Source organism: Streptomyces sp. NPDC058457 (assembly GCF_042720695.1).
Taxonomy (GTDB): Bacteria; Actinomycetota; Actinomycetes; order Streptomycetales; family Streptomycetaceae; genus Streptomyces.
The window spans coordinates 19661-77331 of the sequence record NZ_JBHXLU010000014.1 but is presented as its reverse complement, the minus strand read 5'-3'; the positions used below and the strand labels follow the sequence as shown (position 1 = coordinate 77331).

Below are 57671 nucleotides of genomic sequence, written 5' to 3'. Positions count from 1 at the left end.
CTCGGTGAACGCCGCGAGGGAGACCTGCATGCCGCCGAAGACGGACCCGATGCCCAGGAACGCCACGACCAGCACGCGCACGCCCGGGACGCCGAGCGCCGAGGTGTGTCGCACGCGCGCGTGGCCGGTGCCGGTCACCTGGGGCTGGGTGCTCTTGCGCGCGGCGAACAGCAGGCCGCCGGCCAGGGTGAGCGCGGCCTCCGTGACCAGGCCGGCGGCCGGGGCCACGGTGGTGCACAGGGCGGTCGCGAGCAGCGGGCCGAACACGAAGGTGAGCTCGTCGGTGACGGACTCGAAGGCGGCCGCGGTGGACATCAGAGGGGAGTCCTGGAGCTTGGCGCCCCAGCGGGCGCGGACCATGGGGCCGACCTGCGGTACCGAGGCACCGGTCGGCACGGCCGCCGCGAACAGTGCCCACAGGGGCGCGTGCGCCAGCGCGAGCGCCGTCAGGGCGAGGCCCGACAGTGTGTGCACGAGCACGCCGGGGACCAGCACCGCCCGCTGACCGTAGCGGTCGGCCAGACGGCCGCTGTACGGCGCGAACAGCGCCATGGAGACGCCGGTGACGGCCGCGGCTGCACCCGCGGCGCCGTAGGAGCCGGTGGTGTGCTGCACGAGCAGCACGATGGAGATGGTGAGCATGGCGAACGGCTGGCGCGCCGCGAAACCGGGGAGCAGGAACGTCCAGGCGCCGCGGGTGCGCAGCAGCTGTCCGTATCCCGGGCGGGACGGCGACGCCGAGTCCTGCGACGGCTCGGTGGTGACCGTGGATGCCACGGCCCGTGCCTTTCTGCCGCCTGGTAGCGCGCCCGTGCGGGGGCGCCGAGAGCTGTCCTCTTGCGCGGAACTGCGGTAGATACCGGCATCCACTGCGAAGAGCGTTCCGGCCGCCATACGGTCGCGCCAGCTCTGCGTCAGGCAGAGTTGGTTCGATCAGGGTGCTTTCATCGTACAGGGGTGAAAGCGCGGTACGCCTGTGAAAACCAGCACCGTGAGGCCTGTTCACCTGGGTTTGGTGGGGGCGTGAACTATCCGAAACGCGCCCTTAACGTGCGCTCGGCGCGCCGCCCGACCCCGACCCCGCGCCCGCCGTCCCGTTCGTGCCCAGCCAGCCCGCCAGCTTGCCGCCGTGGCCGACCGCGCGCAGTCGCCGTTCCGCGGCGTCGCGTACCGGGTCGGTGGCGACCACGAGGAGCTCGTCCCCGCGCCGCAGCACCGTCGCCGGCAACGGAACAAACGATTTTCCTTCGCGGACGACCAGGGTGACGGCGGCTCCGGCGGGCAGTCGCAGCTCGTTGATCTCCACACCGTGCATCAGGGAGCCCTCGGGGATCGAGACGGACAGCAGATGCCCGCGCAGCCGCTCCAGGGGCGCGGACTCGATGCCGAGGTCGGCGGCCTCCGGCCCCTCGCCGAGCCGTAGCTTGCCGGCCAGCCAGGGCAGCGTCGGCCCCTGGACGAGGGTGTAGACGACGACCAGGACGAAGACGATGTTGAAGATCCGGTGGCTGGTGTCGACGCCGTTCACCATGGGGATCGTCGCCAGGATGATGGGCACGGCGCCGCGCAGCCCGGCCCAGGACATCAGCGTCTGCTCCCGCCAGGGCACGCGGAACGGCGCGAGGCTGACGATCACGCTCAGCGGCCGCGCCACCATGGTGAGCGCGAGACCGATGACCAGGGCGGGCCAGATGTCGTCGCCGAGCTCGTGCGGGGTGACCAGCAGGCCGAGCAGGACGAACATGCCGATCTGGGCGATCCAGCCGAGCCCCTCGGCGAAACCGCGGGTGGCGGGCCAGTGCGGCAGCTTGGCGTTGCCGAGCACCATGGAGGCCAGGTAGACCGCGAGGAAGCCGCTGCCGTGCGCCAGCGCGCCGGCCGCGTACGCGGTGACCGCGATGGCCATCACGGCGATCGGGTAGAGGCCGGAGGCGGGCAGGGCGACGTGCCTGAGGCCCCAGGAGCCGAGCCAGCCGACGGCGAGGCCTATGCCCGCGCCGATGGCCAGCTCCATGGCTATCTCGCCCACCAGGACGTACCAGTGTTCGACCGGACCCGCGGTCGACAGGGCGACGACCAGGATGACCACCGGGGCGTCGTTGAAGCCGGACTCCGCCTCCAGGGTGCCCGTCACGCGCGCGGGCAGCGGGATGCGCCGGAGCACCGAGAAGACCGCCGCCGCGTCCGTCGAGGACACCACCGCCCCGATGATGAGCGCCTGCCGCCATTCCAGTCCGACCAGGTAGTGCGCGCCCGCGGCGGTGACGCCGACGCTCACCCCGACCCCGGCCAGGGCCAGCATGGAGGCGGAGGCGAGGACTGGTTCGACCTCCTTCCACTTCGTGCCGAGACCGCCCTCGGCCAGGATCACGACCAGGGCGGCGTAGCCGATGACCTGGGTCAGTTCGGCGTTGTCGAAGTGGATGTCGCCGATGCCGTCCTGGCCCATGAGGACGCCGATCCCCAGGTACACGAGCAGGCTGGGGAGCCCGCTGCGCGAGGAGATCCGGACGGCCGCGACGGCGACCAGCAGGACCACGGAGCAGACGAGCAGGAGCTGGTTGAGGTGGTGGACGGTCAGCGGCGGTTCCCTTCGTTGGCTCGCGCGCGGGCGGCGCGGAAGCTCACGTACACAGGACCGAGAGTGCGGTACTCCGCACCCAAGTACTTCGTTACCTTACCTAACTCTTGACGCTTTCTTGACGCTTCCCGAGGCAAGATCGAACGCCCGTGCCCGCCGGTTCCCCACTCCGCGTCAAGTGGCGTGAGGCCCTGCGCCTATGGTTGCTCCAGCGCTCAGTCAAATGCACATGCCCGCCTGCCGCTCGCGTTAGGACAGCAAGGACAGCGATGCCCCCCAACACCACCGCCACAACGGGTGACAAGCCTGGCAAGTCCGGCAGGAAGAAGGGGCGCAGAGCCCGACTGATCGTGCTCGTGCTCGTCCTGGCCGTCGTCGGTGGCGTCTTCTACGGGGCCTACTGGTCGGTCAGCACGGTGCGCGCGTCCTTCCCGCAGACCAAGGGTTCGATCACGCTCGAAGGCCTCTCCGGGCCCGTGACCGTGAAGCGCGACAGTTACGGGATCCCGCAGATCTACGCCTCGACCGACGAGGACCTGTTCATGGCGCAGGGCTACGTCCAGGCGCAGGACCGGTTCTACGAGATGGACGTGCGCCGCCACATGACCTCCGGGCGCCTGTCGGAGATGTTCGGCAAGGGCCAGGTGAAGAACGACGAGTTCCTGCGCACCATGGGCTGGGACCGGGTGGCGAAGGAGGAGTACGACACCAAGCTGTCGGACTCCACGAAGAAGTACCTCCAGGCCTACTCCAAGGGGGTCAACGCCTACCTCCAGGGCAAGGACGGCAAGGACATCTCCCTGGAGTACGCGGCCCTCGGGTTCGTCAACGACTACAAGCCAGAGCAGTGGACGCCCGTCGACTCGGTGTCCTGGCTGAAGGCGATGGCCTGGGACCTGCGCGGCAACATGGACGACGAGATCGACCGCGCCCTGATGACCAGCCGACTCGGCCCGCAGCAGATCAAGGACCTGTACCCGGACTACCCGTACAGCCGCAACAAGGCGATCGTCCAGGACGGCCAGTACGACGAGCTCACCAAGACGTTCGAACAGAGCGGCTCCACGAGCGGCTCCGGGACCTCGACGGGCACCGGCTCCACCACGACCTCGTCGTCCACCGGTTCGGCGCTCACAAGCCAGCTGGCGAGCCTCTACGACGTCCTGGACGACGTCCCCACGGCCGTCGGCGTGAACGGCCAGGGCATCGGCTCCAACTCCTGGGTCGTCGGCGGCGAGCACACCATCACCGGCAAGCCGCTGCTCGCCAACGACCCGCACCTGTCGGCGTCCCTGCCGTCCGTCTGGTACCAGATGGGTCTGCACTGCACCACGGTCTCCAGCAAGTGCCAGTACGACGTCACCGGCTACACCTTCGCCGGCATGCCCGGCGTGATAATCGGCCACAACGCGGACATCGCCTGGGGCATGACCAACTCCGGGGTCGACGTCACCGACCTCTACCTGGAGAAGCTCTCCGGCGACGGCTACCTGTACAACGGCAGGACCAAGCCCTTCACGACCCGCACGGAGACCATCAAGGTTGCCGGCGGCGCGTCCAAGAAGATCGTCGTACGCCAGACCGCCGACGGCATGCCGCTGCTGTCCGACCGCGACGACGAGCTCGTCGAGGTCGGCAAGAAGGCCACCGTGGACACCGCCGCACCCGACCGCGGCGACGGCTACGGCATCGCCCTGAGATGGACCGCCCTGGACCCGGGCACCACCATGGACGCCGTCTTCGCCCTGGACAAGGCGTCCGACTGGAGCTCCTTCCGGGATGCGGCCGCCCAGTTCGACGTGCCCTCGCAGAACCTGATCTACGCCGACACCAAGAACAACATCGGCTACACGCTGCCCGGCAAGATCCCCACGCGCTCCTCGGGGGACGACGGGTCCATCCCGGCGCCGGGCTGGGACTCCCAGTACAAGTGGACCGGCTTCATCAAGCAGAACGAGCTGCCCTACGAGTACGACCCGAAGCGCGGCTACATCGTCACCGCCAACCAGGCCGTGATCGACAAGGACAAGTACCCCTACACGCTCACCACGGACTGGGGCTACGGCACCCGCAGCCAGCGCATCACCGACCTGATCGAGTCGAAGATCAAGGACGGCGGCAAGATCTCCACCGACGACATGCGCCAGATGCAGATGGACAACAGCAGCGAGATCGCCAAGCTGCTGGTGCCCAAGCTGCTGAAGATCAACCTCGACGACAAGGACGTCCGCGAGGCGCAGAAGCTCCTGGAGGGCTGGGACTACACCCAGGACGCCGACTCCGCGGCCGCGGCCTACTTCAACGCGGTCTGGCGCAACATCCTCAAGCTCGCCTTCGGCAACAAGCTGCCCAAGGAGCTGCGGGTCAAGGGCCAGTGCCTGTGGGTCGACAAGGTCGACAGCACCGGTCCGGTCGACGACGACACCAAGGTGCGCGAGTGCGGCGAGCGCGACGCCGACCAGGCTCAGCCGGACGGCGGCGACCGCTGGTTCGAGGTGGTCCGCAACCTCATGGACAAGCCGAACAGCGACTGGTGGAAGACGCCGGCCGGAGCGGGTGACCGCCCCAAGGCCGACAACATGGACCAGTTGTTCAGGCGCGCCATGATCGACGCCCGCTGGGAGCTGACCGCCAAGCTCGGCAAGGACATCGACACCTGGAGCTGGGGCCGGCTGCACCGCCTGTTCCTGAAGAACCAGACCCTCGGTACCGACGGCCCGGCCATCGTCCAGTACATCCTCAACCGCGGCCCCTGGAAGCTCAGCGGCGGCGAGGCCACGGTCAACGCGACCGGCTGGAACGCCGCGGGCGGCTACGGCGTCGTCTGGGTCCCCTCCATGCGGATGGTCGTCAACCTCGACGACCTCGACAAATCCAAGTGGATCAACCTCACCGGAGCCTCCGGCCACGCCTTCAGCGCCCACTACACCGACCAGACGGGCAAGTGGGCCGACGGCGAACTGCTCTCGTGGTCGTTCTCGGACAAGGCGGTCGACAAGAGCACCAGCGACACGCTCGTCCTCAAGCCCTGAGACCGCCGGGCACCCGCCGCTGAAACGGCCCTCCACGCACGCGTGGAGGGCCGTTTCGCAGGAGAGCGGCTCAGAGGCTCGCGAACCGGCGTACGCCCGACGGTGTCACCACCGCCCGCACCGGCCGGTCGTGCCCCTCGGTGGGCACCCGCTCGACGACCTCCGTGTCGTACAGCAGCACCACGAGCGCCGGGAGTGCGCCCGCACGTTCCAGACGCGCCAGCACCCGGTCGTACGACCCCCCGCCGCGCCCCAGGCGCATCCCGCGCGCGTCCACCGCGAGCCCCGGCAGCAGCACGACGTCCGCGCCGAGCACGGCGTCCGGCCCGAGGCGTTCCCCGGAGGGCTCGAACAGCGCCATCTTCCCGCCGTGTTGGACGCGGGCGAGGGAGCCCTCCCCGCCGTACGCGCCCCAGTCCAGGTCCTGGTCCGGCAGGAGCGCGGGGAGCAGCACGCGTACGCCCCGCGCGAGCAGCGCGTCCAGCAGCGTGAGCGTGCCGGGCTCGCTCTCGACGGAGACGTACGCCGCCACCGTGCGCGCACGCACCAGCTCGGGCAGCTTCAGCGCGTGTTCGGCCAGCGCGTCGGCCGCCTCCCTGACGACATCGGTCGTCAACCTGTTCCTCACCCCGAGGATTTCTCGGCGCAACATTCGCTTGTCACTCTCGGCCTCAGGTCCACCGTGCTCCACAGGTCGTTCCCGCACCCTTCCCAATCCGCTCATATGAGTGCCAATTAACCGGAGCCTCAGATTCTCCGCAAAGGCACCGGATAAGGTTGCGGACATGACTCAGTCGCACCCCAGGATCAGCAAGGCTGTCATTCCCGCGGCCGGCCTCGGCACCCGGTTCCTGCCGGCCACCAAGGCCACTCCCAAGGAGATGCTGCCGGTCGTCGACAAGCCGGCGATCCAGTACGTGGTCGAGGAGGCCGTGTCGGCGGGGCTCGACGACGTCCTCATGATCACCGGACGCAACAAGCGTCCCCTGGAAGACCACTTCGACCGCAACTACGAGCTGGAATCGGCGCTCCAGAAGAAGGGCGACGCCGGCCGGCTCGCCAAGGTGCAGGAGTCCAGCGACCTGGCCACGATGCACTACGTGCGCCAGGGCGACCCCAGGGGCCTCGGCCACGCCGTGCTGTGCGCGGCCCCGCACGTGGGCCACGAGCCCTTCGCCGTCCTGCTCGGCGACGACCTGATCGACCCGCGCGACCCGTTGCTCCAGCGCATGATCGAGGTCCAGGAGCAGCACGGCGGCAGCGTGATCGCGCTCATGGAGGTCGACCCCGAGCAGATCCACCTCTACGGCTGCGCGGCCGTGGACACCACCGCCGACGCCGACGTCGTCAAGGTGACCGGCCTGGTCGAGAAGCCGGACCCGGCGGACGCCCCGTCCAGCTACGCGGTGATCGGCCGCTACGTCCTCGACCCGCACGTCTTCGACATACTGCGGCGCACCGAGCCGGGCCGCGGCGGCGAGATCCAGCTCACCGACGCCCTCCAGCAACTCGCCCAGGACGAAAAGGTCGGCGGCCCCGTGCACGGCGTCGTCTTCAAGGGCCGCCGCTATGACACCGGCGACCGCGGCGACTATCTGCGTGCCATTGTCCGGCTCGCGTGCGAACGTGAGGACCTGGGCCCGGACTTCCGGACCTGGCTTCGCAGTTACGTAGCCGAGGAGATGCAGCAGAGTTGAGCAACGCCGCGACCCGCACCGCCGGCCCGGACCACCTGTGGTCGGTGGACGAGCACCTGGAGGACATCCTCACCACCGTCCGCCCCCTGGAACCCATCGAGCTGCAACTGCTCGACGCCCAGGGCTGCGTGCTGGTCGACGACGTCACGGTGCCGCTCTCACTGCCGCCGTTCGACAACAGCTCCATGGACGGGTACGCGGTACGGGTCGCGGATGTGGCGGGCGCGAGCGAGGAGTTCCCGGCCGTCCTGGAGGTCGTCGGGGACGTCGCGGCCGGCGCGGCCGAGCTGACCCCCGTGGGTCCCGGCCAGGCGGCCCGCATCATGACCGGCGCCCCGCTGCCGCCCGGCGCCGAGGCCGTCGTCCCCGTGGAGTGGACCGACGGCGGACTCGGCGAGGGACCGGTCGCCGGGATGCGGGCCCGCAGCCTTACGCCCGAGGGCGCCGAGGGGCACGTGCGCGTGCACCGGCCGGCCGAGGCACGCGCGCACGTCCGCGCGCGGGGCAGTGACGTCAAGGCCGGCGATCTCGCCCTGGAGGCCGGCACCGTCCTCGGCCCGCCGCAGATCGCACTGCTCGCCGCGATCGGCCGCGGCACGGCACGCGTACGCCCGCGCCCGCGCGTCGTCGTCGTGTCCACCGGCAGCGAACTCGTCCAGCCCGGCGAGGCACTCGGCAGCGGCCAGATCTACGACTCCAACAGCTTCGCCCTCACCGCCGCCGCCCGGGACGCGGGCGCCATCGCCTACCGGGTGGGTGCCGTCGTCGACGACGCCGAGACGCTGCGCGCCACCATCGAGGACCAGCTCGTCCGCGCCGACCTGCTGGTCACCACCGGCGGGGTCAGCGTGGGGGCGTACGACGTCGTCAAGGAGGCGCTGGCGCACGTCGGCGACGAGGACGAGCCGGGCAGCGGCATCGACTTCCGCAAGCTCGCCATGCAGCCCGGCAAGCCCCAGGGCTTCGGCGCGATCGGCCCCGACCACACGCCCCTGCTGGCGCTTCCGGGCAACCCCGTGTCCTCGTACGTCTCCTTCGAGCTGTTCGTCCGCCCCGCCATCCGCACCCTGATGGGCCTCGAGGACGTGCACCGGCCCCGCACCACGGCGACCCTCAGGGCGGACAAGGCGCTGAGCTCGCCCAAGGGGCGCAGGCAGTTCCTGCGCGGGGCGTACGCCGACGGCGAGGTGACCGCCGTGGGCGGCGCCGGTTCGCACCTGGTCGCGGCCCTGGCCCACGCCGACGCGCTGATCGTCGTACCCGAGGACGCCGAGTCCGTCGAGCCCGGCACGGACGTCGAGGTCGTCCTGCTCGGCCAGGAAGCCGTCCCGCTCGGCTAGCAGGCCGTCCTGCCCGGCCAAGGGGCGCCCGCCGGACGTCCGCCGCGCGCGAGTACCCGTCCGCCATGCGCGCGTACCCGTCCGCCGGGCGGGTCCTGCCCGCTGGTCCGTGCCGCCTTGGCGGTACCGTGTCGCGCACAGCAGGCCCGAGCGCCGCACCGCGACGGGCCAGGACCGGGAGCGCCACACAGCATGACTGAGCCCTTCCGGGGGGACACCCCCGGACCCTCCGTGCCAGACCGACTGACGCACATCGACGACGCGGGCGCCGCCCGCATGGTCGACGTGTCCGGCAAGGACGTGACCGCGCGCACCGCCCGCGCGAGCGGACGCGTCCTCGTCTCGCCCCGCGTGGTCGAGCTGCTGCGCGGCGAGGGCGTTCCGAAGGGCGACGCCCTCGCCACCGCCCGCATCGCCGGGATCATGGGCGCCAAACGCACCCCGGACCTGATCCCGCTGTGTCACCCCTTGGCCCTGTCCGGTGTGAAACTGGATCTGTCGGTCGCGGACGACGCGGTGGAGATCCTGGCCACGGTGCGGACGACGGACCGCACGGGTGTCGAGATGGAGGCCCTCACGGCGGTCTCCGTCGCGGCGCTCACCGTGATCGACATGGTCAAGGCGGTCGACAAGGGAGCGATCATCACGGACGTACGCGTGGAGGAGAAGACGGGCGGAAAGTCGGGCGACTGGAGTCGGGCATGAGCGCCGGGCCGTCCGCCGGCGGTGCGCCGCGCGCGCCCTACCGCGCGCTGGTCGTGACCGCGTCCAACCGTGCCGCCGCCGGTGTCTACGAGGACCGGGGCGGCCCGCTGGTCGCGGCGGGCCTGGCGGGCTTCGGGTTCAGCGTGGACGGGCCGCGGGTGGTGCCCGACGGGGAACCCGTGGCGGCCGCGCTGCGCGCGGGGGTCGAGGCCGGGTACGACGTCGTCGTCACCACCGGCGGCACCGGTGTCTCGCCCACCGACCGCACGCCCGAGGCGACCCGCGCGGTGCTCGACTACGAGGTACCGGGCATCGCCGAGGCCGTCCGGGCGTTCGGACGGGAGAAGGTGCCCACCGCCGCGCTCTCCCGGGGCCTGGCCGGAGTGGCGGGCCGGACGCTGATCGTCAACCTTCCGGGGTCCACCGGCGGGGTGCGGGACGGCCTGGCCGTCCTGGAACCGCTGCTGGCGCATGCCGTCGACCAGATCCGCGGCGGCGACCATCCCAGACCCAGCAGTGGGGGTGCGAGCTGAACAGCCTGTCCTGGCCCGTCGTGCTGGTGGACGGCGACGTCGTCCTCCGGCCCATAAGGGTGCGCGACCAGCGGGCCTGGCGCGAGGTCAACCGGCGCAACCGCGACTGGCTGCGCCCGTGGGAGGCGACCATCCCGCCGCCCACGCCCAGCGGCCCGATCGCGCACCGGCCGACCTACCGGCAGATGGTCCGCCATCTGCGCTCCGAGGCGAACGCGGGCCGGATGCTGCCGTTCGTCATCGAGTACCAGGGGCGCCTGGTGGGGCAGTTGACCGTCGCCGGGATCACCTGGGGGTCGATGTGCTCGGGGCACGTCGGCTACTGGGTGGACCAGTCGGTGGCCGGCCGCGGGGTGATGCCGACGGCCGTCGCGCTCGTGGTGGACCACTGTTTCCGCACCGTTGGTCTGCACCGCATCGAGGTCTGCATTCGCCCGGAGAACCGGCCCAGCCGCCGGGTCGTGGAGAAACTCGGATTCCGTGAGGAGGGGCTGCGGCCGCGTTATCTCCACATCGACGGCGCCTGGCGCGACCACCTCGTCTTCGCCCTCACCGCGGAAGAGGTGCCCGAGGGGCTGCTCGGCCGCTGGCAACGGGCACGCTCCCAGAGCGCGTCCGCGAAGGCGCCGGGGCCGACGGGCTCACCGAACGCGCCCTGGAAACCGCAGAACACACCAGGGAATCCCGGCTAGCCGAACAAATTGAATGCTTGTTCGAAATTGATCGGTTACTGACCGTCTCAGGGCATTGAATTCACGGCTCCGGTGGCCTGCTGATCGCATCGGTCACAAAAAAAGCTCGAAATATCAGCCAGATCGTGCGACACACCGGCGCAATTGGCAGATGGCCCCACGCAAACCCCTCTACCGTGTGAGGCGTGAGCAGCAGCGGCCTCATCTACGCAGTCATTGTCGGGGCCTGGGCCGCCTACTTGGTGCCGATGTGGCTCCGTAGGCAGGACGAGCTGAACGAGGCCCGTCCGACGGAACGCTTCAGCACCGCCATCCGGCTGCTGTCCGGACGGGCGGGGATGGAGCGTCGGTACGCCAGGGACCTGCGGGCGCGCTCCGCCTCGGAGGGGGAGCAGGACGCCGGTGATCCGGACACCGCCACCGACTCGGTGGACGTCCGGGCCTTCGCCATGCCTCCGACCCGCCGTCAGGTCCGGGCAGACGTCCGGGCGGAGAGGGAGCCGGAGGCGCCCGGGCGTCAGGAACCGGCGCGCGACCAGACGGTCGCGCCGGCGGCCAAGTCCCCGTCCGCGCCGCCCCGTCAGGCGGGCGTCGCATCGGCTCCGGCATCCGCCCCCGTATCCACCTCCACTCCCGCGCCCAAGTCGGGCTCGGCACCCGCCCGCAAGCAGGTGCCGGCCGCACGGCGCGCGCCCTCCGGGCAGGCGGCCGCGGAACGCGCCCGGCGCTTGAAGGCGCTCGCCCGCCGTCGGCGCACCACCGTCATGCTCTTCGCCGCGTTCACGCTTGGCGCGATCGTCGCCGCCGTCGGAGGGCTCGCGTTCCTGTGGGCACCCGGCGTGCCCGCCGTCATGCTCAGCGCCTACATCGCCTACCTGCGCGCGCAGGAGCGCCGGCGCTTCGCCTACCAGATGGACCGGCGTCAGGCCGAGGCCGCCGCGCAGCGGTTGCGGGAGCGCCAGCCGCGCCGCCGCCCGCCCCTCGACCCCGGGGCAGGCGCGGACGAACCGGAGGAAGGACCAGAGACCGGGACCGACCCCGGCCTGTCCGCGCTCGCCGCCGACCGGCGCGCCCTCGTCGAGCAGACCGACCACGCCGAGTGGGTCGACCAGCAGCGCGAGCGGCAGCGGCGGCCCGGGCACGGGGACAGCTGGGACCCGGTGCCGGTGCCCCTGCCGACATACGTGACCGCGCCGGTCGCGCCGCGCGCCACCTCCGACGTGGACCTGGGGGCGCCGGACGCGTGGAGTTCGGCGCGGTCCAGTGCCGTCACACCGGAGCAGGAGACCAAGCCGGCGGCACCGGAGGCCGAGGCGGAGGAGCCGGTGCCCGCCGCCGACGACAAGACGGACGACGGCCGGACCGACGCCCGCCGCGCGGCCTCCGCCCGCCGGGCGCGCGAGCGCGGCCGCACCCCCCTCTTCGACCAGTACGAGGACGGCGACCGCCCGCGCGCGGCCAACGAATGACCTGAGGAAGAGGGGCGGGGCGCCTCGGCACCCCGCTCCTGACCAGTCAGGGAACGGATTTCCAAGCACCCCGACGGGGATGCTAGAGTTTCACTCGTTGCAAGGGCCTGTGGCGCAGTCCGGTAGCGCACCTCGTTCGCATCGAGGGGGCCAGGGGTTCGAATCCCCTCAGGTCCACTGCACCCACTGTTCTTGAGTTCGCTCGGGAGCGGTTGACGAGATCCCGCCGATCTTCTTGATCGGTCGGGATCTTTGTCGTTTCCTGGCTGTGTTCGATGTGATGTCCGAACTTGTCGATCTTTGCGAGGCCGCCGGGGCGGATGGTGACCGTCGGCCGTTGGCAGATCTTCGGCAGCTGTTCCGGAGCCGGGGGCCGCAGCCGTCCCGCCGATATCGCGGGCAGCGGGGCGGGTGGGCGGTGGCTGAGGGGCCACGAGCCGATGAGGTTCTTGGCGTAGGCGACCGAGCGGCGGGGCCGGAACAGGTAGCCATCACCCGCCGCCTGTGCGAGTTCGTCCAGAGCCTGGCCCCAGGCGGCGCGGGCCGCCAGCGGGACGACCCTGCTCGCGCCGGTGTGCAGCAGTGGGCCGCCGGGGCGGGGCCTGGCGGGATTTCGGCCGCGGCCGGCCGCCACCTCGCGTGGCGTCAGACCGCAGCCCGCCCCGAGCCCCAGCAGGGCGAGTCCGTCGGTGCGCTGTTGGCGCGGCAGGTGCGTCGCCCAGTGCCGCAGTCCCGCCAACTCGGCCCAGGTGTAGGGCTGGTGGGGGTTGATGGGAGCATGCAGCCGGGCCGGTGCCGCCTCGCCGCGTTCGCTGAAAGCCAGTGCGTCGCATATCCGCAGCAGGCACGTCCGGTAGGTGCGGACGGTGGATGCGGACGGTGGATGCGGACGGTGGATGCCTCGATGCCGGCGGCGAGCGATCACTGCGCTCAACGACGTCTGCGTGCAGAACGAGTGGCCGCCCCTGCTGTGGACCCGCGAACGCGACTACCACTTCTGCGCAGACGAAGGCGAACTGGAGAACCGGGAACGAGCCTGGATCATCAGCGAGAGACTCACCCGGCTCCGCCGCATGCTCACCGGCGCCCTCGGCCCCCACCTCCAGCTGTTCCCCGACAGCACCTGGACCGAATACCGCACCGCCCCAGGTACGGGCGATCGAATCCAACCTGGAGACGGCCTCCAGGCCCTGGGCGCACTGAACGCCCGTCACCAGCCGGCGAGGGTTGCCTGGGCCGCGGTAATCGGCGGCCACTCGCGCATGCCCGGCCGCAGTCTCGTCGTACCTGACAGCACGTCACTCCACGCGTCGTACGAGGGGAGTCCCGATGTCGTCCTTGAAGACGACTTCCGTGAAGGCGTTGTCCGCCGAACTGGCCGCGCTGCGGCCCCGCATGGACGCAGTCAGCCTGTCCATCCACACGCACCCCGAGCTGAAGTTCGCCGAGTTCCACGCCCAGCAGGTGCTGACCCGCTGGCTGGCCGAGGCGGGCTTCACGGTGACCGCACCCGTGGGTGGCCTCGACACCGCCTTCGTGGCCGTGCACGAGGGCGGCCGCCCGGGGCCCTGCGTCGCCGTCCTCGCGGAATACGACGCACTGCCCGGCGTCGGGCACGGTTGCGGCCACAACCTCATCGCGGCCGGAGGGGTGGCCGCGGCCATCGCCGTCGTAGGGGCGCTGCCCGAGCACCCGGGCACGGTGGCCGTGATCGGCACCCCCGGTGAGGAGATGGGCGGTGCGGGCAAGGTGCGGCTGGCCGACGCCGGGGTCTTCGACCGGGTGGAGGCGGCGCTGATGTTCCACCCGGGGGACCGCTGGCTGAGCGGCCGGCCCGGACTCGCGGCGGCGCACCTGCGGGTCGCGTTCACCGGGGTCGGCGCGCACGCCTCGGTGTCGCCGTGGCAGGGGCGCAGCGCGCTGGCCGCCGCCCAGCTGTTTCTCAACGCCCTCGATTCGATGCGGCAGTTCGTCCCGCCGAGCGCCCGGCTGCACGGCATCGTCGTCGACGGCGGTCAAGCGCCCAACGTGGTCCCCGCGCAGGCCGCGGTCGACCTGTACGTACGGGACCGTACCGCCGCGTCTGCCGCGGCGCTGGTGGAGCGGGTACGGGCCGCCGCGGCGGGGGCCGCGCTCGCCACGCAGACGCAGGCGGAGGTCTCCGAGACCGGGCCGCTGTATGCGGAGCGACGCAACAACGCCGTTCTCGCGGAGCGGTTCGGGGAGACGGTGCGCGCGCTCGGCGCAGACATAGGCCCCTACGACCCCGACGGCCCCGCCGGGTCCTCCGACATCGGTAACCTCTCGCAGCTGATGCCGGTCATCCACCCCTACGTTCAGATCGCCGACGCCGGTACGCCCGCACACTCCGAGGCCATGCGGGAAGCCGCAGCGACGCCGCTGGCTCACGACCGCACGCAGGTCGCGGCGACCGGGCTCGCCGAGGTGGTCGCCGCACTGCTCACGGTGCCGGAGCTGCTGGCGGCTGCGCGGGCCGAGTTCGAGGGGGCGGCGGGGTGAGAGCGCCGTACACTCCCGCTCATGTCGGTCGTGATCGTCCTGGAAGGTGCCGCCTCCGACCGGTTCACGGTCACCGTGTACCCGCCCGCCGAGCTGGCCGCGAGCCTGCATGTGCTGACCGGACACGGCCACCACACCGAGCACGCGGCCTGGGCCGAGCGGACCACCGCCGCCGGGCCGGCCGCCTTCCGGGCCGGCCTCGTACGGTTCGCCCCGCTGTGGACGGCGCTGCGCTGGCGGGGGTTCTACCCCGGGCTCCGGACGCCCCTGGCGGAACTCACGGTGGACCGGTTCGCCGAACTCACCGCGTACACCTGCGCCAGCGGCTACCGCGCCTTCGACTTCGGCCGGGTGCTCCACGACCCGGCGCAGGCGCGTGCGCTGCGCCAGACCGCGTCCGGACTGCCGGATCCGCACTCCGCCCTCGCCGAGGACCTGCTACGCGACCCGGAGTCCCTGCGCGCCGACGTGCTCGACTTCCTCGACCTGTGCCGCCGCGTCTACTTCGACGAGCTGTGGGCGCGCACCGAGCCCGTCCTGTCCCGGGCCGCCCACCGGGTGCGCCGACGACTCGCGGACGAGGGGCCCATGGCGGCGCTGCTCTCGCTCAGCTTGTCCAGCGACCGTCTGGACAGCCCCGCGCGGGTCGTCTTCGACAAGGTGCACCACGCGGTGATCAACCCCGCCCGTACACCCCTGCTGCTGATCCCCACCCGGTACGGCGCCCCGCACCTGCTGGTGAAGGACGAGCCGGGACTGCCCCCCGTCGTGCACTTTCCCGTCGACGTCCCGGAGATCGGTGTCACCCTGGCGCGCAGCCGCATGCTGGCGCTCACCGATCCGCGTCGGGTACGCCTGTGCCGCCTCATCGCACGCCAGGCGATGACCACCACCGACCTGGCGGACCGGCTGTCGATGACCCGCCCGCAGGTCGCGCGGCATCTGCGCACCCTGCGCGACCTGGGCCTGGTCCAGGTGGAGCGCCATGGTCGCTATGTGCACTACGGGCTCGACCTCACCGCCGTCGAACGCATCGGACGGGACGTGTCGACGGCCCTGCAGTACTGAGCAAGACCAAGGGGCGGTCCGCGTGACAGGCCGATATCCGGTCGTCTGCCACCGCGAGCTGCGCCCTCGGTGGCGGTGGAGCGCGTGGCGCGAGCGGCGCCATCCGCTGATCGCCGGGCGCGGTGAGGTTCTCGTGTACGTCGTCGAGGGGGCGTTCACGACCGAGCCGGCCGATCCCGCGCGGTGCACCGCCGTGACCCTGGTCGATGTCCGCCCCGAGCATGTGTCCGCCTGCTGGGAGCTGACGGCGTCGGGCAGGGACTGGGACTTCCCCGTCACGGTGACCTTCCGCTGCACGGTCGTCGACCCGGCCGCGGTCGCCCGCAGCCGGCTCACGGGTGGTTCCCCGTGGGACGTGCAGCACGTTCTCGCCCAGGACCCCAGGCCATCGAGGCTGATGCGGGTACACCCCGTGGGCGACGAGGGCGGCCTGCGCCTGGCCCTGACCGCGCTGCTCCAAGCGCGACCGGCCCACCAGGACATCGCAGGGGTGCGGGTCAACCGCGTGGAGGTGAGTGTGGGACCGGCCCGAGCCCGGGTCGACGACGAGGCGTAAGGCATCGAGGTGACCGCCGCACGTCAGATGCACTCGTGAACACCCCACTGCACGGTGAGACCCCGCGTGATCGTCAAGGCCGTGCGGGGTCCTCGTCGTTCCCGGAGTCCGCCCCCAGGGCCTTGGCGAAGCAGCGGCTCGACTCGTAGTGCCGGTAGTAGCCGAACTTGGTGCACGGTTCGTAGCCGCTGGAGGTGTACAGGGCGATGGCCTCCGGCTGCTTGGTGCCGGTCTCCAGGACCATGCGGAGGCGGCCGGCCACGCGGGCGTCGTCCTCCAGGGCCGTGAGCATACGGCGGGCCAGGCCCCGGCCGCGCATCCCCTCGATGACGAACATGCGCTTGAGCTCGGCGTCGCCGTCCTCGTTGCCCTCGCCGTTGGCGTCCTGGCTGCGCCAGCCGCCGGTGGCCACGGGGCGGTCGGACTCGTCGTACGCGATCAGGTAGACGCCGTTCGGCGGTTCGAAGTCGGCCGTGTCGAGGACGGTGGCGTCGCCGCCGTCGCCGTAGCGCAGCTGGTACTCGGCCTGGACCTCGTTGTTCAGCTTGACGGCGTCGGGGTGGTCGAAGGCAACCGTGCGTATATTCATGTGAGACATCGTATATTCATGTAGGCGGTGAACGCGGTGTACATCCGGACTCCGTCCAGTGTGCCGGTATCGTTCCCGCGTGCTGACTGTGACCTCGGTGAATGTGAACGGGCTTCGGGCCGCCTCCAAGAAGGGCTTCGTGGAGTGGCTCGCGGAGACCTCCGCGGACGTGCTCTGCCTGCAGGAGGTGCGCGCGGAGCCGCAGCAGCTCCCGGAGGAGGTGCGCGCGCCCGGCGGCTGGCATGTGGTGCACGCCCCGGCGGCCGCCAAGGGGCGCGCGGGCGTCTCCCTGTACACCCGGCGTGAGCCGGACCGTGTGCGCATCGGCTTCGGGTCGGACGAGTTCGACGCGAGCGGGCGCTATGTCGAGGCCGACCTGCCCGGTGTGACCGTCGCCTCCCTCTATCTCCCCTCCGGGGAGGTGGGCACCGAGCGGCAGGACGAGAAGTACCGGTTCATGGGCGAGTTCCTGGCCCATCTGAAGGAACTGCGCGAGCGGGCCGCCGCCGACGGGCGCGAGGTCGTCGTCTGCGGCGACTGGAACATCGCCCACCAGCAGGCCGACCTGAAGAACTGGCGCGGCAACACCAAGAACTCCGGTTTCCTCCCGGAGGAGCGGGAGTGGCTCGGCAACGTCCTGGACCCGGCCGACGGCGGCTATGTCGACGTCGTGCGCGCCCTGCATCCGGACGTCGAGGGGCCGTACTCCTGGTGGTCGTACCGGGGGCGGGCTTTCGACAACGATTCAGGGTGGCGCATCGACTACCAGCTGGCCACGCGCGGGCTCGCGGCCAAGGCGGTCAAGGGGTTCGTGGAGCGGGCGGCCACGCATGCCGAGCGGTGGTCCGACCATGCGCCGGTCACCGTCGTGTACGACCTCTGATCCGCGGCCTCTGATCATCCTCTGATCGTCACGGCCGCTTGCGCAGCCGGCGGTCCAGGGCCAGGGACACCTCTGCCTCCACCACGCTCCGGGCCAGGGGGCGCAGGCGTTCCATGTCCTCCTCGGGGCCGTGGCGCAGGACGAGTTCGGCGAAGAGGTCGGCGAGGGCGTCGGCGTGCTCGCGGACGGTGCGGCCGGCCGCCAGGACCTCGGCGAGCGGGAAGCCCTCGCGGACCAGGGCCGAGGAGGCGTCCAGCAGGCGGCGGCTGATGTGGACGATGTCGTCGCCGTCGGTGCCGAGGTAGCCGAGGTCCATGGCGGCGGCGAGGTTCTCCGGGGTGACCTCGCCCTCGAAGCGGGCGGCGAGCTCCTCGGGGGTGAGGCGGACCGGCTCCTCCTCGGTGGGGGCGCCGACGCCGATCAGGTCGGCGACGTTGCGGCCCTGGTCGAGGGCTTCCGCGAGCTCCGCGATGCCGTTCAGGGTGTGGCCGCGTTCCAGGAGCGCCGAGATCGTGTGCAGCCGGGCCAGGTGGTGGTCGTCGTACCAGGCGATACGGCCCTCGCGGCGGGGCGGCGGGATCAGCTTGCGCTCGCGGTAGAAGCGCAGGGTGCGCACGGTGATGCCGGCCAGTCCGGCCAGTTCCTCCATGCGGTACTCGCGTCCGCCTCCCTGGTCGGGCCGCTGGTCGGGGGCCGTGGAGGTCTTTTGCGCGCCGTGGTCTGCCACGAGCGCAGCCTATGTTGTACCGCCGGTACCCGCGGCGGAGCCGCTGATGCAAACGTCCTCCGTCCGGACCCTACCCATCGGTACGGAGCTGCTCTACAGTCCAACCGTGCCAGTGTTCACTGGCGTAATCACGGGTGATGTGTGGAGGCTCCGGGATGGCCCAGCACGAGCATGTACGGGTGGCGGTGATCGGGTCCGGGTTCGGCGGACTGGGTGCGGCCGTGCGGTTGCGCAGGGAGGGGATCACCGACTTCGTCGTCCTGGAACGGGCCGGCAGCGTCGGCGGTACCTGGCGGGACAACAGCTATCCGGGTTGCGCCTGCGACGTGCCCTCCCACCTGTACTCCTTCTCCTTCGCGCCCAACCCCGACTGGCCGCGCACCTTCTCCGGGCAGGAGCACATCCGCGCCTATCTGGACCATGTCGCCGACGTGTTCGGGCTCCGTCCCCACCTCCGCTTCGACGCCGAGGTGAAGCGGATGGCCTGGGACCCGGAGGCGCTGCGCTGGGACATCGAGACCGCCGCCGGCACCTTCTCCGCCGACGTCGTCGTCTCCGCCACCGGGCCGTTGTCCGACCCGAAGATCCCGGAGATCCCGGGCCTTGACTCGTTCCCCGGCAAGGTCTTCCACTCGGCCCGCTGGGACCACGACTACGACCTGCGCGGCAAGCGGGTCGCCATGGTCGGCACCGGCGCCTCCGCGATCCAGATCGTGCCCGCCGTGCAGCCCGAGGTCGCGCAGCTCACCCTCTTCCAGCGGACCCCGCCATGGGTGATGCCCCGCGTGGATCGCGCCATCAGCGCCGCCGAGCGCGGTCTGCACCGCGCGCTGCCCTTCACCACCCAGGCCCGGCGCGGTCTCCTGTGGGGCATCCGGGAGCTCCAGGTCCAGGCGTTCACCAAGCGGCCGGACGAACTCGGACTGGTCGAGAGCCTCGCCAAGCGCAACATGGCCCGCGCCGTCAAGGACCCGGCACTGCGCGCCAAGCTCACCCCGGACTACCGCATCGGCTGCAAGCGGATCCTGCTCTCCAGTGCCTACTATCCGGCGCTGGTGCAGCGGAACGTGGACGTGGTGGCCAGCGGGCTCAGTGAGGTGCGTGGGTCGACGGTCGTCGCCGCCGACGGCAGCAGCGCCGAGGTCGACGCGATCATCTTCGGCACCGGCTTCCACGTCACCGACATGCCCATCGCCGAGCGGGTCGTCGGCGCAGACGGGCGGACCCTCGCGGAGGCCTGGAAGGGCGGCATGGAGGCGTTGCGCGGTGCCTCGGCCGCCGGGTTCCCCAACTGGATGACGATCATCGGGCCCAACACCGGCCTCGGGAACTCCTCCATGATCCTCATGATCGAGTCCCAGCTGAACTACATGGCCGACTATCTGCGCCAGCTCCGCGTCCTCGGGGGGCGGGCGGCCCTGGACGCGCGCCCCGGTGCCGTGGCCGCCTGGAACCAGCGGGTTCAGGAGCGCATGAAGCGCACCGTGTGGAACACCGGCGGCTGCACCAGCTGGTACCTGGACGCGAACGGCCGCAACACCACCATCTGGCCCGGTACGACCACGGAGTTCCGGCGGGCGACCCAGCGGGTGGACCTCGCGGAGTACGACGTGATCCGCGCGCCCCTCGGCAGTGCCACGGCCGGCGCCGACGGCGCCAAGTCCGGCGCGGAGGTGGGCGCGTGAGCCGGCTCACCCATGTGACCACCGGGCCGTACGCCCCGCCCGCCCCCGCGCGCGAACTCACCGTCGTCTCCGCCGACGGCGCCCGTCTGCACGCCGAGGTGCACGGCCCCGAGGACGCGCCCCCCGTCGTCCTCGCCCACGGCTGGACCTGCTCGACCGCCTTCTGGGCCGCGCAGATCCGGGAACTGGCCGCCGACCACAGGGTCATCGCCTACGACCAGCGGGGGCACGGGCGCAGTCCCGCGAGCCCCGCGTGCAGTACCCAGGCGCTGGCGGACGACCTCGAAGCGGTGCTCACGCAGACCCTTGCACGCGGGGAGCGCGCCGTGATCGTCGGCCACTCCATGGGCGGCATGACCGTCATGGCGGCCTCCGCACGCCCCCGCTTCACCGAGCACGCCGCCGCCGTCCTGCTGTGCAGCACCGGCAGTTCGCGGCTGGTCGCGGAGGCGCGCGTCCTGCCGTTGCGCGCCGGCGGCCCGCGCACCTGGCTCACGGCGCGGGTACTGGCCTCGCGCGCCCCGCTCGGACCGGTCACGCCCGTCGCGCGGCGCATCCTCAAGTACGCGACCATGGGCCCCGGCTCCGCCCCGCACATGGTGGAGGCGTGCGCATGGATCGTGCACGCCTGCCCGCGCGCCGTGCGCCACACCTGGGCGCGCGTCCTCGCGCAGCTCGACCTCGACCACGGGGTACGGGAGTTGCGCGTCCCCACCGCGATCGTCACCGGCACGGCCGACCGGCTCACGCCCCCGGTGCACGCCCGCGCGCTGGTCGCCGCGCTGCCGCACCCCGTCGGCCTCACCGAACTGCCCGGCATGGGCCACATGACCCCGGTCGAGGCACCGGAGCTGGTCAACGGAAAGATCCGGGAACTGGTCACCACGTACGTGACCGGCACCCCTGAAGAAGCCGGCGCCGACGGGCCCGAGCGGATCAAGGAGGGCTCATGAGCAGGGTCGGTCTCGAGGGACAGGTCGCCGTCGTCACCGGAGCGGCGCGCGGAGTCGGCGAGTTGCTCGCCCGCAAGCTCTCCGCGCGCGGGGCGAGGATCGCGCTGGTCGGGCTGGAGGAGGAGGCCCTCAAGGAGGTCTCCGGGCGGCTGCACACCGACAGCGCGCACTGGTACGCCGACGTCACCGACCACGAGGCGATGAGCCGGGTCGCGCGGGAGGTCAAGGAGCGGTTCGGGAAGGCCGACATCGTGGTGGCCAACGCCGGGGTGGCGAACGGCGGTCCGTTCGCCGACTCCGACCCCGATGCCTGGCGGCGGGTGATCGAGGTCAACCTGATCGGCTCGGCGGTGACGGGCCGGGCGTTCCTGCCGCTCCTCACGGAGAGCCGCGGCTACCTGCTGCAGATCGCGTCGCTGGCCGCGATCACGCCGGCGCCGATGATGACGGCGTACTGCGCGTCCAAGGCGGGCGTGGAGGCGTACGCGCACAGTCTGCGCGCCGAGGTCGGCCACCAGGGTGTGCGGGTCGGGGTCGGGTACCTGTCCTGGACGGACACCGACATGGTGCGCGGCGCCGACCAGGACGACGTGATGCGGGAGTTGCGGCAGCGGCTGCCGTGGCCCGCGAACAAGACGTACCCGCTGGGTCCGGCCGTGGACCGGATCGTGGCCGGGATCGAGCGGCGCTCGGCACACGTGTACGGGCAGTGGTGGCTGCGGGGGATGCAGGGGGTGCGCGGGTACCTGCCGGCGCTGATCGGCACGGTCGGGCAGCGTGAGATGAAGCGGTTCGCACCCCGCTTGGAGGGCATCAGCACGGGGCTCGTCGGTGCAGGTGGGGCGGCCGACGAGGAGGCGCGCGCTACGCACCGTCATTGATCGAAATGCGAGCGTAGTCGGCCCGTGTGAGTCTGGTCGAGGCCCCACTGAGGGCCGATCCCCTCACCCTCCACGGGAGTGAACCCACATGGGTATGAAGGACAAGGCCGGCAAGACGCAGGGACAGGCCAAGCAGAAGATGAACGAGGGCCAGCAGCAGGCGCAGCAGCGCGGCCAGCAGGCCCAGGAGCGCGGCCAGCAGGGCCCGGAGCGTGGCCAGCAGGCCCACCAGCAGGGTCAGCAGAGCGGTCGGCAGGCGCAGGAGCGTGGCCGGCAGGCGCAGGAGCGGGGCCGGCAGACTCCTGAGCGCGGTCGCCAGAACCTGGACGACACCGAGCAGGAGATGCAGGACCGGTTCGACCAGGACTACGACGCGTAGTCGTTGCACTTGGCTTGGCCGAATTGCGTGGGGCGCCCTTCATTTTGGAGGGCGCCCTGCGTTTTGTTTGGGGTGGTGGCGGTTGGGGGCGGGTGCGGGGCGGTGGGGGCTTGTCGCGCAGTTCCCCGCGCCCCTTACGGGGCGCTCTTACGGGGCGCTCGTCGGCCTCGGCGGCAGCTTCGGGCGGGATCTGTTCGGGACCTCGCTGTGGTCCGGGGGGACTGCTGCCGGGTGGTCGGTCAGGAGGTCCAGGGCCAGTTGGATCGCGTCGTCCATCTCGACGTGGCGGCCCTCCGCCCAGTCCAGGGGGGTGCGCAGGATCTCCAGGTCGGGGGCGACGCCGTGGTTCTCGACGGACCAGCCGTAGTCCTCGAACCAGGCCGCGTTCATCGGCACCGTGATCACCGTGCCGTCGCCGAGGCGGTGACGGCCGGTCATGCCGACCACTCCGCCCCAGGTGCGCTGGCCGACGACCGGGCCCAGCTTCAGCAGCTTGATCGCGGCCGTGATCATGTCGCCGTCGGAGGAGGTGGCCTCGTCGGTGAGCGCGACGATCGGGCCGCGCGGGGCGTTGGAGGCGTACGACACCGGCTGGGCGTTCCTCGTCAGGTCCCAGCCGAGGATGGTCCGGGTGAGCTTCTCCACGACGAGTTCGCTGATGTGGCCGCCCGCGTTGCCGCGCACGTCGACGATGAGCGCCGGCCGGGAGACCTCCATCCGCAGATCGCGGTTGAACTGGGCCCAGCCCGAGCCGCCCATGTCCGGGATGTGCAGGTAGCCGCACTTGCCGCCGCTCATCTCCCGTACCACCTCACGGCGTTTGGCCACCCAGTCCTGGTAGCGCAGCGGCCGCTCGTCGACCAGCGGGAGGACGGCGACCCGGCGCGGCGGCCCCGACTCGCCCTCGCCCGGGGTGAACGTCAGCTCCACCGTCGTGGCCCCCGCCCCCGCGAGCAGCGGGAACGGCCCGGTCACCGGGTCCACCGGCCTGCCGTCCACGTGGGTGAGGACCGCGCCCTCGCGGATGCCGGTGCCCGCGAGCGGGGACCGCGCCTTGGAGTCGGAGGAGTCGCCGGGCAGGATCCGCTTGACCGTCCAGCCGCCGTTCCGGCGCACGAGGTTGGCGCCCAGCAGGCCCTGGAAGCGCTGGTAGTGCGGCGGGCCCTCGTTGCGGCGGGCCGGGGTGACGTAGGCGTGCGAGGTGCCGAGTTCGCCGAGGACCTCGCGCAGCAGGTCCGCGAAATCGTCGGGGGAGGCGACCCGTTCGACCAGCGGACGGTACTGGTCGAGCACGCCGTCCCAGTCGATGCCGCACATCCCGGGGTCCCAGAAGTAGTCGCGGATGAGGCGGCCGGCCTCGGCGTACGCCTGGCGCCACTCGGCGGGCGGGTCGACCTCGTGCAGGATGCGGCGCAGGTCGATCCAGACGGTCGTGTCACCGTCGCCGGACTCGGCCGACGGAACGGCCCGCAGCTCGCCCTCGTCGACGACGACCAGCCGGCTGCCGTCGCCGCTGACCGTGAACCAGTCCAGGTGGTCGACGAGTTCGGACTTCTTCGCCTTGCTGATGTTGAAGTACTCAAGGGTCGGCCGGCCGCTGGTGTCGGCCGGGTTGACGAAGGTCTCGCCGAGCGCGCCCGAGATCGGCCAGCGCAGCCAGACCAGACCGCCGCCCGCGACCGGGTACAGCGCCGAGTACTTGGAGGCGGTGACCGGGAAGGGAGTCACCCGGCTCTCCAGGCCCTCCACCTCGACCGTCACCGCGCTGCCGTCGCCGGGCTCCTCGTCCTCGACGGGGTCCAGGCCGCCGGCGGCCGGGCGTCCGTCCGGGTTGAGGGCGAACGGGGAGGGGGTCGCCGAGGAGAGCGGGACCAGGTAGGGACGGCAGCCGAGCGGGAACGACAGGTCGCCGGTGTGGACGTCGTACACCGGGTCGAAGCCGCGCCAGGAGAGGAACGCGAGGTAGCGGCCGTCGCGGGTGAAGACCGGGTTCTCGTCCTCGAAGCGGCCGTTGGTGACGTCGATGACGAGCCGGTCGCTGATGCGGGCCATCTTGATCTGCCGCAGCGACCGGCCGATGCCCGGATGCGACCAGGTCAACCATGACCCGTCCGGCGAGAAGGCCAGATCACGGACCGGTCCGTTGATCGACTGGATCAACTCGGTGACCACGTCGTCGGAGCCCGTTCCGTCAACAGAGTCAACAGAGTCAATGTCGGCAGGCTCGGCGGCATCAACCTGGTCAATGTCATCAACATCATCAACATCATCAACTGAATCAACGGCATCGGCAGCACTCTCGACGACCTCGACCTCCTCGGCCACGTCGATGAGCAGCAGCCGGCCGTCGTGTGCCGCCACGGCCAGCCGTTCGCCCAGTGGGTCCGAGACCAGTTCGAGCACCCGGCCCAGCCGGCCGGAGGCCAGCCGGCGCGGTGGCCGGGCCCCGGTCGCCCGGGGCAGGTGGGCGATCTCGACGGCGTCCTCGCCCCCGGCGTCCGTGACGTACGCGATCTGCCCGGTCGAGCCGAGCATCTCCGGGAGCCGCACCCGTACCCCCGGTGTGTCGGCGATGGTGCGGGCCGGGCCGTCGCGGTGGGTGAGCCAGTACAGGCTGCCGCGTACGACGACGGCGCTGGCCCGGCCCGTCTCGTCGACCGAGACGCCGTCGACGTGCTGGGCGGCCGGCACCTGGTAGGGGCGGCGCCCCGCCCGGGGCCCGGAGAGCCGTACGTCGAGCCTGCGCGGTGCCGCGTCCGGGCCGAGGTCGTCGACCAGCCACAGGTCGCCCGCGCACTGGTAGACGACGCGGGTTCCGTCGCTGGCGGCGTGCCGGGCGTAGAAGGCGTCGTGGTCGGTGTGCCGGCGCAGGTCGGAGCCGTCGTAGGCGCAGGAGTAGAGGTTGCCGACGCCCTCGTGGTCGGAGAGGAAGGCGATCCGGCCGCCGACGAACATCGGGGAGCACAGATGGCCGCCGATGCCTTCGAGCAGCCGCTGCCCGTGCAGCCACAGCCGCCCCATGGCGCCGCCCCGGTAGCGCTTCCAGCCGGCCGGCTCGTGGGGTGGGGTGCCGGTGAGCAGCAGGGTCCTGCGTTCGTCCGCGATGTCGGCGACCTGGATGTCGGCGACCGGGCCCCAGGGCAGCTTGCGGCCCGGGTCGCCGTCGGGGGAGACCTTGTAGGCCCAGCTGAAGTAGGAGAAGGGCTGCCCGTGCGAGGCTACCGCCAGGATGTCGGTTCTGCCTTCCGCGTCGGGCGGAGTCCAGCCGCACACCTGGGTGTCGGCGCTGCCCCAGTACGTCAGCTGCCGACCGGGCCCGCCGTCGACGTCGACCAGGTGGATCTCGGGCACCAGGCTGCGCCAGCTCGTGTACGCGATCCGGCGGCCGTCCGGCGAGAAACGCGGGTGGCCGACCTTGGTGCGGTCGACGGTGAGCCGCCAGGCGCGGCCCGGGGTGTCGAGCGAGGTCAGCCAGAGGTCGTCCTCGGCCACGAAGCACAACAGGTCGCCGCTGAGATGCGGAAGGCGCAGATAGCTCACCTCCCCATGCTTTTCCGGGGGCGGGGGGCCAGCAACTCGTGGGAACTCACGGATTTCCCAGCCACGTGAGACAGCACACGTACGAAACGGTTTCGTTTCTGTAGATCGCAGGGTATCTTCGAGGTGTACGCAGGAAGTTACCCATGGAGCAGTGAAGGGTGAGTGGCATGACTGAGGTCGCAACGGCGCGTCGCAGTCGCATCACGCCCGAGCGTGAGGCCGAGTTGTACGAGGCCGTGCTCGACCTGCTCCGCGAGGTCGGCTACGACGCCCTCACCATGGACGCCGTCGCCGCCCGCACCAAGTCCAGCAAGGCCACCCTCTACCGCCAGTGGGGCGGCAAGGCCGAGCTGGTGGCCAGGGCGGTGCGGTACCAGAAGCCGGGGGCCGCGATCGACGAGATCGACACCGGGTCGCTCCGCGGCGATCTGCACGCCCTCACGCTGCGCTCGGACGACTGCGAGATGGAGCAGAGCTCCGCACTGATGCGGGGCCTCGCCATGGCGATCCACGGCAACCCGGATCTCCTGCAGGCGTTCAAGGAGCATCTGATCGAGCCCGAGATGGCCGGGTTCCGCCAGGTGCTGCAACGGGCGATCGACCGGGGCGAGGTCCGGGCGGACAACCCGGCGATCGACTTCGTGATGCACATGATGATCGGTGGATTCGCCGCTCGCTCACTGATCGACGAGCAGCCGCCCACCCAGTCCTTCCTGCTGTCGTACATCGACGCCGTGGTGCTCCCCGCCCTCCGCGCGCCCGCCTGCTGACCCTTCCCCGCAGCCAGCCCACCTGACGCCTCCGCTCACGTCGTCGGGCCGATCACGCCTGCCACCCATCAGGCCGATCACCCCTGCCCTGAAAACCCCACGACCTGACCGGGAGTACGCCCTCGTGGCCACGTTCCTCTACAAACTGGGCCGGCTCGCCTTTCGGCGACGGCACTTCGTCGCCCTCATATGGGTGGCGCTGCTGACACTGGCGGGCGTCGGTGCGGCCAGTGCCCCCGCCGCCGGCAGCACCTCCTTCTCCATCCCCGGAACCGAGGCCCAGAAGGCCTTCGACCTGCTGGACCAGCGCTTCCCCGGCTCCAGCTCCGACGGCGCCACCGCGCGCGTGGTCTTCAAGGCGCCGGCCGGCGAGAAGATGACGGACAAGCTCAACAAGGCGACCGTCAAGAAGACCGTGAAGGAACTGGAGGGCGGCTCCGAGGTCGTCTCCGTCGCCGACCCCTACAAGGCGAACACCGTCAGCAAGGACGGGACCGTCGCCTACTCCTCGGTGAAGTACGAGGTCTCCGGCACAGAGCTGAAGGACTCCTCCCGCGCCGCCCTGGAGGCTGCCGCCCAGCAGGCGCGCGACGCCGGGCTGACCGTGGATGTCGGCGGTGACGCGCTCCAGGCCGGGGCCGAGGCGGGAGGCGCCGGCGAGGCCATCGGTCTCGCCATCGCCGCCGTCGTCCTCGTCATCACCCTGGGCTCACTGGTCGCGGCCGGACTGCCGCTACTGACCGCGATCATCGGCGTCGGCATCGGCGTCTCCACCATCACCGCCCTCGCCAAGACGCTCGACCTCGGTGACACCACCTCCACACTGGCGCTGATGATCGGTCTCGCGGTCGGCATCGACTACGCGCTGTTCATCGTCTCCCGCTACCGCGGCGAACTGGCCGAGGGCCGCGACCGCGAGGAAGCGGTCGGCCGCGCCGCCGGTACGGCCGGCTCGGCGGTGGTCTTCGCGGGCCTCACGGTCGTGATCGCGCTGGCGGGTCTCTCGGTCGTCGGCGTGCCGATGCTGACGAAGATGGGCCTCGCGGCGGCGGGCACGGTCGTGGTCTCCGTCCTCATCGCGCTGACCATGATCCCGGCGATGCTCGGCTACGCGGGCCGGCGGGTCAGGGCCGCGGGCGAGAAGCGCCGGCCGCACGCCCATGCCACCCGGCAGGACAAGCCCGGCCTCGGCGCCCGCTGGGCGAGCTTCGTGGTCCGCCGCCCGGCAGCCGTGCTGCTGCTCGGCGTGGTCGGACTGGGCACGATCGCCCTCCCGGCCACCCAACTCGAACTCGGCCTGCCCGACGACGGCTCGCAGCCCACGTCCACGACCCAGCGCCGAGCGTACGACCTGCTGTCGGAGGGCTTCGGCGCCGGCTTCAACGGGCCTCTGATGATCGTGGTCGACGCCAAGGACAGTGACGCCCCCAAGGCCGCGGCCACCAAGGTGACCGACGAGATCAAGGGCCTGAAGGACGTCGTGACGGTGACCCCGGCGGCGTTCAACAAGGCCGGCGACACCGCGACGATCACGGTGATCCCGGACTCCAAGCCGTCCTCGGTGCAGACCGAGGACCTGGTGCACGCCATCCGCGACCAGGGCGCCGACGTCAAGGCCGACACCGGCGCACGGGTCCTGGTCACCGGCACCACCGCGATGAACATCGACTTCTCACAGAAGCTCAACGACGCGCTGGTCCCGTACCTGGCGCTGGTCGTCGGCCTCGCCTTCCTCCTCCTGATCGCGGTCTTCCGCTCCGTCCTGGTCCCGCTGAAGGCGGCCCTCGGCTTCCTGCTCAGCGTGCTCGCCGCGCTCGGCGCCGTCGTCGCGGTCTTCCAGTGGGGCTGGCTCGGCGGTCTGCTCGGCGTCGAACAGACCGGCCCGATCATGTCGATGATGCCGATCTTCATGGTGGGCGTGGTCTTCGGCCTCGCCATGGACTACGAGGTGTTCCTCGTGACCCGGATGCGGGAGGCGTACGTCCACGGCGAGACGCCCGGCCAGGCCGTGGTGACCGGCTTCCGGCACAGCTCGCGGGTCGTGGCCGCTGCCGCGATCATCATGATGTCCGTCTTCAGCGGCTTCATCACGTCCAGCGAGTCCATGATCAAGATGATCGGCTTCGGCCTCGCCATCGCCGTCTTCTTCGACGCGTTCATCGTCCGGATGGCGATCGTCCCGGCGGTGCTCGCGCTGCTCGGCAAGCGCGCCTGGTGGCTGCCGAAGTGGCTGGACCGGGCGCTGCCCAACGTCGACGTCGAGGGCGAGGGCCTGCGCGCCCTCTCCGACAGGAACGCAGGCAAGGACGCCGGCCAGGACGACGAGGACCGGGAGCTGGTACGCGCCTGACACACGGCGCACGACAGACCGCCGGTGAGGGTCCGTGGGGACGGGGCGCCCTCACCGGCTTCCTCGTGCCGTGAGGTGCCGGGCGCCGGGGTGCGGACCGGGTGCGGACCACACCCGGCACCCGGCATCCGGCATCCGGCACCTCACGCCACCCCGCCCCACGCCGGGTTAACCACTCGCCCGCACTTCCCCCGCTTGGCTAGCGTGCCCCCATGACGACGACAGCCGCCACTGACGCCGACGCCGGGGACTCCGGTGCCCATCCTCGTTTCGCCGCCGCCCTGGAGGAGCTGGGCCTCGGGGAACTGACCTCGCGGATCCGGCGGTTCCCGGACGCCACCCGTACCGCGGCCGAGGCCGCCGCGGCGGTCGGGTGCGAGCTGAGCGAGATCTGCAAGTCACTGATCTTCGCGGCCGACGGGGTGCCGGTGCTGGTGCTGATGGACGGCGCCTCCCGGGTCGACGTGGAACTGGTCCGCAAGGAACTCGGCGCCGGGAAGGTGACCCGGGCCAAGGCGGACGTCGTACGCGAGACGACCGGGTACGCCATCGGCGGCGTGCCGCCCTTCGGGCACCGGACGCGCACGCGCGTGCTCGCCGACCGTTCGCTGCTGCGGCACGACCTGGTGTGGGCCGCGGCCGGAAACCCGCACGCCGTCTTCCCGATCGCGCCCGCCGCCCTGGTGGAGCACGCCGGCGCCACCGTCGTGGACGTGCGCGAGCCCAGCGCGTGACCCCACTGGTCACCGCGGCCGTCCTGTTCGCCGCGGTCACGCACGCCAGCTGGAACGCCATCGCCCACCGGATCACCGACAAACTCGTCGGCTCCTCGCTGATCGCCGGCGGAGGTGTGCTGATCGGGCTGCTGCTGATGCCGTTCTCCGCCGCACCGGCGGCCGGTGCGTGGCCGTACCTGATCGCCTCCGCCGTCGTCCATGTCGCCTACTTCGCGCTGCTGATGCTCTCCTTCCGGCTCGGGGACTTCGGGCAGGCCTACCCGATCGCGCGCGGCACCGCGCCGCTGCTGGTGACGCTGTTCGCCGCCGTGTTCGCGCACGAGGTGCCCGACGCCCCGGCGGCCGCGGGCATCGCCGTGTCCTGCGCCGGGCTCACCGGGGTCGCCCTGTGGGGGCTGCGCGGCCGCCGCCCCGACTGGACGGCGATCGGGGCCGCCCTCGCCACCGGCCTGACGATCGCCGCGTACACCGTCCTGGACGGCCTCGGGGTCCGGGCCTCGGGATCCTCCGTGGGCTACATCGCGTGGCTGATGGCCCTGCAAGGACTCGTGATCCCGGCGTACGCCCTGTACCGCAGACGCGGCGAACTTCTCACCGCTGCCCGCCCGTTCGCGGCCCTGGGGCTCTTCGGCGCCCTGCTGTCCGTCTTCGCCTACGGACTGGTCCTGTGGGCACAGACCCGCGCCGAACTCGCCCCGGTCGCCGCGCTGCGCGAGTCCTCGATCATCGTCGGGGCGGCCATCGGAGCGGTCTTCTTCAAGGAGCGGTTCGGGGCGTCCAGGATCGCGGCGGCCGGTCTGGTGGTCGTCGGGATCGGGCTGATGCTGCACGCCGGGTAGTGCGTCAGTTCACCGGACTTGCCGTTGCCTTGACGAACCGTTCCTCGAACGTTCAGCCGACCACCTGTGCCCGGGTTGTGTGTTCTCCATAAAGTCCCTGCGGATTGCGGAAGAAGGGACGCATGGGACTCATGGACACAGCTCACGCAGTCCGGGCCCGTGGGGTCACCAAATGCTTCGGTGACGTCGTGGCGCTGGACGCGGTGGACCTCGACGTGACGCGAGGTCAGATCCACGGCCTGGTCGGGCCGAACGGTGCCGGCAAGACGACCCTGCTCGGGCTGCTGCTGGGGCTGGCCGTCGCCGACGGCGGCCGGCTGGAGATCCTGGGCACGCCGGTCCAACGGGCGCTCGCCGCCCCCGACGGCGTCGCCGGCTTCGTGGACGCGCCCGGTCTCTACCCCTCGCTGACCGCCCGGCAGAACCTCGCCGCGCTGGCCGCGCTCCGCGGTCTCGACACCGGGACCGCGGGGACCGCGGGGACCACGGGGATCGACGACGTGCTCGCCGAGGTCGGGCTCACCGATGTCGCCGACGACAAGACCCGCGGCTTCTCCCTCGGCATGCGCCAGCGGCTCGGGCTCGCCGCCGCCCTGCTCACCCGGCCCCGGCTGCTCGTGCTCGACGAGCCCGCCAACGGCCTCGACCCGGCCGGCAAGAGACATGTGCACGGCGTCCTCACCCGGCTCGCCGCCGACGGCACCGCCGTGGTGCTCTCCAGCCACCGGATGGACGACCTGGAGGCGCTGTGCTCCGAGGTCACCATCCTCGCCACCGGACGCGTCGTCTTCTCCGGCCCGGTGACCAAACTGGCCGCCGAGAACCGCGAACTCGACTACCGGCTGCGCACCTCCGACCCCGAGGCCGCGCGCCGGCTCGCCGCGGACGTGGCCGGCATCCGGCTCGTCGACGACACCGGCCTCGGCCTGCGGAAGGACCCCGACGTGCTCGTCGTACGCGCTCTGGTGCCCGCCCTCGACGAACTCGTCGCGGAGGTCGTGCGGTCGGGCGTCGCGGTGCGCGAACTCGCCCCCGTCGTGTCCCCGCTCGAAGCCGCGTTCCTCGCCCTCACGGAGCATCAGGAGACCGGCCGATGACCGTCACTCAAGACGCCGCTGTCACCGGAACCGCCCCCGGCGCCCGTCGGGTCCCGGTGTCGCGCGGTTACCGCTTCGAGCTGGTGAAGCTGGTCTCGCAGTGGCGGATCCGGCTGCTGGTGCTCGCCTGCTGGATCGCGCCGGGGCTGTTCGTCGCGGGGGTCGGTCAGCAGAGCACACTGCCCGCCGACACGCTCTTCGGGCGCTGGATGCACGCGACCGGCTGGGCCGGACCGCTGGTGATGCTGGGTTTCGCGGGGACCTGGGCACTGCCGCTGCTGACGTCGGTGGTCGCCGGTGACGTGTTCGCCGCCGAGGACCGGCTCGGCACCTGGCGCCACCTGCTGGTGGCGGTCCGCTCGCCCGCGCGGATCTTCGTGGCGAAGTCCCTGGCCAGCCTCACCGTCATCCTGCTGCTGGTGGCCGGACTGGCCGCGTCCAGCACGGCCGGCGGACTGGCGTCGGTCGGCGACCAGCCACTGGTCGGCCTCGACGGCCACCTGCTGTCGTCCGGCGACGCGGCCGGCCGGGTCCTGCTCGCCTGGCTGGTGGCCCTCGCCCCGACCCTCTCCCTGGCCGCGATCGGACTGCTCGGCTCGGTCGCCCTCGGCCGTTCCCCGATGGGTCTGCTGCTGCCCCCGGTCGTCGCGCTCGCGATGTCGGTCGCCCAGATGCTACCGCTGCCCGTCGCCGTGCGCCTCGCCCTGCCCGGCTACGCCTTCATCTCCTGGAACGGCCTGTTCACCAGCCCCGCCCAGCTCGCCCCGCTCCTCATCGGCGTCGCGGTGAGCCTGGTGTGGGCGGTCCTCGCCACCGTCCTGGCCTATCTGCTGTTCGTACGGCGGGACTTCACCAACCCGGCCTACGACGGTTCCGGGCGCCGCGCGATCACCCTCGGCGTGCTGCCGCTGGCCGCGCTGACCGCCGTCACCGTAGGGGCGGTCGCCGTGGCCACCCCGTCGACGGGCTCCGGGATCGAGCAGGACAAGGTGCAGAAGTCCCTTGCCACGGTCTTCGCCCACCTCTACCGGCTGCAGACCGAGCAGCTGCACCGGCCCGCCGTCACCGAGGCGCAGTTGAAGGCCACGGCGGCCTGCACCAAGAGCGACGGCCAGGCCGCCCAGGAGGGCGCGGGCAACGACTGGCGTTGCGTAGTGAGCTGGCACCTCCCCGGCGTCACGGCGGTCACGGGGACGGCGATCTACCAGCTCGACATCACCTCGGACGGGCGGTTCGTGGCCGACGGCGACGGTCCCAAGGAAGTCAACGGCTACTTCCTGGTGCGGACCCCGACCGGCGACGCCCCGAATCCGCTGTGGCAGTTCGACGGCAACGTCGACCTGCTCGAAACCCACTGAAGGGAACAGTTCCGTGCAGGTAACACGCCAGCGTCGGATCAGCGAGAAGAAGCAGTTCAACCTCTTCGGCAGACGCGTCGGCCGCCGCGCCCTGCTGGTCACGTCGGGTATCGCGGTCGCCCTCGGCGTCACGGGCACCGCGGTCGCCTCGACGTACCAGTTCGGCACTCAGCAGGTCGGCCAGACCACCGCCAACGGCCAGGTCGTCTCCGCCGATCAATACATCAACCCGTACGGCACCCGGAGCGTCATCAACGACGGCAAGATCATGTCGTCGACGGTCAGCCCGGACGGCACCCACCTCGCCGCCTCGATCGCCGACGGCGACGCGTCCCTGGTCGTCGTGGACCTGGCGACCGGTCAGGTCAAGCAGAAGATCGGCACCAACGCGGCCGACGACCTGCGCATCAGCAGCGGCGCGGTCGGCCAGGAAGGCCCCACCTACTCGCCCGACGGCAAGCAGCTGTGGCTCGGTCAGGCCAACGGCTACACGAAGTTCACCGTCAACGCGGACGGCACCCTCGCGAGCCCCACGGCCGTACCGATCGCGGCCGACGGCTCCAAGCAGGCGCTGGTGGGCGCGGCCGTGTTCTCGGCCGACGGCTCCACCGTGTACTCCGCGGTCAACGGCGAGAACAAGGTCGTCGCCATCGACGCGGCAACTGGAACGATCAAGCAGACCTGGGCGGTCGGCAACGCCCCGCGCGGTATCGCCCTGGCCGGCGGCAAGCTCTACGTCAGCAACGAGGGCGGGCGCCCGGCCCAGGCCGGTGACACCACCATCAACTCCTACGGCACCGACGTGGTGGCGAACCCGAAGACCGGCGCCAGCACCACCGGCACGGTCAGCGTCATCGACACCGCGGACCCGTCCGCCGCCGTCGGCACCATCGACGTCGGCCTGCACCCGACCGCCGTGTACGCGAGCAAGGGCGCGGTGTTCGTCACCAACACCGCCGACAACAACGTGTCCGTCATCGACACCCGCAAGGACAAGGTCGTCCAGACCATCTCCACCCAGCCGTGGCCGGAGGCGTCCGTCGGCTACGAGCCGAACGCGGTGACGCTCACCGACGACGGCCGGCTCCTGGTGACCCTCGGCCGCGCCAACGCCGTCGCCGTCTACCGCTACACCTCCGCACAGCAGCCCGCGCGCTACGTCGGTCTGCTCCCCACCGACTACTTCCCGTCGGGGATCACCGCCGTCGGCAGGCAGGTCGTCGTCGCCAACACCCGTGGCATCGACGCCCGCCGCCCCGACGCCGCCGGCCACAACACCCACGACACCACGTCGAGCCTCACCCAGTTCACGCTGCCGAGCGACCAGGTCGTCAGGTCCGAGACGAACAAGGTGTTCAAGCAGAACGGCTGGACGTCCAACTCGGTCAAGACGGCCAAGGCCAACAGCGACAAGAAGGCCGTCCCGGTCCCGAAGCGGATCGGCGACCCGTCGACGATCAAGCACGTCTTCCTGCTCGTCAAGGAGAACCGCACCTACGACCAGGTCTTCGGCGACCTCCCGCAGGGCAACGGAAACTCCTCGCTCACCCAGTTCGGCGAGAACGTGACGCCGAACCAGCACGCGCTGGCCCAGCAGTTCGGCCTGTACGACAACTTCTACGACATCGGCACCAACTCCGCGGAGGGCCACAACTGGCTGATGCAGTCCGACAACCCGGAGTACACCGAGTCGTCGGCCGGTGAGTACACGCGCAGCTACGACACCGAGAACGACGTCCTCGGCCACCAGAAGACCGGGTTCCTGTGGACCGGCGCGCAGGCGGCCGGCCAGACCGTCAAGGACTTCGGCGAGTTCCAGTCGTACGAGAGCAAGCCGGCCGGTGCGAACTGGCAGAACCTGTACTGCGACAGCAAGAACATGGCCGCGACCGGGGCGCAGACCGCCTACCCCATCAAGACGGGCTCGGCGATCCCCTCGCTCAACGACGTGTCGGTGCAGGGCTTCCCGCTGTTCGACCTCGACGTCCCGGACATCTACAAAGAGCAGATCTGGAAGCAGGACTTCGAGAAGAACGGCCCGGCGAACCTGAACATGTTCTGGTTCTCCAACGACCACACCGGCGGCCCCGCGAACGCGGCCGCCGAGGTCGCCGACAACGACCTGGCCGTCGGCCGGATGGTCGACGAGATCACCCACAGCAAGTACTGGAAGGACTCGGCGATCTTCGTCGTCGAGGACGACTCCCAGGCCGGCCTCGACCACGTCGACGGCCACCGCGCCCCGGTCCAGGTCATCAGCCCGTACGCCCAGCACGGCACGGTCGACGACCGCTACTACTCGCAGATCACCATGGTCCGCACCATCGAGCAGATCCTCGGGGTGCACCCGATGAACCAGCTCGACAGCGCGGCCACCCCGATGTACGGGGCGTTCACGAAGAAGGCGGACGACACGCCGTTCACGGCGGTCCCGAACCGGACCTCGCTGACCCTCGGCGTGAACCCGCAGCCGGCCTGCGGCTCGGACACCCCGGCGGCCCAGGACGCCCAGGCGGCGGCCGCGCCGACGTCGGTCTCCGTCCCGGCGGCCGAGAAGAAGGTCGCGGCCCAGTGGCAGGCCTGGGCCTCGCATCAGCGGCTGACCGGCAAGAACGCCGTGCCGGACTACGCGAACCCCACCCAGATGAACCGTTACACCTGGTACCAGACCCACAACTGGACCAAGCCCTACCCCGGTGACAAGAAGATCTACGTGCCGAATGACGTGCCGGGCGCCTACCTCCCGTCCGCGGAGAACGACGGCTGATCCGGCCCGCTCAGATCAGGGGACCCCGGCCGCGAGGGCCGGGGTCCCCTGCGTTTTCCGCCACGATGCCGCGATGCCGGAATGCCGTGCGCCCCGGTGGCCCGCGGTACGCCAAGCTGGCTGCGGAACACACGAGGACAGGGAGACGTCATGACCGACAAGCCGACCGTGGGCATGCTGGGCACCGGCATCATGGGCGCCGCGATGGCCCGCAACCTCCTCAGGGCCGGGCACACCGTCCGCGCGTGGAACCGCACCCGCGCCAAGGCCGAACCCCTCGCGGCCGACGGCGCCCAGGTCACCGGCACACCGGCCGAGGCCGTCGAGGGCGCCGACGTCGTCCTGACCATGCTGTACGACGGCGCCACCGCGCTGGAGACGATGCGCGAGGCGGCCGGCGCGCTGCGCCGCGGTGCCGTCTGGGTGCAGTCGACCACCGCGGGCCTCGACCAGATCCCCGAACTCGCCGCGTTCGCCCGCGAGCACGGCCTGGTCTTCTACGACGCCCCGGTCCTCGGCACCCGCCAGCCCGCCGAGGCCGGACAGCTCACCGTCCTGGCCGCGGGGCCCGAGCAGGGCCGGGAGACGGCCACGTCCGTCTTCGACGCGGTCGGCGCCCGCACGGTGTGGACCGGGGACGACGGTTCCTCGGCCGCCGCGACCCGGCTCAAGCTGGTCGCCAACAGCTGGGTCCTCGCGGCCACCGCGGCGACCGGCGAGGTGGTCGCGCTGGCGCAGGGCCTCGGCGTGGACCCGCAGCGCTTCTTCGACCTGATCGCGGGCGGCCCCCTCGACATGGGCTACCTGCGGGCCAAGGCCGGGCTGATCCTCGACGGCGGGCTGACTCCGCCCTCGTTCGCGGTGGACACCGCCGGGAAGGACGCCCGGCTGATCGTCGCCGCGGGCGCGAGCCACGGTGTGCGCCTCGACGTCGCGGAGGCGGCCGCCGAGCGCTTCGCCCGTGCCGCCGCCCAGGGGCACGCGGACGAGGACATGGCCGCCGCGTACTTCGCCAGCTTCGAGGACCGGTAGCGGGCCGGGGGCCTGCGCCGACGTGACGGTCCGGGCCCCGAGGGAGCACCCTGGAAGCAGCGATTCCGGAGGTGGACCCCATGATGAACATGATGAAGACCGCTGTGGGATGGCATGTCGAGATGGAGTTCCTGGAGGACGACACGCACACGCGCGCGGTGGCCCTGGTACGCCTGCCCGACGGTACCGAGGTACGGGCGCACGGCCACGCGAGCCGTCACGAGTCCGACAGCAACCAGCCCAGAGTCGGCGAGGAGATCGCCGGCGCCCGCGCCCTCAACGAACTGGCCATGCAGTTGCTGTCCAAGGCGCACGGCGAGATCGACGCGCTGTCGGGGCGGCACTCGCACCCGATCAACGTGTGAGAGGCGACGTGTGAGAAGCAACGTGTGAGAGGCACGGGAGCGCAGGCGCGCACGGGAGCGCGCGGTGGTGCGTGCGGTGGCGCGTTCAGTGGTTACGAAAGCGCCGTGCGCACCGCGCGCACCAGCGCCTGCGCCCGTGGGTCCGCCGTCACGCTCTTGCGGAAGCCGTTGGTGACATAGCCGAAGGCGATGCCCGACTCGGGGTCCGCGAAGCCGAGCGCGCCGCCGCGGCCCGGGTGCCCGAAGGAGGCGGGGGAGAGCAGTGGGGACGCGCTGCCGTGCAGCATGTAGCCGAGCCCGAAGCGGGTGGAGACGACCAGCACCCGGTCAGGACCGGCCGACTGCTCGGTGCGGGCCAGCTCCACGGTCTCCGGGGTGAACAGCCGCCTGCCGCCGTCGACCTCGCCGATCAGGGCGGCGTAGAAGCGGGCCAGGCCGTCGGCGGTGGCGATGCCGTTGGAGGCGGGGAGGGCGGCCGCGCGGTAGCCGGGGTCGTTCTCGTCCGGGAGCGGGCTGATCGCGCCGAACGCCCGGCGGGTCAGCGACCCGGGGTCGGCGTACGCCTCGGAGACGGCGCGCTTGGGCCGGGTCCGGAGCGCGCCCGCGGTCTCCTGCGCCGCCACGGGCCCGACGCGCCCCACGCGCGCCTGCTCCGCCGCGGGGAGCCCGAGCCACAGCTCGGCGCCGGCCGGCCCGGCGATCTCGTCCGCGATCCACTCGCCGACGGTCCGCCCGGTCACCCGCCGCACCAGCTCACCGGTCAGCCAGCTGTACGTCTGTGCGTGGTAGCCGTGGTCGGTGCCCGGCTCCCACACCGGTGCCTGTGCCGCCACCGCGGCCGCGCCGAGGTCGGGGTCGGCGGCTTCCACGGGTGTGAGCGGCCGGTCCAGCACCGGCACGCCCGCCCGGTGCGCGAGCAGCTGCCGCACCAGCGTCCGCTCCTTGCCGGCCGCCTTGTACTCCGGCCAGTACTCACCCACCGGCGCGTCCGGGTCCAGCTCCCCGCGCTGGCGCAGAAGCAGCAGTACGGCGGCGGCGACGCCCTTGGTCGCCGAGCGCACGATCTGGGCGGTGCCGTGCTCCCAGGGCGCCTCGCCGGCGTCCCCGTCGAAGTCCCGGGCACCGCCCCACAGGTCGACGACCCGGTGCCCGTCCCGGTACACGGCCACCGCCGCGCCCCGGTCCCCGAGCAGCTCGAAGTTGCCCGCGAACGCGTCCCTGACCGGCTCGAAGCCCTCGGCCACAGTGCCGTGCACGTCCACGCCCACGTCCGGATCCCTTCACTCGCCGGTGACAGTGGGTGAAACATGGCCGTCGGGCCCTGGATTCCTCGCTACGACGTGGTCTGCGGCACGTACCCCGGGGTCAGCCGAGCACGATGGTGACCTCGATGTTCCCGCGCGTCGCGTTCGAGTACGGGCACACCTCGTGGGCGGCGTCCACCAGCTTCGCCGCGATGTCCCCGTCCAGCACCGGGAGCGAGACGCTGAGGGCGACCGCGAGGCCGTAGCCGCGCTGCTTGTTGGGGCCGATGCCGACCTTCGCGGCGACCGTGGAGCCGGTCAGGTCGTAGCCCGCGCGGTTGCCGACGAGGATCAGCGCGTTGTGGAAGCACGCGCTGTAGCCCGCCGCGAACAGCTGCTCCGGGTTGGTGCCGTTGCCGTCCCCGCCCAGCGCCGGAGGCATCGCCACCTTGAGCTCGATCTGGCCGTCCTGACTGCTGACATACCCGTTCCGGCCGCCGTGCGCGGTCGCCTCGGCGACATACATGATCTTCGTCGGACGAGAGTCGACGGTGGCGCCTTCGATCACGGCGGGACCTCCCCCAGGGCAGAAACAGTGGTGGGCAACACAGAAGTGTGCAAGCACATCGTGCACAAGGTACCGACCGGTAGGAAGCCCCGGGAGGGGCAGGGGGTGGAAACCGTGGGTAACAGGGGCCGGATCGTGGAGCGCGACGCGCGGCGCGCAGTACCGGCGTGCGCGCTGCTACGAGGGGCGTGCGGCCGCCCTGCCCGCTCGCTCCGCGAGCTCCCGCAACTCCTCGCGCAGCCGTGCCACGTCGGCCCCGTCGAGCCCGGTCGTCGTGAGCAGGGCGCCGGGGATGCGCGCCGCGCGCTCCCTCAGCTCCTCCGCGCGCCCGGTGCACGCGACGAGCACCGAGCGCTCGTCCCGCTCCGAGCGCTCCCTGCGCACCAGACCCGCCCCCTCCAGCCGCTTCAGCAGCGGCGACACCGTGCCGTAGTCCAGCCGGAGCGCCTCCGCCAGCTCCTTCACCGTGGTCTCGCCCCGCTCCCACAGGACGAGCAGCACGAGGTACTGCGGGTAGGTGAGCCCGAGTTCGTCGAGGAGCGGGCGGTAGGCGGCGGTCACGGCGCGCTGCGCGGCGTACAGCGCGAAGCACAGCTGGTCGTCCAGCCGCGGCGGCCCGGCGAGCGGCCCGGCGGCCGGCCCGGCGTCCTCTTGATGCGTCACGCGCCCATTCTCTCGGATGCGCGGACGGGCGGGACGGCCGTCACGGAAACGCCTCAGTCGCTCCCGCGCCCCGCCGTCCCCGCGCGCGGGTCGAAACCGAAGGGCAGTTCCAGCCGGTGGGCGCGCATCAGGGCGTCGTCGCAGAGGAGTTCGGCGGTGGGCCCGTCGGCGGCGATGGTGCCGTCGCTCAGGACGAGGGCGCGCGGGCACAGCTCCAGGGCGTAGGGCAGGTCGTGGGTGACCATCAGGACCGTCACGTCCAGGGAACGCAGGATGTCGGCGAGTTCGCGCCGGGACGCCGGGTCGAGGTTGGAGGAGGGCTCGTCCAGGACGAGGATCTCCGGCTCCATGGCGAGGACGGTCGCCACCGCCACCCGGCGGCGCTGCCCGAAGGACAGGTGGTGGGGCGGGCGTTCGGCGAAGCCGGCCATGCCGACCCGGTCCAGGGCGGCACGCACGCGTGCCTCCAGATCCGCGCCCTTCAGGCCGGCCGCCGCCGGTCCGAACGCCACGTCCTCGCGGACCGTCGGCATGAACAGCTGGTCGTCCGGGTCCTGGAAGACGATGCCGACCCGGCGCCGGATCTCCGCCATGTGCCGCTTGCCGACCGGCAGTCCGGCCACCGTGACGGTCCCCGTGCCGCCGCCCAGGATGCCGTTGAGGTGCAGTACGAGGGTGGTCTTCCCGGCGCCGTTCGGCCCGAGCAGCGCGACCCGTTCGCCGCGCGCCACGGAGAAGTCCACGCCGAACAGGGCCTGGTGCCCGTCCGGGTAGGCGAAGGCGAGGCCGGAGACCTCAAGGGAAGCGGGAGCGGTGGTCACAGGGGAAGCGGGAGCGGTGGTCACAGGGCCCATCCCAACGCGCAGACGACAAGGGCGGACAAGGGCAGCGCGAGGGCGTGGGACCACTGCGCCCGGGACGCGGTCACCTCGTCGATGACCGGCATCGCACTGGGGGCACCTCCCACACGTTTAGTAGTGGGGGAGTAGCCGCGGCTCACCATGGCCAGGTGGACGCGCTCCCCGCGCTCGTAGGAGCGGATGAACAGGGCGCCCGCGGACTTCGCGAGCACGCCCCAGTGACGCACGCCCCGCGCCTCGAAGCCGCGCGACTCCCGGGCGATCCGCATCCGGCGCAGCTCGTCGGTGACGACGTCGCCGTAGCGGATCATGAAGGAGGCGATCTGGACGAGCAGCGGCGGCAGCTTCAGCCGCTCCAGGCCGAGGGGCAGCGCGCGCAGCTCCGTGGTGGCCGCGAGGAGGACGGAGGTGGCGACGCCCAGGGTGCCTTTGACCAGAACGTTCCAGGCCCCCCAGAGGCCGTTCACGCTGAGCGAGAGGCCCAGCACGTCGACCCGCTCGCCCTCCGCGACGAACGGCAGCAGCACCGCGAAGGCGACGAACGGCACCTCGATCAGCAGCCGCTTCAGGAGGAAACCGGCGGGCACGCGCGCGTGGTGCGCGACGAACGCGAGCAGCACGGCGTACAGCGCGAACGCCCACATCGCCGTGCGCGGGGTCGAGACCACGACGACCACGAACGCGAAGGCGGCGGCGAGCTTGGTGTGCGGCGGGAGCGCGTGCACGGGGGAGTGCGCGTGCCGGTAGAGCCGGTGGGCGTGGACCGCCCCCATGTCAGAGCGCCCCGGGCGTGCTCGTACGGCGCCTGCGCACCGCCCAGAACACCGCGCTGCCCGCGACGACGGTGGTGCCGACCCCGATGACGCCCGCCAGGCCGCCGGAGAGCCGGGCGTCGGAGACGTCCTCGACGCCGTAGTCGGCGAGCGGGGAGCCGGCCGAGGCGTGCTCCTTCGTCTTCGCGTCGATGCCGTGGTCGTGGGCGACCTTCTCCAGGCCGTCGGGGCTGCCGGAGGCGTAGAAGCTGACGAACCCGGCGAGCACCAGGGAGGTCACCAGACCGCTGATCCACAGTGCGCGGCGGGAGGTGCGCGCGGCCACGGGCGCGGTCGGCTCCGGCGCGTCCACCAGGGCGCCGTGCACGCGCAGCTTCAGCCCCTGGCGCAGGCCGCGCGCCCCGTACACCAGGTCGGGGCGTACGGTGACGACCGCGCCGACCGTGAGGGCGGTGATCGCGGCCTCGCCGACGCCGATGAGGACGTGCACGCCGATCATCGCGCCGGCCACCTTGCCGATGGCGACGTCGGTGGTGCCGCCGACCGCGTAGAGCAGGGTGAAGGCGACCGCGGCGGCGGGCACCGAGAGCAGGGCGGCGACGAAGGCGGCGCCGGTCACCGAGCGCCGGCTGCGGGGCAGGACCTTCAGCAGGCCGCGAAAGGCGGCGTACGCCACCACGGTGGTCACGATCGCCATGTCGGTGATGTTGACACCGAGCGCGGTCAGCCCGCCGTCCGCGAACAGGATGCCCTGCATGAGGAGGACCACGGACACGCACAGGACGCCCGTGTACGGGCCGACGAGTATCGCGGCGAGCGCTCCTCCCAGCAGATGGCCGCTTGTTCCGGCCGCGACGGGGAAGTTGAGCATCTGTACGGCGAAGACGAACGCCGCCACCAGGCCGGCCAGCGGCGCCGTCCGCTCGTCGAGTTCACGGCGGGCGCCGCGCAGGCTGACCGCGAGGGCGCCGGCGGCGACCACGGCGGTGGCCGCGGAGGTGGGGGCGTCGATGAATCCGTCAGGTACATGCACGGTCCGATTTTAGGGGTCTATTGCGAAGGCTTTGCAAGAGCGAGAAGGTCGCCATATCCGGAATCGCATGCCGGGTGCAGGGGCTCCCGTAAGCGCATTCTGGAAAATGTGCGACATTGGATAAGAAAGCGGATGCACAGCTTTCGCACAGATCACGGAGCGTAAAGGGCAGTCCGATGTCTGTAGTCGAGCAGTATGCGCGAGCCCACATCGTCACGGACGAAGACGCGCGGGACGAGCCACCCGCGGTGCCCGTCGTCCTGCGCTACGACCCCGATACCGATCCGAGGGCGGTACAGGTCGGCCTGCCCGGCACCGACGAGTGGACCTTCTCGCGCTCGCTGCTGGAACAGGGCCTCAGGTCGCCCGCGGAGAGCGGTGACGTACGCGTGTGGCCGCTGGGCAGGGTCCAGGCCGTGGTGGAGTTCCACTCCGACCACGGCACATCGGTGGTCCAGTTCGAGTCGAAGGCGCTGCTGCGCTTCCTCCGGCGGACGTACATGGCCACTCCCGTGGCCGGCTGACACTCCCCGCTACAGCGAGGACCCCAGCTTCAGCAGGGCCGCCACGATCGGTCCGGCCGTGTCGCCGCCGTGGCCGCCCGCCTGGACCACACCCGCCGCGGCGAAGTCGCCGCAGTACGCGGTGAACCAGCCGTTCGGCTTCTTCTGGCCGTCGACCTCGGCCGAGCCCGTCTTGGCGCCGCAGCTGGAACTCAGGCCCGACATCGCCTTGGCCGCCGTGCCGTACGCCGCCGTGTACTGCATGACCTCCTTCAGCTCCGACTGCGTCTTCGACGACATCGTGCGCGAGGCCTTCGCGATCGTCCGGTTGTCGACGCTGGGTGCGACCAGGTACGGCTGGTGGAAGGCGCCGGTGTCCACCGTGGCCGACACGGACGCCATGTTCAGCGGGTTCATGCGCACCCCGCCCTGCCCGATCAGCGAGGCGCCCATCTGCGCGCCGCTCTGCACCGGGACCGAGCCGTCGAAGGTCGGGACGCCGATGGCCCAGTTGTTCATGCCGAGGCCGTAGACCTGCTGGGCCTCGGTGGTCAGGTCGCTGTTGGAGAGCTTCGGCGCGAAGTCGATGAAGGCGTTGTTGCAGGAGGCCGCGAAGCTCAGCTTGAACGTGCCCTGCTTGATCTCGGAGTCGTCGTCGTTGTGGAACGTCCACCCGGCGAGCTTGTACGTCTTCGGGCAGGGATGCGACGCGTCCGGGGTGATGAGCCCCTTCTCGAACAGCATCGTCGACGTGATGATCTTCATCGTGGAGCCGGGCGCCAGGGAGCCCTGGAAGGCCACGTTGAAGCCGTGGCTGGAGTTGGCGACGGCGAGGACCTCGCCGGTCGACGGGCGCATCATCACGACCGAGGCGTTCTTCTGCGTGGTGACCTGCTTCTCGGCGGCCGCCTGCAGGGTCGGGCTGAGCGTCGTCTTCACGGTGCCCGGCGTGCCCTTGCTGAGCTCCAGGAGCGTCTTGTCGGAGAGCTTCGCCTTCTCGGACGCCGCGCCGCGCACCACGCGCAGTTCGACGCCCGCCTTGCCGCCGGCCTTCTTGCCGAACTTCTCCCGCAGCCCGTCCAGGACCGAGCCCAGCGACGGGTACTTGGCGGTGGTGATCTCCCCGCCGTCGCGGTCCAGGGCCTTGATGGGCGGGGTGCCGGACTCGCCGGTGACCAGGGTGTCGCCGTCCGCGAGGTCCGGGTGGACGACCGCGGCATGCCAGTTCACCACCGGCTTGCCGTCGCTGGTCCGGCGGATCACGGTGAACGCGGAGCTGTACGACAGCGGCTTGCTGACACCCTTGTAGGACACCGTCGCCTTCACGGAGAACGGGACCTTGTCGCCGGTGCGGGTGCCTTCGGTGAGGGCGACGCCCGTGACGTGGGCGTCCTTGGCATAGCCGGTGAGGAGTTTGATGCAGGCCTTGCTGTCGTCCGTGACGGCGGCGGCCTGCGTGACCTTGCCCTGCTGCCAGGACGACAGGAAGGTGCGCGCCGTCGTGCGCACCTCGGTGGCGGACAGCGGGCCGGTCTTGACGGGCTTGTGGTCGGCCGTCCTCGTCGACGCCGCGTCGGCCGCCCCGCCGCCGTACAGCGCGTACAGGCCGAAGCCGGCGCCGCCGACGACCACGGCGATCATCCCGCCGATGACGGCAGGTCTTTTCTTCCGTCGCTCGACGACGCGCCTTCTCTTGCCCACAGCTCAGTTCCTCCGCGCACTTCCCCCGGGGTCCCCGTCGCCCCGTAGCCCTCACGCTCCCCAACGACGGCACCAAGCCTAGAGTCCCGGCCTGTGGGAGTGACGTCAGCCACCGATCCGTAGCACACTCGCGACAATCGGACCGGCCGCGTCGATGCCGTGGCCGCCGTCCTGGGTCATGGCCGCGGCCGCGACGTCGTCGCGGTAGCCGGCGAACCAGCTGTTCGACTTGGACTGGCCGTCGACCTCCGCCGACCCCGTCTTGGCGCCGATGCTGCCGCTCAGCCCGCGCATCACGCCGGCCGCGGTGCCGCTGGTCGCGGTGCGGTTCATCATGGCGCGCAGCTGGCCGGTCGTGGCGGGCGACAGGCCCTTCGCGGTGGCCAGGTCACGGCCGTCCAGCTTCTGCGGGACGAGCACCGGCTGCCGGAAGGTCCCCGTCATCGCGGTCGCCGCCACCGACGCCATGTTCAGCGGGCTCATCTGCACCTGGCCCTGGCCGATCAGGTTGGCCGCGGTGTCCGGGCCGCCGGAGGCGGGGACCCGGCCGTCGAAACTCGGTATGCCGACCTTCCAGTTGTTCTTCCCGAGCCCGAAGCGGTCCTCGGCCTCCTTGGTGAGCGAGTCGACCTGGACCGAGTCCGCGTACTTCACGAACGCCGTGTTGCAGGAGCGCGCGAAGCTGTCCGAGAGGGTGGCCTTCAGGTCCGGCTGGAGCCCCTTGAGATTGCTGAAGGTCTGGCTCTGCCAGGTCGCGGTCGGCGGGCAGGGGGCTGGACCTGTGGCCGTCGTCAGCCCTGTGTCGATGAGCGTGGCCGCGCTGATGATCTTCATGGTGGAGCCGGGCGCCAGCTCGCCGAGGAAGGCCGCGTTGAAGCCGTCCTCGCGGTGGTTGGCGACCGCCAGCACCTCGCCGGTGCTGGGCTTGACGGCCACCACCGAGGACTCGGCGTACTTCGTCACCGCGGTCTCGGCGGCGGCCTGCACGCGCGCGTCGAGCGTCGTCTGCAGCTTGCCCGCCCTGCCCTCCGCGAGGGTCAGCAGCGTGGTGTCGGCGGACTCCTCGGACGCGTGCTGGATGACCAGCTCCACGCCGGGGGTGCCGCCCGTCTTGTCGCCGTAGCGGCTGCGCAGTTCGTCCAGGATCGGGCCCAGGGACGGGTACTTGTCCTTGGTGAGGACCTTGCCGTTGCGGTCCACGGCCTCGATCGGCGGGCTCGCCGCCTCGCCGGTGGACAGGGTGTCGCCGCGCCGGAGCTCCGGGTGGACGACGGTCGGGTCCCAGTCGACCAGCGCGCGGTGCGTGGTCTCGCCGCGCACGACGGTCAGGCGGCTCTTGTAGGCGAGCGGTTTCGACTTCCCGCCGTAGGACACGGTCGCCTTCACGCTGTACGGCACGGTGGCGCCGGTCGCCTTGCCGGGCGTGATGTGCACGTCCTTGATGTGCGCCACGTCGCTGAAGGACGTGAGCACGGGTTCGGCGTCGGCGGAGTCGTTCGTGTAGGACGCCGCGGTCACCGACTGGCCCTTCTCCCAGGCCGCGAAGAACTTCCCTGCGGTGTCCTTCACCTCGTCCGCCGTCGGCGGCCCGGTCCGTACGGCCGGCGTGTCGTCGCCGTGGAGCGCCGACAGCACGTTGTAGGCGCCGTACCCGCCCCCGCCCAGCACGGCTGCGCAGACGCTGCCGATCAGGGCGCCCTTGACCCCCTTGCGCATGGTGCGAAAATCCCTCCCGTGAGCTTTTGCCGCATTTTGTGAACGCGTTCAAAAGCGGGTTGTGACTCGCACTCTAGGTCGTTGTGGGGTTCCTGTGGCGGGCGTTGACCGATTGTTGTCCGAACCGTTGGCCGAACGGAGATCAGGGATGTGGCTCACACCCAGGTATCGAGCCACATACGTGAACGCCAGGAGTCGATCGGGATCGCCGTGCCCGTGTACAGCGGCCAGAAGTAGATGAAGTTCCAGGCGATCAGCAGCACCAGCACACCCGCACTCGACGCGCCGACCAGCCGGCGGGTGTCGCTGGAGCCCGGCGGGCCGATGATCGCGCCGATCATCATCGCCACCGCGAGACACAGGAAGGGCACGAAGACGACGGCGTAGAAGAGGAAGATCGTGCGCTCCTGGTACATGAACCAGGGCAGGTAACCGGCCGCGATGCCGCAGGCGATGGCGCCGGCCCGCCAGTCGCGGCGGAACGCCCACCGCCACAGGACGTAGGCGATCGCGAAGCACGCCGCCCACCACAGCAGCGGGGTGCCGATCGCGAGCACCTCACGGGCGCACTTCTCGCCGGCGTCCGACGGGCAGCCGTCCACACCCGGGGACGGCGACTCGTAGTAGTACGAGACCGGGCGGCCCAGCACCAGCCAGGACCACGGATTCGACATGTACGTGTGCGGCGACGAGAGGCCGACGTGGAACAGGTACACCTCGTGCTCGTAGTGCCACAGGCTGCGCAGCCAGTCCGGCAGGAACGTCCAGCTGCCGCCCTTGCCGTCGGTGGCCGCCCAGTTGCGGAAGTAGCCGCCGGTGCCGTCGGTGGGGGAGAGGATCCAGCCGATCCAGGAGGTCAGGTAGACGGCGATCGCCACCGGGACCGTCGCCAGGAACGTGATCCCCGTGTCGTGCGCCAGGACCGCCTTGTACGGGTGCCGGGCGCCGGCCACCTTGCGGGCGCCGACGTCCCACAACAGGGCCATCACGCAGAACGCGGCCAGGATGTAGAGGGCGTTCCACTTGGTGCCGAGCGCGAGGCCAAGCAGCAGGCCCGCGGCCCAGCGCCAGGGACGCCACCCGAAGCGGAAACCGTCGGCCACGCGCGCGTCCGGGCGGACCCGGCCGTCCGCGTCGGGCGGCAGCGCCGCCGCCAGCTTCGCCCGCGACCTGTCCCGGTCGATGACCAGGCAGCCGAACGCGGCCAGCACGAAGAACATCAGCACGCCGTCGAGCAGCGAGGTACGGCTCATCACGAAGTGCAGCCCGTCCACCGCCATCAGCCCGCCCGCCAGGCAGCCCAGGAAGGTGGACCGGAACATCCGGCGCCCGATCCGGCACAGCAGCAGCACGCTCAGCGTGCCGAGCAGCGCCGTCATGAACCGCCAGCCGAACGGGTCGAAGCCGAAGACCAGCTCCCCGAGCCCGATGACGTACTTGCCGACCGGCGGGTGCACCACGTACGCCGCGTCCACCGGGATGCCGACGTGGCCCGCCTTCTGCAGGATCAGGTCGTTGGCGTTCTTGTCCCAGTTGACCTCGAAACCGCGGTGGACGAGCGCCCACGCGTCCTTCGCGTAGTACGTCTCGTCGAATATCACCGCCTTGGGGCTGCCCAGGTTCCAGAACCGCAGCAGGCCCGCCATCAGCGTCACCAGGACCGGACCGCCCCAGCCCGACCAGCGGGTGATCCGCTCGGCGAGCACCGGGGGCACCCCCAGGGCGAGCCACAGCCGGGAGCCGGGCTCGGCGTACGGCGGCACCAGGCGGTCGATGACCTCGGCGTGCGTGCCGGAGCCCGCGGCGCCTCTGCCGCCGGTGGTGGGTGCCGTGTGCGCCGGGCTCGCCGTGTAGCCGAACCGGCGCAGCCGCTGCTGCCAGGTCGGCCGCTCGTCGAGCGCTGCCTGGCCCTGCCGGGTGTCCGTGGAGGACGCGGTACTGGTCACCGCGCCATCGTAGGGAACCGTTCTGTGTGAGTCCCGTGCAATGGGGCTTCGTGGTGGGTTCCTTTGCGTTCGCCGTCCCAGGTGCCGGGGACGGTGCCGTCCGGCGGGGACGGCGCTGTCGGTGGCGGCTGCGAGGATGGAGGCGTGACTGGAACCCTTGTCCTCGCAGGCACCCCCATCGGCGACGTCGCGGACGCGCCGCCCCGGCTCGTCGCGGAGCTGACCGGCGCCGACGTGATCGCGGCCGAGGACACGCGGCGGCTGCGGTGGCTCACCCAGGCGCTGGGCGTGACGCCCAAGGGGCGCGTGGTGTCGTACTTCGAGGGCAACGAGGCGGCCCGTACACCGGAACTGGTCGAGGAACTCGTCGGCGGCGCGCGTGTGCTGCTCGTGACCGACGCCGGGATGCCGTCCGTCTCCGACCCCGGCTACCGGCTGGTCGCGGCCGCCGTGGAGAAGGAGATCCGGGTCACGGCCGTCCCGGGGCCGTCCGCCGTGCTCACCGCGCTCGCGCTGTCCGGGCTGCCCGTCGACCGGTTCTGCTTCGAGGGCTTCCTGCCGCGCAAGGCGGGCGAGCGCCGCTCGCGGCTGGCGGAGGTCGCCGAGGAGCGCCGCACCCTCGTCTACTTCGAGGCCCCGCACCGCCTCGACGACACCCTCGCCGCCATGGCCGAGGTCTTCGGCGCCGAGCGGCGGGCCGCCGTCTGCCGCGAGCTGACCAAGACGTACGAGGAGGTACGGCGCGGGCCGCTGGCCGAACTGGCGGTGTGGGCCGCCGACGGGGTGCGCGGCGAGATCACCGTGGTCGTCGAGGGCGCCCCCGAGCGCGGACCCGAGGAACTCGACGCGGCGGAGCTGGTGCGGCGGGTGCGGGTGCGGGAGGAGGCCGGCGAGCGCCGTAAGGAGGCGATCGCGGCGGTGGCGGTGGAGGCGGGGATTCCGAAGCGGGTCGTTTTCGACGCCGTGGTCGCCGCGAAGCGTGTTGATGGGTGAGGTCGGTTTCCGGAGCGCCGTTGTGGTTGCTCTTGTGTAGTCGTGTGCGGGGCGGTGGGGGCTGGTCGCGCAGTTCCCCGCGCCCCTTCGGGGGCGCCCTCGTACAGGGCGTTTGAAGGGGGGCGCTCCTTGATCTTTGAGCGAGCCGCTTCTCTGCTGAGCGTGCGCCCCTGACCTGCGGTGATGCGTCCTCTGAGCGGGGTGTGTCTCCTCTGAGCGCGCGCCCCACGGGACAGTAAAGCAAGGGCGGGAAACGCAAAGCCCAGCCCTATGCGGCGAGGCCCATTTGGCAAGCAGAATCCAAATCGCCTCCAACACTCGGCAGGCCTGTCGCATTCGCGTCGGTGAAGGCGTCCACTGGTCAGCAGGGACGCACCCGTCCCTCACCCCCATGGGATTCCGGGGGGAATCCCCGCGCCGGGGGTGCGTGCTTGTCCAAGCGGACAAGAGGAGCTGGCATGAGTGAGATCGCAGGGCAGACCGGCCTCCGCGGTGCGGCCACAGCCGTCGTCCACGAGTCGTATTCCTTCGCCTGCATGCGATGCGGGCACGGCTGGGAGCAGTCGTACGAGATAGAGCACCACACCGACGCCGACAACCACGAGTTCGTCAAGTACGTGGCGAACGGCCGGGTCGTCCCGTCGCCGCTGAGCCGGCCCGCGTGCCAGAACTGCGACGGGCAGGTCCTGCGGATCATGCGCGCGGGCCAGGTCTCGTCGGTGCGGGACGCCGCGCAGCGGTCGCATCAGCCGTCGGCGCCGGACCGTTCCGCCGGGCAGGACGGTACGGAGACCGGGCCGGCCGCGGCGACGGAGGCCTCCGCGGAGGTCAAGGCGGTGCATCACTGGCACCTGTCGGATCTCCTGCACCCATTCCAGCGCAAGGCGAGCTGACCCGCCCGCGGCTCCGGCCGGCATGCCCCTTTCGTAGGATCGGGGCATGCCTTCGAACGCCTCCGGTGCGGCCTCCCGTACGGCCGACAAGAACACCGCGCCGCCGCTCCCGGAACCTCTCCGGGTGCCCGTCGCGGACTCCCACACCCACCTCGACATGCAGTCCGGCACGGTCGGGGAGGGCCTCGCGAAGGCCGCGTCGGTGGGCGTGACGACCGTCGTCCAGGTCGGCTGCGACATCAAGGGCTCGCGGTGGGCGGCCGACACCGCCGCCGCGCACGGGAACGTCCACGCGACCGTCGCCCTGCACCCCAACGAAGCCCCGCGGATCGTGCATGGGGACCCCGACGGCTGGTCCCGGCAGGGCGCCCGCGCGGGAGGCGGGGACACGGCGCTGGACGAGGCGCTCGCCGAGATCGACCTGCTGGCCCGGCTGCCCCAGGTGAAGGGCGTCGGCGAGACAGGCCTCGACTACTTCCGCACCGGGCCCGAGGGCAAGGCCGCCCAGGAGCGCTCCTTCCGCGCCCACATCGAGATCGCCAAGCGGCACGGCAAGGCCCTCGTCATCCACGACCGCGACGCCCACGCCGACGTCCTGCGCGTCCTCAAGGAGGAGGGCGCCCCCGAGCGGACCGTGTTCCACTGCTACTCCGGGGACGCCGAGATGGCCGGGGAGTGCGCCCGCGAGGGCTACTTCATGTCCTTCGCCGGCAACGTCACCTTCAAGAACGCCCAGAACCTGCGGGACGCGGTGGCGGTGGCCCCCCTGGAACTGCTCCTGGTGGAGACCGACGCGCCCTTCCTGACCCCGGCGCCGTACCGCGGACGGCCCAACGCCCCGTATCTCATTCCGGTCACGGTGCGCGCGATGGCCGCCGTGCGCGGCATCGACGAGGACGCGCTGGCGACGGCCCTGGGCGCGAACACGGCGCGCGCCTTCGACTACTGAGGGTGTACCGATCATAACTGGCGCATAACGTTCGCTGGGCTGTACCTTTGGTCCGCACGCGACCGTGCGTAGTCGTGCCGCTTTGGAGAGTGACGGGTGACCCGCTAGGTTCTGGGGGCCCGATCCGGACCCCTCTGGCCCTCTGGAGCGTGTCGGCGTGAGCGCATCGCAGTACGAGACGTCTGGGACGTACGACCCTTATGGCGCGCCCGGAGTGCACGGCGCGCAGGAGATGTACGGCGTGTACGACGCCGAGACGCTGGGATACGGCGCGGCCTACGGGACGGCGTACGGGACGGCGTACGGGACGGCGTACGGCGGCGACACGTACCGCCCGGCGTACGAGGCTGCGGCGCAGGCGCAGGCGCAGGCGCACGTGAGCGAGCCGGTGCTGCCGCGGCAGGGCGAGCGTGGTTCGCAGGGGGAGGCGCGTGAGGCGGGTGCGCGTGCCGTGGCCGGGCGTCGCGCCGCGCGCCGGCGGAAGGCGCGGTACTCCAGGCGTCCGGAGTCCGCCGTGCGCCGTCTGCTGCCGCAGGCGCTCGTCGTCGCGTTCCTCGCGGGCGGTACCACCGCTTTCCTCGCCAAGGACAAGGCGATCGAGCTGACCGTGGACGGCAGGCCGCGCACCCTGCACACGTTCGCTGACGACGTGACCGGCCTGCTGCAGGAGGAGGGCGTACCGGTCGGGGCGCACGACGTGGTGGCGCCTGCCCCCGGCACGGCGCTGGCCAGCGGTGACGAGGTCGCGGTGCACTACGGCCGCCCCGTACGGCTCACGCTGGACGGCGAACGGCGCGAGGTGTGGACGACGGCGCGCACGGTGGACGGGGCGCTCAGGCAGCTGGGGGTGCGTGCCGAGGGCGCGTACCTGTCGGCCTCGCGCTCCCAGGACATCGGACGCGCCGGGCTCGCGCTCGACGTGCGCACCGAGCGCACGGTCACGATCCTGGCGGACGGCCGGACCCGGACCATCCGCACCAACGCGGCGACCGTCCGCGAGGCCGTCGAGGAGGCCGGGATCACCCTGCACGGCCAGGACACCACCTCCGTGCCCCAGTCCGGCTTCCCGCGCGACGGGCAGACGGTGACCGTGCTGCGCGTCACGGGCAGCAGGGAGGTGCGCGAGGAGACCATCCCGTTCGAGGTGCGGCGGACGGCGGACCCGACGCTGTTCAAGGGCACCGAGGTGATCGAGCGGGCCGGGCGGCCGGGGTTGCGCCGTGTGACATATTACTTCCGCGCCGTCAACGGCGTCCGGCAGAAGCCCCGCCGCGAGACCTCCGAAGTGGTGCGGGAACCCCGCACCCAGCTCGTGAACGTGGGGACCAAGCCGCACCCGGACTCCGTTAAGGGCGGCGACGGCCTGAACTGGCACGGTCTCGCCGCGTGCGAGTCCGGAGGCCGCCCGCACGCGGTGGACCCCTCCGGCACGTACGGCGGGCTGTACCAGTTCGACACCCACACCTGGCACAGCCTCGGCGGCAGCGGGCGCCCGCAGGACGCCACGGCCGAGGAGCAGACGTTCCGCGCGAAGAAGCTCTACGTGACCCGCGGCTCCACGCCGTGGCCGCACTGCGGGGCGCGGCTGCACAGGTGACCGAGGTGACCGGCGGAAGGCGTCCCCGGCGGCCCGTACCCTTGTCCCGTGAGCAGCCCCACCCCCGACGCCCTCCTCGGCCCCGCCGACATCCGTGAGCTCGCGGCAGCGCTCGGCGTGCGCCCCACCAAGCAGCGCGGCCAGAACTTCGTGATCGACGCCAACACGGTCCGCCGTATCGTCCGCACCGCCGAGGTCCGCCCGGACGACGTCGTCGTGGAGGTCGGCCCCGGGCTGGGGTCCCTCACCCTCGCGCTCCTGGAGGTCGCCGACCGGGTCACCGCGGTCGAGATCGACGACGTCCTGGCGGGCGCACTGCCCGCGACGATCGCGGCGCGCATGCCGGTGCGCGCGGACCGGTTCGCGCTGGTCCACTCCGACGCGATGCACGTCACCGAGCTGCCGGGACCCCCGCCGACCGCACTCGTCGCGAACCTCCCCTACAACGTCGCCGTCCCCGTCCTCCTCCACATGCTCGACACCTTCCCGAGCATCGAGCGGACGCTGGTGATGGTGCAGTCCGAGGTCGCCGACCGGCTCGCCGCCGGACCCGGCAACAAGGTGTACGGCGTGCCGTCCGTCAAGGCCAACTGGTACGCCGAGGTGAAGCGCGCCGGTGCCATCGGGCGCAACGTCTTCTGGCCCGCGCCGAACGTCGACAGCGGGCTCGTCTCCCTCGTCCGGCGCGCGGAGCCGCTGAAGACGACGGCCTCGAAGCGTGAGGTCTTCGCCGTCGTCGACGCGGCGTTCGCGCAGCGCCGCAAGACCCTGCGGGCGGCGCTCGCCGGCTGGGCCGGGTCCGCGGCGGCCGCCGAGGCGGCGCTGGTCGCGGCCGGGGTCTCGCCGCAGGCCCGCGGGGAGGCGCTGACGGTGGAGGAGTTCGCGAGGATCGCCGAACACAAGGAGTCCGGTAAGTGAGCGTCAGCGTCACGGTACGCGTCCCCGCCAAGGTCAACGTCCAGCTCGCGGTGGGTGCCGCGCGCCCCGACGGCTTCCACGACCTGGCCAACGTCTTCCTCGCCGTCGGCCTCTACGACGAGGTCACCGTCACCCCCGCCGACGAACTGACCGTCACCTGCGAGGGCCCGGACGCCGCCGAGGTCCCCCTCGACCGCACGAACCTCGCCGCCCGCGCCGCGCTCGCGCTCGCCGAGCGCCGGGGCATCGAGCCGGCCGTGCACATCCACATCGCCAAGGACATCCCGGTCGCCGGCGGGATGGCCGGGGGGAGTGCGGACGGGGCGGGCGCGCTGCTGGCCTGCAACGAGCTCTGGCGCGCGGGCGCCTCCCGCGCCGAACTCCTCGCCATCTGCGCCGACCTGGGCAGCGACGTGCCCTTCAGCCTGGTCGGCGGTGCCGCCCTCGGCACCGGGCGCGGCGAGCGCCTCACCGCCCTCGAAGTCGGCGCCACCTTCCACTGGGTGTTCGCGATGGCCGGGCGGGGGCTGTCCACGCCGGCCGTCTTCCGCGAGTTCGACCGGCTCGCCGAGGGGCGCGAGATCCCCGAGCCTGTCGCCTCCCGCGACCTCCTCGACGCCCTCGCCCAGGGCGATGCCGACGCGCTCGCCACCGCCGTCTCCAACGACCTCCAGCCCGCCGCGCTCTCCCTCTTCCCGGAGCTCGCGGACACCCTCGACGCGGGCCGCGCGGCCGGCGCCCTCACCGCGCTGGTCTCCGGTTCCGGCCCCACCACGGCGTTCCTGGTCCGGGACACCGCGTCGGCGCAGAAGGTCTCCGAGGCGCTCCTCGCCTCCGGTACCTGCCGCACGGTGCGCACGGCGACGGCGCCAGCGCCGGGCGCGAGGGTGCTCTCGGCGGACCGGACGGCCGGGTCCGTGTAACCTGAAACTAGGTCTGACCTGCGAAAATGTGAAGATTCGGTGCTGTTAGCTACTTCACGGTAACTGGATTTTCACAAATGCACCCCATGGTCCCTTTCGCGCCATCTGGCTCATGGTGACGGCTGGCATGATCGCCATTCCCGCCCTCTGTTACCGGCGGTACCTCGTGTGTGCGGCGACGACGTCTCCGCGCCACGTAGAGAGGACATTCCCATGGGGCACATGGACCACTTCAGCGCCGGATGGGTCACTCCCGTCCTCTCCTACGCGATGGCCTGCGTCGGCTCGGCACTGGGACTGCGCTGCACCGTCAGGGCACTGGAGGCGGAAGGCGCCTCCAAACGGAACTGGCTGACACTCGCCTCGTTCGCCATCGGGTCCGGCATCTGGACCATGCACTTCATCGCGATGATGGGCTTCTCCGTGGAGGGCACGCCCATCCGCTACGACATCCCGCTGACCGTGCTCAGCCTCGTCATGGCGATCGCCGTCGTCAGCGCCGGCATCTTCACCGCCGGATACGGCCGTTCGCGCGTGCAGGCGGTGCTGCTCGGCGGTCTCGGCACCGGGCTCGGCGTCGCCGCGATGCACTACACCGGCATGGCCGCGCTCAACCTGCACGGCTCGGTGGGCTTCGACCCGCTGATGGTCATCGCGTCCGTCGCGATCGCCGTCGTCGCGGCCACCGCGGCGCTCACCCTCTCCCTCGTCGTCCGCGGCCCCGTCCTGGCGACGCTGTCCGCGCTCGTCATGGGGCTCGCGGTGAGCAGCATGCACTACACGGCGATGTTCGCCGTCAGCGTCAACCTGAAGCCCAGCAGCGCCGAGCTGCCCGGTGCCACGGCCACCGAGTTCCTCTTCCCGCTCGCGGTGCTGCTCGGCTCGTTCCTCTTCCTGGCCTCCGCGTACGTGGCGCTGTCCCCGACCGGCAAGCGACACGAGTCCGCCGTCGCCGCGGAGCTGCTGCGCGAGGTCGAACTGACCACGGCCTGACCGCCGTTCCCCGCTGCCGCCCCCCACACCTCCTCGACACCCTCATCCCGTCCGGGAACGCGCGCGCCCTCGGCCCGCCGGTTCCCGGGCGCGCCCCTCCCCGAACGAGGTCCCCATGCGCGTTCGCCGTGCCACCGAACGACTCCGCCCCAGATCCGTCCGCGCGAAGATCGTCGCCCTGCTCATGCTGCCCGTCGTGTCCCTGATGGCGCTGTGGGCGTACGCCGCGGTGACGACCGTCGCCGCGATCGGCGACACCGAGCGGGCCAAGGACGTCAACGCCCAGCTCCTCACGCCCGTGGCCGGCTTCGTGACCGCGCTCCAGGGCGAGCGGACCGCCGCCACCCGCTACGCGGCCGCCCCCGACGCCCGTTCCCTCGCCGCGCTGAAGACCGCCAGGGCGGCCACCGACAGGGCGCGGACGAAGCTCACCGACGGTATCAACGCCTCCACCTCCGACGCGGCCCTGCTCAACTCCGCGCTCCCCGCCCGGATCGACCGGCTCTCCGGCGCCGCGGACTCCGTGGGCACCGTGCGCGCGGAGACCGCCGAGAAGGGCGCGGCGCAGACGGCGTACACCAAGTACACGGCCGTGGTGGAGCGCGCCTTCGCCGTCACCGGGGCGCTCACCGGCGAGAAGGGCACCGACTCCGCCTCGCAGAGCCGCGTGGTGCTCGAACTGGCACGCGCGCGTGAGGCGTTCGCCCGTGAGCAGGCGCTGCTCGCGGCGGGCGAGGCGGCCGGACACCTGACGCGGCGGCAGTACACCGCGTTCGTCGGCGCGGCGGCCACCCACCGCGAGCTGCTGGAGCCCGCGGCCGCAGATCTGAAGGCCGAGCACAGGCGGGCGTACGACGAGATCCTGGACGGCGCGGGGTACCGGAGGCTGGCCGCCGTGGAGGAGCGTGTCGAGGCCGCTGGGCCGGGCGCCGACGCGGTGTCCCCGGCCACGCTGTCCGGCTGGGACGGCTCCGCCACCGGCGTCCTCGAACAGCTGACGGCGGCCGAGAAGAGCGCCGGTACGGGAGCCACGGCCAAGGCCGCCACGTTCGGCTGGTCCACGCTCGGCGCGTCCGGCGTCGCCGTCGTCCTCGGCCTGGTCGGCGTCCTGCTGTCGCTGCTGGTCTCGGTGGGCGTCGGCCGCGGCCTGATCGTCGAACTCCTCGACCTGCGCAACTCCGCCCTGGAGGTGGCCGGCCGCCGCCTCCCGCAGGCCATGCGCAAGCTGCACGCCGGGCAGGGCGTCGACATCGACGCCGAGGCACCCATGCGCCGCCTCGTGGGCGACGAACTCGCCCAGGTGGGCACCGCCCTCACGGCCGTCCAGCGCGCCGCCCTGAAGGCCGCCGCCGAGCGCGCCGAGCTCCTCAGCGGCATCTCCGGCGTGTACGTCAGCCTCGCGCGCCGCAGCCAGGTGCTGCTCCACCGCCAGCTGGACCTGCTCGACCAGATGCAGCGCCGCCAGCAGGACCAGACCGAGCTGTACGACCTCTACCGCGTCGACTACCTCGCCACCCGGATGCGCCGCCACTCGGAGAGCCTGCTCATCCTCTCCGGGATCGCACCGGGCCGCGGCTGGCGGGACCCGATCCCGCTGGCGGACGTGGTGCGCGCCGCCGTCGCCGAGATCGAGAACTCCGCGCGCGTGCAGATCTGGGCCGTGCCGCGGGTGTCGCTCGCCGGCGGCTCGGTGGCCGACGTGATCCATCTGATCGCCGAACTCGTCGAGAACGCGGCGGCCTTCTCGCCCCCCAGCACCAAGGTGCAACTGCGTGCCGCGCGGATGCGCGACGGCCTGCTCGTCGAGATCGAGGACAGCGGCTTCGGCATGAACGAGCAGGCCATGGCCGAGGCCAACGGCAAGATCCGGTCCGCCAAGGTCGACCTCCTCGACGCCAAGCAGATCGGGCTGTTCGTGGTCAACCGGCTGCGCGAGCGGCAGGGCCTCAGGGTCGAGCTGCGCCCCTCGCCGAACGGCGGTGTCACGGCCGCGGTCCTCATCCCCGAGAACCTCATGCGCGACGACATGCCGGTCGGCGAGCAGACCGCCGGGACCGGCCGCGGCCTGGCACCGGCGGCCGCGCTGATCCAGCGCCGGCGACTGGGCGAGGCGGGCGCCTGAGGCCCCGTAAGCACCGCGTCGGGGGGGGGGGGGGGCCGCGACCGCCGGCGCGCCGGCGGCCCGGGGGGCCGGGGCCCGGGCCGCGGGGGTGTGCTGCCGCGGCGGGGGGGGGGGCGCGGGGTGGGGGGGCG

Annotated in this window: 48 protein-coding genes and 1 tRNA gene (1 of these 49 cut by a window edge); 34 read left to right on the top strand and 15 right to left on the bottom strand. The window is 71.7% G+C overall.

Going from position 1 to position 57671, the window contains the following annotated elements:
- Positions 1 to 777: the 5' portion of an MFS transporter gene (locus ACFWPS_RS14495; RefSeq protein WP_383704706.1), read on the bottom strand. 516 nt of this gene lie to the left of the window's left edge; the window shows 777 of its 1293 coding nt (coding positions 1-777); it begins with the start codon at positions 775 to 777; the stop codon falls past the left edge of the window.
- 268 nt (positions 778 to 1045) lie between these two features.
- On the bottom strand, positions 1046 to 2581 hold the full coding sequence (locus ACFWPS_RS14490; protein WP_383704843.1) for a potassium/proton antiporter: 1536 nt from the start codon (positions 2579 to 2581) through the stop codon (positions 1046 to 1048).
- Between the two features lie 269 nt (positions 2582 to 2850).
- Here ACFWPS_RS14490 and ACFWPS_RS14485 point away from each other — a divergent pair, with 269 nt between their 5' ends.
- The gene (locus ACFWPS_RS14485; protein WP_383704704.1) at positions 2851 to 5613 is read left to right on the top strand and encodes a penicillin acylase family protein; all 2763 of its coding nucleotides are present in this window, start codon (positions 2851 to 2853) and stop codon (positions 5611 to 5613) included.
- A gap of 70 nt (positions 5614 to 5683) precedes the next feature.
- Here the strand turns inward: ACFWPS_RS14485 and ACFWPS_RS14480 are convergent, their stop codons facing one another.
- Complete coding sequence (locus ACFWPS_RS14480) at positions 5684 to 6265, bottom strand: 5-formyltetrahydrofolate cyclo-ligase (RefSeq protein WP_383704702.1); 582 nt, start codon at positions 6263 to 6265, stop codon at positions 5684 to 5686.
- A 133-nt stretch (positions 6266 to 6398) separates the two neighbouring features.
- Between ACFWPS_RS14480 and galU the strand changes: the two genes are divergently transcribed.
- The 10 genes from galU to ACFWPS_RS14430 all read left to right on the top strand — a co-directional run bounded on the left by galU (position 6399) and on the right by ACFWPS_RS14430 (position 16193).
- Positions 6399 to 7310, top strand: a complete 912-nt coding sequence (gene galU / locus ACFWPS_RS14475; protein ID WP_383704700.1) for a UTP--glucose-1-phosphate uridylyltransferase GalU — start codon at positions 6399 to 6401, stop codon at positions 7308 to 7310.
- Positions 7307 to 8650 carry a gephyrin-like molybdotransferase Glp gene (gene glp / locus ACFWPS_RS14470; protein ID WP_383704698.1) on the top strand — a complete coding sequence of 448 codons (1344 nt, stop codon included), beginning with the start codon at positions 7307 to 7309 and terminating at the stop codon, positions 8648 to 8650. Before galU ends, glp begins: the two co-directional genes overlap by 4 nt.
- Positions 8651 to 8842: 192 nt before the next feature.
- A complete protein-coding gene (gene moaC / locus ACFWPS_RS14465; RefSeq protein ID WP_383704696.1) occupies positions 8843 to 9355 on the top strand; it encodes a cyclic pyranopterin monophosphate synthase MoaC in 513 nt (170 codons plus the stop codon).
- Complete coding sequence (locus ACFWPS_RS14460) at positions 9352 to 9888, top strand: molybdenum cofactor biosynthesis protein B (protein WP_383704694.1); 537 nt, start codon at positions 9352 to 9354, stop codon at positions 9886 to 9888. The genes moaC and ACFWPS_RS14460 overlap by 4 nt, the downstream gene beginning before the upstream one ends.
- Before the next feature lie 20 nt (positions 9889 to 9908).
- Complete coding sequence (locus ACFWPS_RS14455; protein ID WP_383704692.1) at positions 9909 to 10580, top strand: GNAT family N-acetyltransferase; 672 nt, start codon at positions 9909 to 9911, stop codon at positions 10578 to 10580.
- Between the two features lie 185 nt (positions 10581 to 10765).
- Entirely contained in the window at positions 10766 to 12049 is a 1284-nt protein-coding gene (gene glpR / locus ACFWPS_RS14450; RefSeq protein WP_383704690.1) for a gephyrin-like molybdotransferase receptor GlpR, read from the top strand.
- 103 nt (positions 12050 to 12152) lie between these two features.
- Positions 12153 to 12226: transfer RNA gene (locus tag ACFWPS_RS14445), tRNA-Ala, on the top strand.
- 1161 nt (positions 12227 to 13387) lie between these two features.
- The gene (locus tag ACFWPS_RS14440; RefSeq protein ID WP_383704688.1) at positions 13388 to 14569 is read left to right on the top strand and encodes a M20 family metallopeptidase; all 1182 of its coding nucleotides are present in this window, start codon (positions 13388 to 13390) and stop codon (positions 14567 to 14569) included.
- 21 nt (positions 14570 to 14590) lie between these two features.
- Positions 14591 to 15637 (top strand): DUF5937 family protein, encoded by a 1047-nt coding sequence (locus ACFWPS_RS14435; protein WP_383704686.1) that lies wholly within the window; start codon positions 14591 to 14593, stop codon positions 15635 to 15637.
- Positions 15638 to 15659: 22 nt separating this feature from the next.
- Entirely contained in the window at positions 15660 to 16193 is a 534-nt protein-coding gene (locus tag ACFWPS_RS14430) for a hypothetical protein (protein ID WP_383704684.1), read from the top strand.
- A gap of 73 nt (positions 16194 to 16266) precedes the next feature.
- Here the strand turns inward: ACFWPS_RS14430 and ACFWPS_RS14425 are convergent, their stop codons facing one another.
- Positions 16267 to 16782, bottom strand: a complete 516-nt coding sequence (locus tag ACFWPS_RS14425; RefSeq protein WP_383704682.1) for a GNAT family N-acetyltransferase — start codon at positions 16780 to 16782, stop codon at positions 16267 to 16269.
- Between the two features lie 79 nt (positions 16783 to 16861).
- On the opposite strand from ACFWPS_RS14425, the gene ACFWPS_RS14420 reads away from it, so the two are divergent.
- Complete coding sequence (locus ACFWPS_RS14420) at positions 16862 to 17665, top strand: exodeoxyribonuclease III (protein WP_383704679.1); 804 nt, start codon at positions 16862 to 16864, stop codon at positions 17663 to 17665.
- 28 nt (positions 17666 to 17693) lie between these two features.
- Here ACFWPS_RS14420 and ACFWPS_RS14415 read toward each other — a convergent pair whose 3' ends face one another.
- Positions 17694 to 18314, bottom strand: coding sequence for a MerR family transcriptional regulator (locus ACFWPS_RS14415; protein WP_383704841.1), 621 nt, complete (start codon positions 18312 to 18314; stop codon positions 17694 to 17696).
- 233 nt (positions 18315 to 18547) lie between these two features.
- Here ACFWPS_RS14415 and ACFWPS_RS14410 point away from each other — a divergent pair, with 233 nt between their 5' ends.
- The 4 genes from ACFWPS_RS14410 to ACFWPS_RS14395 all read left to right on the top strand — a co-directional run bounded on the left by ACFWPS_RS14410 (position 18548) and on the right by ACFWPS_RS14395 (position 22290).
- Positions 18548 to 20077, top strand: a complete 1530-nt coding sequence (locus ACFWPS_RS14410) for a flavin-containing monooxygenase (protein WP_383704677.1) — start codon at positions 18548 to 18550, stop codon at positions 20075 to 20077.
- On the top strand, positions 20074 to 21030 hold the full coding sequence (locus ACFWPS_RS14405) for an alpha/beta fold hydrolase (protein ID WP_383704675.1): 957 nt from the start codon (positions 20074 to 20076) through the stop codon (positions 21028 to 21030). Before ACFWPS_RS14410 ends, ACFWPS_RS14405 begins: the two co-directional genes overlap by 4 nt.
- The gene (locus tag ACFWPS_RS14400; protein ID WP_383704673.1) at positions 21027 to 21911 is read left to right on the top strand and encodes an SDR family oxidoreductase; all 885 of its coding nucleotides are present in this window, start codon (positions 21027 to 21029) and stop codon (positions 21909 to 21911) included. The genes ACFWPS_RS14405 and ACFWPS_RS14400 overlap by 4 nt, the downstream gene beginning before the upstream one ends.
- Before the next feature lie 88 nt (positions 21912 to 21999).
- Positions 22000 to 22290: a hypothetical protein gene (locus ACFWPS_RS14395; RefSeq protein WP_383704671.1), complete on the top strand. Its 291-nt coding sequence runs from the start codon at positions 22000 to 22002 to the stop codon at positions 22288 to 22290.
- Between the two features lie 147 nt (positions 22291 to 22437).
- Here ACFWPS_RS14395 and ACFWPS_RS14390 read toward each other — a convergent pair whose 3' ends face one another.
- Positions 22438 to 25830, bottom strand: coding sequence for a S41 family peptidase (locus ACFWPS_RS14390; protein ID WP_383704669.1), 3393 nt, complete (start codon positions 25828 to 25830; stop codon positions 22438 to 22440).
- Between the two features lie 167 nt (positions 25831 to 25997).
- Between ACFWPS_RS14390 and ACFWPS_RS14385 the strand changes: the two genes are divergently transcribed.
- The 9 genes from ACFWPS_RS14385 (at position 25998) to ACFWPS_RS14345 (ending at position 37145) form a co-directional block, all read left to right on the top strand.
- Positions 25998 to 26600, top strand: a complete 603-nt coding sequence (locus tag ACFWPS_RS14385; protein ID WP_383704667.1) for a TetR/AcrR family transcriptional regulator — start codon at positions 25998 to 26000, stop codon at positions 26598 to 26600.
- Positions 26601 to 26724: 124 nt separating this feature from the next.
- Positions 26725 to 28950, top strand: coding sequence for an MMPL family transporter (locus ACFWPS_RS14380; RefSeq protein WP_383704665.1), 2226 nt, complete (start codon positions 26725 to 26727; stop codon positions 28948 to 28950).
- A 212-nt stretch (positions 28951 to 29162) separates the two neighbouring features.
- Positions 29163 to 29684, top strand: coding sequence for a YbaK/EbsC family protein (locus ACFWPS_RS14375; RefSeq protein ID WP_383704663.1), 522 nt, complete (start codon positions 29163 to 29165; stop codon positions 29682 to 29684).
- On the top strand, positions 29681 to 30526 hold the full coding sequence (locus ACFWPS_RS14370) for an EamA family transporter (protein ID WP_383704661.1): 846 nt from the start codon (positions 29681 to 29683) through the stop codon (positions 30524 to 30526). The genes ACFWPS_RS14375 and ACFWPS_RS14370 overlap by 4 nt, the downstream gene beginning before the upstream one ends.
- A 131-nt stretch (positions 30527 to 30657) precedes the next feature.
- The gene (locus tag ACFWPS_RS14365; protein ID WP_383704839.1) at positions 30658 to 31623 is read left to right on the top strand and encodes an ABC transporter ATP-binding protein; all 966 of its coding nucleotides are present in this window, start codon (positions 30658 to 30660) and stop codon (positions 31621 to 31623) included.
- Positions 31620 to 32981 carry an ABC transporter permease gene (locus ACFWPS_RS14360; RefSeq protein ID WP_383704659.1) on the top strand — a complete coding sequence of 454 codons (1362 nt, stop codon included), beginning with the start codon at positions 31620 to 31622 and terminating at the stop codon, positions 32979 to 32981. The genes ACFWPS_RS14365 and ACFWPS_RS14360 overlap by 4 nt, the downstream gene beginning before the upstream one ends.
- Positions 32982 to 32994: 13 nt before the next feature.
- On the top strand, positions 32995 to 35748 hold the full coding sequence (locus ACFWPS_RS14355) for an alkaline phosphatase family protein (protein WP_383704657.1): 2754 nt from the start codon (positions 32995 to 32997) through the stop codon (positions 35746 to 35748).
- Between the two features lie 150 nt (positions 35749 to 35898).
- Positions 35899 to 36780, top strand: a complete 882-nt coding sequence (locus ACFWPS_RS14350; protein WP_383704655.1) for an NAD(P)-dependent oxidoreductase — start codon at positions 35899 to 35901, stop codon at positions 36778 to 36780.
- A gap of 89 nt (positions 36781 to 36869) precedes the next feature.
- A complete protein-coding gene (locus ACFWPS_RS14345) occupies positions 36870 to 37145 on the top strand; it encodes a DUF1876 domain-containing protein (RefSeq protein ID WP_089102439.1) in 276 nt (91 codons plus the stop codon).
- Positions 37146 to 37237: 92 nt separating this feature from the next.
- Here the strand turns inward: ACFWPS_RS14345 and ACFWPS_RS14340 are convergent, their stop codons facing one another.
- The 6 genes from ACFWPS_RS14340 to ACFWPS_RS14315 all read right to left on the bottom strand — a co-directional run bounded on the left by ACFWPS_RS14340 (position 37238) and on the right by ACFWPS_RS14315 (position 42286).
- Positions 37238 to 38407 carry a serine hydrolase domain-containing protein gene (locus tag ACFWPS_RS14340; protein WP_383704837.1) on the bottom strand — a complete coding sequence of 390 codons (1170 nt, stop codon included), beginning with the start codon at positions 38405 to 38407 and terminating at the stop codon, positions 37238 to 37240.
- A gap of 103 nt (positions 38408 to 38510) precedes the next feature.
- Positions 38511 to 38915: an organic hydroperoxide resistance protein gene (locus ACFWPS_RS14335; protein WP_383704835.1), complete on the bottom strand. Its 405-nt coding sequence runs from the start codon at positions 38913 to 38915 to the stop codon at positions 38511 to 38513.
- A 219-nt stretch (positions 38916 to 39134) separates the two neighbouring features.
- On the bottom strand, positions 39135 to 39620 hold the full coding sequence (locus tag ACFWPS_RS14330) for a MarR family winged helix-turn-helix transcriptional regulator (RefSeq protein ID WP_383704653.1): 486 nt from the start codon (positions 39618 to 39620) through the stop codon (positions 39135 to 39137).
- A gap of 53 nt (positions 39621 to 39673) precedes the next feature.
- Positions 39674 to 40474: an energy-coupling factor ABC transporter ATP-binding protein gene (locus tag ACFWPS_RS14325; protein WP_383704651.1), complete on the bottom strand. Its 801-nt coding sequence runs from the start codon at positions 40472 to 40474 to the stop codon at positions 39674 to 39676.
- A complete protein-coding gene (gene cbiQ, locus ACFWPS_RS14320; RefSeq protein WP_383704649.1) occupies positions 40462 to 41253 on the bottom strand; it encodes a cobalt ECF transporter T component CbiQ in 792 nt (263 codons plus the stop codon). Before cbiQ ends, ACFWPS_RS14325 begins: the two co-directional genes overlap by 13 nt.
- Before the next feature lies 1 nt (position 41254).
- Positions 41255 to 42286, bottom strand: a complete 1032-nt coding sequence (locus ACFWPS_RS14315; RefSeq protein ID WP_383704647.1) for an energy-coupling factor ABC transporter permease — start codon at positions 42284 to 42286, stop codon at positions 41255 to 41257.
- Between the two features lie 176 nt (positions 42287 to 42462).
- Here ACFWPS_RS14315 and ACFWPS_RS14310 point away from each other — a divergent pair, with 176 nt between their 5' ends.
- The gene (locus ACFWPS_RS14310) at positions 42463 to 42810 is read left to right on the top strand and encodes an SsgA family sporulation/cell division regulator (protein WP_361287170.1); all 348 of its coding nucleotides are present in this window, start codon (positions 42463 to 42465) and stop codon (positions 42808 to 42810) included.
- A 9-nt stretch (positions 42811 to 42819) separates the two neighbouring features.
- Here the strand turns inward: ACFWPS_RS14310 and ACFWPS_RS14305 are convergent, their stop codons facing one another.
- The 3 genes from ACFWPS_RS14305 to ACFWPS_RS14295 form a co-directional block, all read right to left on the bottom strand.
- A complete protein-coding gene (locus ACFWPS_RS14305) occupies positions 42820 to 44490 on the bottom strand; it encodes a penicillin-binding transpeptidase domain-containing protein (RefSeq protein ID WP_383704644.1) in 1671 nt (556 codons plus the stop codon).
- Positions 44491 to 44595: 105 nt separating this feature from the next.
- Positions 44596 to 46206, bottom strand: a complete 1611-nt coding sequence (locus ACFWPS_RS14300) for a penicillin-binding transpeptidase domain-containing protein (RefSeq protein ID WP_383704642.1) — start codon at positions 46204 to 46206, stop codon at positions 44596 to 44598.
- Between the two features lie 155 nt (positions 46207 to 46361).
- Positions 46362 to 48152 (bottom strand): dolichyl-phosphate-mannose--protein mannosyltransferase, encoded by a 1791-nt coding sequence (locus ACFWPS_RS14295; protein ID WP_383704639.1) that lies wholly within the window; start codon positions 48150 to 48152, stop codon positions 46362 to 46364.
- A gap of 144 nt (positions 48153 to 48296) precedes the next feature.
- Here ACFWPS_RS14295 and rsmI point away from each other — a divergent pair, with 144 nt between their 5' ends.
- From rsmI to ACFWPS_RS14255, 8 genes are all read left to right on the top strand, one after another.
- Entirely contained in the window at positions 48297 to 49145 is an 849-nt protein-coding gene (gene rsmI, locus ACFWPS_RS14290) for a 16S rRNA (cytidine(1402)-2'-O)-methyltransferase (RefSeq protein WP_383704637.1), read from the top strand.
- 458 nt (positions 49146 to 49603) lie between these two features.
- Entirely contained in the window at positions 49604 to 50038 is a 435-nt protein-coding gene (locus ACFWPS_RS14285; protein WP_383704635.1) for a hypothetical protein, read from the top strand.
- 46 nt (positions 50039 to 50084) lie between these two features.
- Complete coding sequence (locus tag ACFWPS_RS14280) at positions 50085 to 50987, top strand: TatD family hydrolase (RefSeq protein ID WP_383704633.1); 903 nt, start codon at positions 50085 to 50087, stop codon at positions 50985 to 50987.
- A 157-nt stretch (positions 50988 to 51144) separates the two neighbouring features.
- On the top strand, positions 51145 to 52584 hold the full coding sequence (locus ACFWPS_RS14275; RefSeq protein ID WP_383704630.1) for a ubiquitin-like domain-containing protein: 1440 nt from the start codon (positions 51145 to 51147) through the stop codon (positions 52582 to 52584).
- Between the two features lie 48 nt (positions 52585 to 52632).
- Positions 52633 to 53502: a 16S rRNA (adenine(1518)-N(6)/adenine(1519)-N(6))-dimethyltransferase RsmA gene (rsmA, locus tag ACFWPS_RS14270; protein ID WP_383704627.1), complete on the top strand. Its 870-nt coding sequence runs from the start codon at positions 52633 to 52635 to the stop codon at positions 53500 to 53502.
- Positions 53499 to 54425, top strand: a complete 927-nt coding sequence (locus ACFWPS_RS14265) for a 4-(cytidine 5'-diphospho)-2-C-methyl-D-erythritol kinase (protein WP_383704625.1) — start codon at positions 53499 to 53501, stop codon at positions 54423 to 54425. The genes rsmA and ACFWPS_RS14265 overlap by 4 nt, the downstream gene beginning before the upstream one ends.
- 213 nt (positions 54426 to 54638) lie before the next feature.
- Positions 54639 to 55418, top strand: a complete 780-nt coding sequence (locus tag ACFWPS_RS14260; protein WP_383704623.1) for an MHYT domain-containing protein — start codon at positions 54639 to 54641, stop codon at positions 55416 to 55418.
- Between the two features lie 115 nt (positions 55419 to 55533).
- Positions 55534 to 57540: a nitrate- and nitrite sensing domain-containing protein gene (locus ACFWPS_RS14255; protein WP_383704620.1), complete on the top strand. Its 2007-nt coding sequence runs from the start codon at positions 55534 to 55536 to the stop codon at positions 57538 to 57540.
- The last annotated feature ends 131 nt before the right edge of the window (positions 57541 to 57671 follow it).

What these genes read in the sequence shown, in the direction of transcription:
- ACFWPS_RS14360 (WP_383704659.1), top strand. Translation starts at nt 31,620, where the DNA reads ATGACCGTCACTCAAGACGCCGCTGTCACCGGAACCGCCCCCGGCGCC.
- ACFWPS_RS14435 (WP_383704686.1), top strand. Translation starts at nt 14,591, where the DNA reads ATGTCGGTCGTGATCGTCCTGGAAGGTGCCGCCTCCGACCGGTTCACG.
- ACFWPS_RS14260 (WP_383704623.1), top strand. Translation starts at nt 54,639, where the DNA reads ATGGGGCACATGGACCACTTCAGCGCCGGATGGGTCACTCCCGTCCTC.
- cbiQ (WP_383704649.1), bottom strand. Translation starts at nt 41,253, where the DNA reads ATGGGGGCGGTCCACGCCCACCGGCTCTACCGGCACGCGCACTCCCCC.
- ACFWPS_RS14415 (WP_383704841.1), bottom strand. Translation starts at nt 18,314, where the DNA reads ATGGAGGAACTGGCCGGACTGGCCGGCATCACCGTGCGCACCCTGCGC.
- ACFWPS_RS14425 (WP_383704682.1), bottom strand. Translation starts at nt 16,782, where the DNA reads ATGAATATACGCACGGTTGCCTTCGACCACCCCGACGCCGTCAAGCTG.
- moaC (WP_383704696.1), top strand. Translation starts at nt 8,843, where the DNA reads ATGACTGAGCCCTTCCGGGGGGACACCCCCGGACCCTCCGTGCCAGAC.
- ACFWPS_RS14255 (WP_383704620.1), top strand. Translation starts at nt 55,534, where the DNA reads ATGCGCGTTCGCCGTGCCACCGAACGACTCCGCCCCAGATCCGTCCGC.
- ACFWPS_RS14325 (WP_383704651.1), bottom strand. Translation starts at nt 40,474, where the DNA reads ATGGGCCCTGTGACCACCGCTCCCGCTTCCCCTGTGACCACCGCTCCC.
- ACFWPS_RS14280 (WP_383704633.1), top strand. Translation starts at nt 50,085, where the DNA reads ATGCCTTCGAACGCCTCCGGTGCGGCCTCCCGTACGGCCGACAAGAAC.
- ACFWPS_RS14310 (WP_361287170.1), top strand. Translation starts at nt 42,463, where the DNA reads ATGTCTGTAGTCGAGCAGTATGCGCGAGCCCACATCGTCACGGACGAA.
- ACFWPS_RS14385 (WP_383704667.1), top strand. Translation starts at nt 25,998, where the DNA reads ATGACTGAGGTCGCAACGGCGCGTCGCAGTCGCATCACGCCCGAGCGT.
- ACFWPS_RS14345 (WP_089102439.1), top strand. Translation starts at nt 36,870, where the DNA reads ATGATGAAGACCGCTGTGGGATGGCATGTCGAGATGGAGTTCCTGGAG.
- galU (WP_383704700.1), top strand. Translation starts at nt 6,399, where the DNA reads ATGACTCAGTCGCACCCCAGGATCAGCAAGGCTGTCATTCCCGCGGCC.
- ACFWPS_RS14365 (WP_383704839.1), top strand. Translation starts at nt 30,658, where the DNA reads ATGGACACAGCTCACGCAGTCCGGGCCCGTGGGGTCACCAAATGCTTC.
- ACFWPS_RS14335 (WP_383704835.1), bottom strand. Translation starts at nt 38,915, where the DNA reads ATGTATGTCGCCGAGGCGACCGCGCACGGCGGCCGGAACGGGTATGTC.
- ACFWPS_RS14285 (WP_383704635.1), top strand. Translation starts at nt 49,604, where the DNA reads ATGAGTGAGATCGCAGGGCAGACCGGCCTCCGCGGTGCGGCCACAGCC.
- ACFWPS_RS14480 (WP_383704702.1), bottom strand. Translation starts at nt 6,265, where the DNA reads ATGTTGCGCCGAGAAATCCTCGGGGTGAGGAACAGGTTGACGACCGAT.
- ACFWPS_RS14350 (WP_383704655.1), top strand. Translation starts at nt 35,899, where the DNA reads ATGACCGACAAGCCGACCGTGGGCATGCTGGGCACCGGCATCATGGGC.
- ACFWPS_RS14395 (WP_383704671.1), top strand. Translation starts at nt 22,000, where the DNA reads ATGGGTATGAAGGACAAGGCCGGCAAGACGCAGGGACAGGCCAAGCAG.
- ACFWPS_RS14375 (WP_383704663.1), top strand. Translation starts at nt 29,163, where the DNA reads ATGACGACGACAGCCGCCACTGACGCCGACGCCGGGGACTCCGGTGCC.
- ACFWPS_RS14485 (WP_383704704.1), top strand. Translation starts at nt 2,851, where the DNA reads ATGCCCCCCAACACCACCGCCACAACGGGTGACAAGCCTGGCAAGTCC.
- ACFWPS_RS14300 (WP_383704642.1), bottom strand. Translation starts at nt 46,206, where the DNA reads ATGCGCAAGGGGGTCAAGGGCGCCCTGATCGGCAGCGTCTGCGCAGCC.
- ACFWPS_RS14460 (WP_383704694.1), top strand. Translation starts at nt 9,352, where the DNA reads ATGAGCGCCGGGCCGTCCGCCGGCGGTGCGCCGCGCGCGCCCTACCGC.
- ACFWPS_RS14410 (WP_383704677.1), top strand. Translation starts at nt 18,548, where the DNA reads ATGGCCCAGCACGAGCATGTACGGGTGGCGGTGATCGGGTCCGGGTTC.
- ACFWPS_RS14400 (WP_383704673.1), top strand. Translation starts at nt 21,027, where the DNA reads ATGAGCAGGGTCGGTCTCGAGGGACAGGTCGCCGTCGTCACCGGAGCG.